We start from the raw sequence: 57,586 nt of genomic DNA, 5'->3' as shown, positions 1-57,586 counted from the left end.
AAACCGAAGTTTCATTTTTGATATTCATCAACGAGTGCCCACACAGATTGATAGGTTTAAATTGTTAAAGAGCTTTTCCTTTTTTGAGCTTCGCTCAAATCGGACGGCCATTTTAGCGATTTAAGTTTTAGTGTCAACCACTTTTTTCAAAACTTTTTTCAAGCGCTTAGCTTGGCTAATTTGACTTACTGATTCGTTCTGGTTTCTTGCGAAGCCATCCCGTGTCAGCGAGGTGGCATTATAGAGATTGCGATCACATTGGCAAGCCCTTTTTTAAGTTTTTTTGCTTTTTTTAATTGTTCGATTAAAAAGAAAACAAAACGCCTCAAAAGTAAGCTTTTCTCTTATAGATTCTTGAGTTTTTCAGTGAATAAAGAGACTTTTTGCCAGTTTGTGTACTCAACTTCTTTGCTGGTATCCGTTTCACCACCAGTCATCGTCATAATAAAGCGAATCATGGTTCTGTCGAAGAAGTTATATCTAGGGTAATAGAGAGCACCTGCGAAAACACCTATTAAAGAGGGTTGCCATGGTGACTTCTTAAGAAATGTCTTTATATATGCACTGCCTTCTGGTGTATCTTTACCTTGGTCTTCTTTGCGAGCGGTTAGGTTCACGCAGAAGAACGCCACTTTATTCGATTGAAGTTGAGTAAGATTGCGCTCAATAAACTGATACAGCTTTTTATTAAGATGACCATAACGAATAGAGGCACCAATCAGTACTTTGTCATACTGGGCGAAATCTACGTCGCCAACGGTGTGTAGATCGCGAATGTCACAATCAAACTCCGCCATTTCCTCTTTTATATAGTTAAGAATCTTCTTGGTCTGCCCTTCTCGGCTTGAGTAAAGAAATAGTGCTTTTGCCACAATGGTTCCTTAGCTACGCCAGAACGTAGGCGTTAATAGAATTAATAGAGTGAAGATCTCTAAGCGCCCAAACAGCATAGAGACAATCAATACCCACTTTGCTTTATCGTTAACATCACCAAAGTGGACTGCTACTTCTCCTAGGCCTGGGCCCAGATTGTTCAATGTTGCCGCCACGGCAGAGAACGCACTCAGTTCATCCATACCCGTTGCAATCAGAGCCAACATACAAACCACGAACACCAGAGCATAAGCAGAAAAGAATCCCCATACCGCATCAACAACACGTTGAGGAAGTGCCGTACCACCAACCTTGATGGTGTAAACCGCACGTGGGTGAACCAAACGCTTCATTTCACGAGCGCCTTGCAGGGTCAGTAATAGAATACGGATAACTTTCATACCGCCACCAGTCGAACCTGCACACCCGCCTATAAAAGAAGAGAATAAAAGCAGTACTGGCAAGAACAGTGGCCATTCTGAAAAACCGGTTGTAGTAAAACCAGCCGTGGTTGAAATAGAGACCGTCTGGAATAGCGCTTGATCAAACGCATCATAATAAGAGTCGTAAGAGTGGTGATTCAGTAGTAATAAGAAGCAAACCAGAAACAACACCGCTTGAATAAAGATAAACGCACGAAACTCCGGATCTTTCCAATAGTACTTAGGGTGCACACCGCCCGATGCAAATGCTGCAAAGTGAAGAGAGTAGTTACACGCAGAGATAAGCAGGAACACAACCGTGATCATGTTAATCGCAGGGCTATTGAAATAACCCATACTAGCATCATGCGTCGAGAAGCCACCGATAGCTATAGTAGAGAAACTGTGGCTAATGGCATCAAAGAAGCTCATTCCCGCCAGCCAAAACGCTACCGCACAAGCAATAGTTAAACTTAAATAGATATACCAGAGTGCTTTTGCTGTTTCTGCAATCCTCGGGGTCATCTTACTGTCTTTAACAGGACCTGGGATTTCCGCTCTATATAGCTGCATACCACCGATACCTAATACCGGTAAGATCGCTACCGCGAGTACGATAATACCCATACCACCAAACCACTGCAGGAACTGACGATAAAAAAGAATCGCTTTAGGTAGGTCATCCAGTCCAACAATAACAGTAGCACCGGTTGTGGTGAGAGCTGAGAAAGACTCGAAGAAGGCATCAGTAACCGAAACATTTGGGTTATCTGCTATTAAAAAAGGAAGTGCACCAGCACTGCCGATTACAGTCCAGAACAGAACAACAATAAGAAAGCCGTCTCTCGCCTTTAATTCATGCTTGTGGCGACGGTTTGGAAACCAGCAGGTAGCGCCACAGAAAAGTAAAACAAAGAAGGTCGTAACAAAAGGAACACCAGCACCATCTCGATAGATCAATGCCACCAGCGCGGGTGCAAGCATTGAGACACTAAAGAGTGCTAATAATAATCCGACGATTCGAATAATTGAGCGAAATTGCATGAGCTAATGAACGAAGCGAAAGGCTTCACACTTCCTAGTTATCTTTTACTTGAGTGACCAGTGCCTTGGCACCGCTTTTATTGATCATGGTTTGAGTGAAGGCTTCGACCTGAAGCAGCTCAATCTCTATGACCATTATGACCTGAACGCCATAATCCGCTTCAACCTCTACCGCCTGATATTGCGACATGATTGATTGGGCGATCGGCATAAACCCATAGTCTAACTCTAGGCGCAATTTTGTGGTTATTTTTTTCTCGATAGTTTGAAGCAGCTTAAGCGCTTGTTGCACACCACCGCCGTACGCCTTTACTAAACCACCGGTGCCGAGCTTAATTCCACCCGAATAACGAGTCACCACGGCCGTCAGTTCTCCCACTCCAGAACCAGACAGTTGAGCCAATATTGGTTTACCGGCCGTTCCTGATGGTTCACCGTCATCACTGAAGCCCCACTTCATCGAGTCTTCTGGTCGCCCAGCAACAAATCCCCAGCAATTGTGTCTTGCTGCGCTATGCTCTTGTTTTATCTGATCAACAAACTGCTTAGCCGCCTCAATACTCGGTGTATGAGCAAGGTGGGTAATGAAGACACTTTTCTTAATTTCTTCTTCAAAAACAGCCGAAGCAGCCGGGATTAAATATGGTTGGTCATTCATATCATTTACTTTAGCGATCAGGGCGGCAAAGTGTATCACGAGTGAATAATAAGGGTTAGCGGATCTGTGCCAACGCACAATGTTAAACAATTGTTTAAAAAATGTATTGAAATTAGCCAGTGGTGAGTACAGACTAAAGAAACTGGTCTTACCAGGTATTCTATACTTAAAGAAAGATAACAAAATTCTCTCAAACAATCGTCGATTGTATGTCATGGAGATAGACAATGATTTACCAAGCTAACACCCTACAGGTAAAGGAATTACAAGATGGTATAGCCGAACTTAGCTTTTGTGCTCCAGCCTCTGTAAATAAGCTCGACCTTGCTACATTAGAATCACTCGACAAAGCACTTGATGCTTTAAATGACCACGCTGGACTGCGCGGCTTGATCTTAACTTCAAACAAAGATGCCTTCATCGTAGGTGCAGACATCACGGAGTTTTTGGGCCTATTCGCGAAACCAGAAGCGGAACTAGAAGAGTGGCTGATTTTTGCGAACTCTATTTTTAGCAAGCTAGAAGACCTACCTGTTCCTACCCTTTCAATGATGCGCGGCCATGCACTTGGCGGCGGTTGTGAGTGTGTACTAGCCACTGACTTCCGTATTGGTGACAAGACCACCAGCATCGGCTTACCAGAAACCAAATTAGGCATCATGCCTGGCTTTGGTGGTTGTGTACGTCTGCCACGTGTTATTGGTGCTGACAGCGCAATGGAAATCATCACGCAAGGCAAAGCATGCCGAGCAGATGAAGCACTGAAAGTTGGGTTGTTAGATGCGATTGTTGAAACTGACCAACTACTTGAATCAGCTATTAATACAGTATCTCTGGCCGCGAGCGAGAAGCTGGACTGGGTTGCTCGCCGCAAACAGAAAACCTCTGCGTTATCACTCAGCAAGCTAGAAGCAATGATGAGCTTTACTATGGCGAAAGGTCTAGTGGCTCAGAAAGCGGGTCCTCACTACCCAGCGCCGATCACATCTGTTATCGCAATTGAAGAAGCTGCTCGTTGCGATCGTGATGCAGCACTGGATATCGAGCGTAAACACTTCATTAAACTGGCGAAGTCTGAAGAAGCGAAAGCACTGGTTGGCCTATTCCTTAACGACCAATACATCAAAGGCATCGCGAAGAAAGCTGGCAAGTCAGCGAATAAAGCTACTGAGCGCGCTGCAGTATTAGGTGCAGGCATCATGGGTGGTGGTATTGCCTACCAATCTGCGCTGAAAGGCGTGCCTGTGATGATGAAAGATATTGCTCAAGCATCACTAGATCTAGGCATGAACGAAGCATCTAAGCTTCTTAATAAACGTCTATCTCGTGGCCGCATCGATGGCTTCAAGATGGCAGGTATTCTCTCTTCTATTACTCCTAGCCTTCACTACGCAGGTATCGAGCAATCAGATGTGATTGTTGAAGCGGTAGTGGAGAACCCGAAAATTAAAGCAGCTGTGTTGAGTGAAGTAGAACAGCAGGTTAGTCCTGATACCGTGATTACTTCTAACACGTCGACGATTCCAATCAATCTACTGGCAAAATCGCTGCAACGCCCAGAAAACTTCTGTGGTATGCACTTCTTTAACCCAGTGCACCGCATGCCGCTAGTAGAGATCATCCGTGGTGAGCACACTTCAGATGAAACCATCAATCGCGTTGTTGCTTACGCGGCGAAAATGGGTAAATCACCAATTGTCGTTAACGACTGCCCAGGCTTCTTCGTTAACCGTGTTCTTTTCCCATACTTTGGCGGCTTTAGCATGTTGTTACGCGACGGTGCTGACTTCACCAAGATCGACAAAATCATGGAACGTAAGTTTGGTTGGCCTATGGGTCCTGCTTACCTACTGGATGTGGTTGGCCTTGATACTGCGCATCACGCACAAGATGTAATGGCACAAGGCTTCCCAGAGCGAATGGGTAAAGAAGGCCGTGACGCGATCGACGCGCTATTTGAAGCGAACAAGTTTGGTCAGAAAAATGGCAGCGGCTTCTACAGCTACAGCGTCGACAAACGTGGTCGTCCAAAGAAAGCTTTCTCTGAAGACATCCTTCCTATCTTGGCTGACGTATGCCAAGCACCACAGGAATTTGATGAAGAGACTATTATCCAGCGTGTGATGATTCCAATGATCAACGAAGTGGTACTGTGTCTTGAAGAAGGCATCATTGCTTCACCACAAGAAGCTGATATGGCTCTGGTTTACGGACTTGGCTTCCCTCCATTCAGAGGCGGCGTTTTCCGTTACCTAGACAGTGTGGGCATCGCGAATTTTGTTGAGACAGCGAAAGGCTACCAAGACCTTGGCGCAATGTACCAAGTACCTCAACTATTGCTTGATATGGCAGAGAAAGGCGAAAGCTTTTACGACGCTCAACAAGCTAGCTCTCTATAACCCACATTTGGAAAAGGAATTACAAAATGAAGAACGTAGTTGTTGTTGATTGCCTTCGCACCCCAATGGGCCGTTCCAAAGGTGGCGCTTTCCGTCATACACGTGCAGAAGACCTTTCTGCACACCTGATGAAAGGCATTCTTGAGCGTAACCCACAAGTTAACCCGAGTGAGATTGAAGATATCTACTGGGGCTGTGTCCAACAGACACTTGAGCAGGGCTTTAACGTGGCACGTAATGCTGCGCTACTTGCTGGCCTACCGATTGAAATTGGTGCTGTAACCGTTAACCGATTATGTGGTTCATCTATGCAGGCTCTGCATGATGCAACACGCTCAATTATGGTTGGCGATGCCGATATCTGTCTGATTGGTGGTGTTGAGCATATGGGTCATGTTCCTATGACGCATGGTGTGGACTTCCACCCAGGCATGTCAAAGAACGTAGCGAAAGCTGCGGGCATGATGGGTCTGACGGCAGAAATGCTTGGTAAGCTGCACGGCATCAGTCGTGAAGACCAAGATGCTTTCGCTGCCCGCTCTCACGCTCGAGCACATGCTGCAACGGTTGAAGGTCGTTTTAAAAACGAGATCTTACCAACTGAAGGTCACGCGGCCGACGGTTCACTGTTCACACTAGATCATGATGAAGTAATTCGCCCAGAGACCACAGTTGAAGGCCTATCTCAGCTTCGCCCAGTATTCGATCCAGCTAACGGTACTGTAACCGCTGGTACATCATCAGCGCTGTCTGATGGTGCATCTGCGATGCTGATCATGAGCGAAGAGAAAGCTAACGAGCTTGGTTTGACGATTCGTGCTCGTGTTAAGTCAATGGCAATTGCAGGCTGTGACCCATCAATCATGGGCTACGGACCTGTTCCAGCGACTAAGAAGGCACTGAAACGTGCAGGCCTATCGATTGAAGATATGGGCGTCATTGAGCTTAACGAAGCCTTTGCAGCGCAATCTCTGCCATGTGCTAAAGATCTCGGTCTTCTGGATGTGGTCGACGAGAAAGTAAATCTCAATGGTGGTGCAATCGCACTTGGTCACCCACTGGGTTGTTCAGGTTCGCGTATCTCAACCACCTTGATTAACCTAATGGAAGCGAAGGACGTGAAGTACGGCCTAGCAACCATGTGTATTGGTTTGGGCCAAGGTATCGCAACGGTATTTGAACGCCCTTAATCTAGAGTAACTCTAAGTTAAGAGACCAATTAATTGTCGTTAGTAGGGTAACGATAAAAATGCAGCCTTAGTCTCTAGGGCTGCATTTTTTTTATCTGCCGACTTACCGATATCACAAAACTGGAACTATGCATTTGATGCATAGATTCAATGTTGACGTTTCATTATTTTTTCTTCAATTATTCAACTACAGTTATCTCAGTTTCCTAATATTCCTCCAGTGGAGAGCACCATGTTTAAAGCACTTGTACTAAACCAAGAAGACAAAAAAACGATTGCTAGCGTTTCTCAAATTGACGAGTCACAACTTCCAGAAGGCAACGTTAAGATTGATGTGAACTACTCATCTTTAAACTACAAAGATGGTCTAGCGATCACTGGTAAAGGGCGCATTGTTCGTAACTTCCCTATGGTACCGGGTATCGACCTTTCAGGTGTGGTTTCTCAATCAGACGACCCTCGTTACAAAGCGGGCGACGAAGTGGTACTGACTGGTTGGGGTGTTGGTGAAGGTCACTGGGGTGGCATGGCTGAAAAGGCGAGCCTAAACGGTGACTGGTTGGTACCAATGCCAAAAGGCCTAGACGCTAAAAAAGTAATGGCGATTGGTACTGCAGGCTTCACAGCAATGTTATGTGTTCAAGCTATCGTTGATGCAGGTGTTAAGCCAGAAGACGGCGAGATTCTAGTAACGGGTTCAAGCGGTGGTGTAGGCAGTGTGTCTATCACTCTACTTAACCAACTGGGCTACAAAGTAGCAGCAGTAACAGGCCGTGCGTCTGAGAACGGTGAGCTACTTAAATCTCTAGGCGCATCGCGCATTGTTGAGCGTGCAGAGCTAGAAGAGCCAGCAAAACCACTAGAGAAACAGCTGTGGGCTGGTGCTATCGATACGGTAGGCAGCAAAGTTCTAGCAAAAGTACTGGCACAGATCGATTACAACGGCGTTGTAGCGGCATGTGGCCTAGCGGGTGGCTTCGATCTACCAACAACGGTAATGCCATTCATCCTACGTAACGTGCGTCTACAGGGTGTAGATTCAGTAATGTGTCCACGTGAGAAACGTATCAAGGCATGGGAACAGTTAGCTGAACTACTTCCAGAGTCGTTCTATCAACAAGCAACTAAAGAAGTGGCACTGGATGATGCGATCCAAGCTGCTGAAGACATTACTAACGGTCAAATCACTGGTCGTGTTGTCATCAAGCTATAGCTTTAAACACTCGAAGCTATAGAGCTTCAAGAAAAAATACAAAGGGCTGAGTTTACTCAGCCCTTTTTCATTCCGTTAACCCAGCCCGACATCGGCAATCCGCTTTTGAATTAACTCACCACACTCCTCTTTCACCACTCGTCTCAACCATTGCTGAGAAGCTGACGAATCACAACGCGAATGCCAAATCAGTGAATAATCAAACGGCATAAACTCGAATGGTAGTGGCTTAACAACGAGGTCGTAGCGCTCTGCCACTAAATACGCGAGGTCGGCAGGCACTGTGATCACAAGAGGCATTCTATCGACGATCGCTAAAGCCGCCTCCAAATGATAGGCCCGCAGCACCATCCTTCTTGGAGGTTGATTAGCTAATGCATTATCAAGCAAGGCTTTTACGCCATCACTGATAGCAATCATCGCATGAGGCAGTGATACATAATCATTGAGGCTTAACGCGCTATCAGCCAGAGGGTGATTTTTAGAAAGCAGGCACGATACCCCAACAGGTCCTAATACTTGCTGATGCAAGGGGGCGACAGGACCTGTTGGTCGGCATATCGCCATATCAACCCGCTCAGTACTCAACTGTTTAAATAGATTCTCATGCTGAAGCGGTGCAAACTCTAACGAGATGTTTGGTGCTTGCTCATAAATCTTAGGCAGCGCATACGGAAGGATGGTTTGCATCGCGTAATCTGTAGTCGCGATCAGGAAGCGTTCCGTGCAGTAGTATGGGTCAAAGTCACTTGGGCTTAACAGCTGGCGAAATGACTCTAACGGCTGATCAATACGCTGGCTAATTTCGAGTGCTCTCTTAGTCGGCAGTAGACGCTGCCCCTGGCGAGTAAAGAGGGGATCGTTAAGGAGTTCGCGAAGTCGCCCCAATACACGGCTGGTCGCAGACTGGCTGAGATTCAAACGCAAAGCGGCTTGGCTCACGCTACCCTCTTCGATCAAGACTTTAAGAGCAACCAACAGATTTAAATCTCGACGATAGATGTCTTCTAGTTCCACACGCTTACCTAATGAGCTTGTTAACAATCAATTTTGATAATTAATGTTTATAGCATGCTTTAGATAAAAAAAATCCCGCAATTACGCGGGGAAGCCCAAGAAAATTTGGGGATAGTGTCGGAATGTGTCGTATCGGAAAAACGTTTTGTACTTAGGTTAAATATCTTACGATTTAATGTTCCTGCTCTTCTGGCAAGCCACGCCAGCGTCGCATTTCAACCCAAATACCAATAATTGTTGCTGCTATGCCAAAGATTGGCATTAACGAGGCCTCTGCTGGTGTGCGTAACACTAACGCGCAAAAAGAGATAAAGCAGAGAACCGAATATATGGTTAATCTATCAAGTGCTGTCAACATCGCCACTCCTTAGCTAGTTGTCATTTGTTTAAGTTGTTACCAACTTGTTAAATAATTTATAGTAAATAATTCTGTTTGCCAAGCACTTATTGCATATTTTTTCTGCAGACGTATTATTCCCCTCGTTATACAGAAAGAGACACCTATCATGACATTCAATCCTGAACTGGCCACACACACTTTAGAAGCACAAGGGCTACGCTGCCCAGAACCGGTAATGATGGTCAGGAAGACAATTCGAAACATGCAGGATGGCGATGTATTACTGGTAACGGCAGACGATCCATCAACCACACGCGACATCCCAAGTTTCTGTCGATTTATGGATCATCAACTTGTAGGACAGAATACGGATTCTGTGCCATACCAGTACTTAATCAAGAAAGGCCTAGAAGCCTAAGAAAGATTTGTTTCAGACGTAAAAAAGCCGCTCAGTGAGCGGCTTTTTGTTATTCGCTATCTCGACTGCGTTGCTGCAGATTATCGAGTTGGTGTTGAATTGAGCGTAGTTCTTTACGCATAGGGATAATATGGGCGACTCGAATCCAAGCCTCAACGGCGAGTCCGGTCATGATCATCGCACCTGCCACCATCGGCAACCACATGTCAGTTAATACCATCCCCAATAGAGTTAATGCCAAGCCAAAAGTAAACAGGTAGCTTTGGCTTTGTGGAGTGATTCCCATATAACGCGTCAACATAATCATGCCCTCGTGTTCTCAACTCACAACATTAAAATATCATGACAATTGTGACAGTGATATGTCAGTCGGCGGTACTCACACCACCTCTCTGTTAGAGTTTGAACTGCAACACAGAATGCAGATCGCAGCGCAAAAATTGGCACGCTTATAATTATAGATTGATAGATATGGCGATAGATTTCCCAGAAAAACGAGGAACCTATCGCCAAAAAATCATCAATAGATTGCGGCTGCGATAGCTAAGCCAACAAACAGCAGAGCGGTGATCTTGCGAATCAACGCCAGTGGCATCTTATCGGCTGACAATTTACCGATCACTACTACAGGCACGTTGGCTAATAGCATACCAATCGTGGTGCCCAAGATAACCCACAGCAGCGCATCGGCATACTGAGCCCCTAGGATAGAAGTGGCTATCTGAGTCTTATCACCAATTTCAGCAATGAAGAACGCAATAAAGCTTGCGACAAACGGACCACGGCTGGAGATCTCCTCATCGTCATCAAGTTTATCTGGGATCAGAATCCAACCCGCCATCGCCAAAAAGCTCACCACCACAACCCATTTAAGGACTTCTGGCGACAAGTAATCGGATACAACAACACCTAACCAAGCCGCTAGGGCATGATTGGCAATAGTGGCAAAGAAGATTGCAGCAATAATCGGTATCGGCTTGCGATAACGGCTGGCTAACAGAAGAGAGAGTAACTGTGTCTTATCACCGATCTCGGCCAAGGCAACAGTTGTAATAGAGATTGCTAAAACGCTCACGACATGCTCATTTGGGGCGGGATTATTATTTTAACCGTAGACAAACCTCGCGCCCCACCCCGGTTCACGATGTTTGTCTAAGGTCTTGCTAAACGATGTCGACTTATGTGTTGTTGTGGTCGATTGTCGTCTCGAACGCCATGATGATTTTGCATCAATTATGTTGACGAACGAACCTATTATCCCAGTGTTGATAAATAGGTAAGCTACTCCCCAAAGACGGCGTGATTTTAGCGAGCCCCCTCCTCTAAAACAAGCTGAAAAGTGACTAAAAATTCCCGTTAAGTCGAAAAAAGAAGATTAAAGGGTAAAAAATCCATTAAAAGGGATTTAAGGCTATTAATTAAACAAGATTAACGCTACTCGCTGGGCAAATATCTGGGTATACTTGATTGTTATTTTTCAAATCATTTATAAGAATCGCGCGAACCTGACTATGCAAAAATTCGATATCAAAACCTTCCAGGGAATGATCCTCGCGCTGCAGGATTACTGGGCACAAAACGGTTGTACTATTGTTCAACCTCTAGATATGGAAGTAGGTGCTGGCACCTCTCACCCAATGACATGTCTACGTGCACTTGGCCCAGAGCCAATGTCTACGGCATACGTTCAACCTTCACGTCGTCCGACCGATGGTCGCTACGGTGAAAACCCGAACCGTCTGCAGCACTACTATCAGTTCCAAGTAGCTCTAAAACCATCTCCAGACAACATTCAGGAGTTGTACCTAGGCTCACTTGAAGTTCTTGGTATCGACCCGCTAGTACACGACATTCGTTTCGTAGAAGACAACTGGGAAAACCCAACGCTAGGCGCATGGGGTCTTGGTTGGGAAGTATGGCTAAACGGTATGGAAGTCACTCAGTTTACTTACTTCCAGCAAGTTGGTGGCCTTGAGTGTAAGCCTGTTACTGGTGAGATCACTTACGGTATCGAACGCCTAGCTATGTACATCCAAGAAGTAGACTCTGTTTACGACCTAGTGTGGAACATCGCACCAGACGGCAGCAAAGTAACTTACGGTGACATCTTCCACCAAAACGAGGTTGAGCAATCAACTTACAACTTCGAACACGCTGACGTAGATTTCCTATTTACGTTCTTTGATCAGTGTGAGAAAGAGTGTAAAGAACTACTTGAGCTTGAGAAGCCACTTCCGCTTCCAGCTTACGAGCGCATTCTAAAAGCTGGCCACGCATTCAACATCCTTGATGCGCGTAAAGCTATCTCTGTAACAGAGCGCCAACGTTACATCCTTCGTATCCGCAACCTGACTAAATCAGTTGCAGAAGCATACTACGCATCGCGTGAAGCGCTTGGCTTCCCAATGTGCAAGAAGGACGAGGAGAAGTAATCATGGCTAAAGAATTTCTAATTGAACTGGGTACTGAAGAGCTACCACCAACACAGCTTCGTACTCTAGCAGAAGCGTTTGCAGCAAACTTCGAAGCAGAGCTAAAGGGCGCGAACCTGGCTCACGAAGGCGTGAAATGGTACGCAGCACCTCGTCGTCTTGCTCTTAAAGTAGCAGCACTGGCTGAAGGCCAAGAAGACAAAATCGTTGAAAAGCGTGGCCCTGCGGTTTCTGTAGCATTCGATGCTGACGGCAACGCGACTAAAGCAGCTCAAGGTTGGGCTCGTGGTAACGGCATCACGGTTGAGCAAGCTGACCGTCTAGTGACAGACAAAGGTGAATGGCTTCTTTTCAAACAAGAGGTAAAAGGCCAAGCAACGTCTGAAATCGTTGTTGAGCTAGCAGCAAAAGCACTGGGTAACCTACCAATCGCGAAGCCAATGCGTTGGGGCAACAAGACGACTCAGTTCATTCGTCCAGTTAAAACACTAACGATGCTGATGGGTTCTGACCTTATCGAAGGCGAGATCCTAGGCGTAGCATCTGACCGCACTATCCGTGGTCACCGCTTCATGGGTGAGCAAGAGTTTACTATCGATTCTGCAGAGCAATACCCAGCGATCCTAGAAGAGCGCGGTAAAGTAATGGCAGATTACGAAGCGCGTAAAGCGATCATCCTTGCTGATTCGCAAAAAGCAGCAGCAGCGGTTGGTGGTACAGCTGATCTAGAAGATGACCTAGTAGAAGAAGTAACGTCTCTGGTTGAGTGGCCAGTCGTTCTTACTGCGAAGTTTGAAGAAGAGTTCCTAAAAGTACCTTCTGAAGCATTGGTTTACACCATGAAGGGTGACCAAAAATACTTCCCTGTTTACGATGACAACAAGAAGCTACTACCTAACTTCATCTTCGTTTCAAACATCGAATCGAAAGAGCCTCGCTACGTAATCGAAGGTAACGAGAAGGTTGTACGTCCACGTCTAGCGGATGCAGAATTCTTCTTCAACACAGACCGTAAGCGTCCTCTGATCGACCGTCTACCTGAACTAGACCAAGCTATCTTCCAGAAGCAACTTGGTACTATCAAAGACAAAACAGACCGCATCACAGAACTTGCTGGCTACATCGCTGAGCAGATCGATGCTGACGTTGAGAAATCTAAGCGCGCAGGTCTACTAGCTAAATGTGACCTAATGACATCTATGGTATTCGAGTTCACGGATACTCAGGGTGTTATGGGCATGCACTACGCGACTCACGATGGTGAAGACGAGCAAGTTGCACTAGCACTTTACGAGCAGTACATGCCTCGTTTCGCAGGTGATGACCTACCAAGCACAGGTATCTCTTCTGCAGTAGCAATGGCAGACAAGCTAGACACTATCGTAGGTATCTTCGGTATTGGTCAAGCACCGAAAGGTTCTGACCCATTCGCTCTACGTCGTGCATCTCTAGGTGTGCTGCGTATTATCGTTGAAAACGGCTACAACCTAGACCTAACTGATCTGATCGCAAAAGCGAAAGAACTACTAGGTGACAAGCTAACCAACGACAACGTAGAAGCTGACGTTATCGACTTCATGCTAGGTCGTTTCCGTGCATGGTACCAAGATGCTGGCTTCAGCGTTGATATCATCCAAGCGGTACTTGCGAATCGTCCAACCAAGCCAACTGACTTTGACCAACGTGTTAAAGCGGTTTCTCACTTCCGTGAACTAGAAGCGGCAGAAGCTCTAGCAGCAGCGAACAAACGTGTAGGTAACATCCTTGCGAAATTCGATGGTGAACTAGCAACAGATATCGATCTGGCACTTCTACAAGAAGACGCAGAGAAAACACTGGCTGAAAACGTTGCAGTAATGACGGAAGCACTAGAGCCAGCATTCGCGACAGGTAACTACCAAGAAGCCCTAAGCAAGCTAGCAGCGCTACGTGAGCCTGTTGATGCATTCTTCGACAACGTAATGGTTATGGCTGATGACGAAGCGCTTAAGAAGAACCGTCTAACGCTATTGAACAACCTACGTAACCTGTTCCTACAGATTGCTGACATCTCTCTACTGCAAAAATAAGTACGAGTGAGATAGCTGTTCAAAGCGATGCTCTGAGCAACAAAAGGTAAATACCCAAAGGGAAGCACGTGCTTCCCTTTTTGTTTTTGTGAACTCGGTATTTATTTGTAGAGGTAATAACCACAACTCGATTGTATTAGTCCTCAGAATGTAGATCCCAACCTTTGATATAACGAGAGTCTTATTCGGGGAAGGATACAATGAAGAAGACCACTCTCGCGCTCTCAATTCTTGCACTCAGCGCATGCAGCCAAACCAGCGACAATCCACTACTGTTGACCATTGATGATCAGGCGCTGCCCTTTCAATCAACAGGACAAGGTACATTGATTGCCGAGCACGAGCTCAGCAAAGGCACACACACCTTTTCTATTAGCGATGCCGCGCAAACCTGTGGCACAAGCTACGCCTTGGCAGAAGAGAGCCGAGTGAAATTTAATAAACCTCTGCGTGTCGACGACTGCGCGGAAGAGTCTCAAATAGATATCAAGGTATTCAGGGCCAATACCTACCAATTTACCCTCAACCCACAGTCCAATGAACTGACAGTTAAGGTCAAGCCGAAAGAGAAGAAGGTTCAGAGCTTCACATGTCCGGTGCCAAGCGAATCACCGACCACCGTCGATGTCACTAAGACCTTTGCAGATGGCACCTTGTTACGTGACGCACTCTCTGGCCAGCAAGCGACAGTGACCAACGGCACGATCAGCATGAAACCGGCCAACTCAAGCCAAGGGCTTCTTTTACTTGAAGAGGTTGAGTCAGCAGAACAATCGACATTTAGTTGGGATAACGCCACGGTTTACTTCGTCATGACTGACCGCTTTTATAATGGCAACCCAGACAATGACAACAGCTATGGGCGCAGCAAAGATGGCCAAAATGAAGTTGGCACCTTCCACGGCGGAGACCTAGCAGGCTTAACCAAGAAGCTCGACTACATTGAATCGCTAGGTGCTAATGCTATCTGGATCACCTCGCCACTGGAGCAAATCCACGGCTGGGTTGGCGGTGGCGACCGTGGTGACTTTAAGCACTACGCTTACCATGGCTACTACCACCAAGATTGGACCAAGCTCGATGACAACATGGGGAGCGAAGACGAGCTTAGAACCTTCATCGACACCGCTCACAGTAAAGGTATCCGCGTGATTTGGGATGTGGTGATGAACCACACCGGATACGCAACCCTCGCCGACATGCAGGAGTTTGATTTCGGTAAACTCAACCTCAGTGACCAAGAAGCACAGCAGACGCTTGGTAAAAATTGGACTGACTGGCAGCCAAAAGAGGGACAAAACTGGCACTACTTCAATAACTACATCTCCTACAGTGACCAAGAAGCGTGGGAGAAATGGTGGGGTAAGGCATGGCTACGCAGCGATATTGGCGCCTATGATTCACCTGGCTACAACAACATCACTATGTCACTTGCGCACCTGCCAGATCTAAAAACCGAATCCACAGAGCTGACAGGACATCCTAATTTCTACGCTAACAAAGAGACCAACGCTGAAGATGTACAGCGTACACCTCGCCAACACCTAATCACTTGGCTTTCAGACTGGGTGAGAGAGTATGGCGTTGATGGTTTCCGCGTCGATACCGCCAAACACGTCGAACTTGATGCCTGGGCAGAGCTAAAAGAGAGCACGACTCAAGCACTCGCAGAATGGAAACAGAACAACCCAGACAAAGCATTGGATGATTTACCATTTTGGATGACAGGTGAAGTATGGGCGCATAGCGTTGTGAAATCGGATTACTTCGCTAACGGATTTGATTCGATCATTAACTTCGAATTCCAGAGTGATATCGCACCAAAGGCGCTTAAGTGTTTGTCTGACCTCGACGCTGATTACCTTCGCTACGCAGAAAAGATCAACGGCGACAGTGAGTTCAATGTTCTGAGTTACCTATCATCACACGATACCTCTCTGTTCTGGACACAACATGGTAGCGATTTTGCGAAACAGACTCGAGCAGCGAACGCGCTGATGCTGGCTCCAGGCGCAGTACAGATCTATTACGGCGATGAAGTTGCGCGTGACTTCGGACCAACGGGATCCGATCCAATGCAGGGCACTCGTTCAGATATGCCTTGGGAGCAAATCAAGGGTGAACGAGCCGAGCTACTGAAGCACTGGCAAGCGCTAGGTCAGTTCCGTCAGCGCCACCCATCGGTTGCACAGGGCAAACACATCATTCGTAACCAAGAGGGCTACTACGCCTTCGAACGCCAATACAAGGACGACAAAGTGCTTGTGGTTTATACAGGGGCTAAATAAGCACCAAGCAGTATAATCATGACCATTGTTATTAAAGCCAGCATATTTCGCTGGCTTTTTTTCGTTTGATACCACATTCGTGCTTTGCTCATCCGACACATTGCGGTATGTTCAAGAATTACCCTCGACCACCAGCAACATCTGGTGCACAAACTATTAAAACGAACATAATGAATTAGGTAACACAAGCGATGCAATTCTCTCAATTTGGTGAAAAGTTTAATCAGTACTCAGGTATTACGCAGTTAATGGATGATTTGAATGATGGCCTACGTACTCCAGGTGCCATCATGCTCGGTGGTGGTAACCCAGCAGCCATTCCTGCCATGCTCGACTACTTTCACCAAGCCAGTGAGGAACTCCTCGCCAGTGGAGCCCTGATCAACGCCCTCGCCAACTATGATGGACCGCAGGGCAAAGATGTTTTTGTAAAAGCGTTAGCAGCTCTACTTAAAGAGACCTACGGCTGGAATATCAGCGAAAAGAACATCAGCCTAACCAATGGTAGCCAGAGTGGCTTCTTCTACCTGTTCAACCTGCTTGCAGGTAAGCAGCCAGATGGCTCACATAAGAAAATCCTATTGCCGCTAGCGCCTGAATACATTGGCTATGGTGATGCGGGTGTTGATGAAGACATTTTTGTCTCTTACCACCCAGAAATTGAGATGCTTGATGATCGCATGTTCAAGTACCACGTCGACTTTGAAGAGCTCAAAGTGGATGAGTCGGTAGCGGCTATCTGTGCTTCACGCCCAACCAACCCAACGGGCAACGTACTAACAGATGAAGAGATCCGTAAACTTGATAAGCTAGCACGCGAAAACAACATTCCGCTGATCATCGATAATGCTTACGGCTTGCCGTTTCCAAACATCATCTTTGAGGATGTAGAGCCTTTCTGGAACGAGAACACCATCCTATGCATGAGCCTGTCTAAGCTTGGTTTGCCAGGTGTGCGTTGCGGTATTGTGATTGCGAGTGAAGAAGTCACACAAGCGATGACCAATATGAATGGCATCATCAGTTTGGCGCCGGGCAGCATCGGCCCTGCACTTGCGCATCATATGATTGAGAAAGGCGACCTGCTTGAGCTGAGTGAGAACACCATCAAGCCATTCTACCGTCAGAAATCTCTGCGAGCTGTCGAGCTGCTGCAACAAGCAATCACCGACGAGCGCTTCCGCATTCACAAACCAGAGGGCGCGATGTTCTTGTGGCTATGGTTTGATGAACTGCCAATCACAACTATGGAGCTTTACAAACGTCTAAAAGCTCGCGGGGTATTGATTGTTCCAGGTGAGTACTTCTTTATTGGTCAAGAGGATGAGTGGGACCATGCCCATCAATGTCTGCGTATGAACTATGTGCAAGACGATGAGATGATGCAGAAAGGCATTGCAATCATTGCTGAAGAAGTGGAGAAAGCTTACAGCGAGCAGTAATCAGAGCTTTTAGCTTACCGTAGCCCAAATACAAAAAGAGCACCTCATTGGGTGCTCTTTCACTCTTATTTCCCGATAGTTTTAGCTCTCAAGAGCTAATCGTAATTAGCCTTCGATTAGACCATTACCATTGATAGCAATCTTACGTGGTTGCATCGCTTCTGGGATTTCGCGTTCTAGATCAATGTGCAATAGACCGTTTTCCATGCTCGCACCTACCACTTTTACGTAGTCAGCCAGTTGGAATTTACGCTCAAAATCACGCTCTGCGATACCTTGGTACACATAGGTTTTTTCTGCTTCTGGTTTACGCTCACCTTTAACAATCAGCATGTTCTCTTTTTGAGTGAGGTCTAGCTGTTCTTCAGCAAAGCCTGCAACTGCCATAGTAATACGGTAGTTGTTCTCATCTTTCTGCTCGATGTTGTATGGAGGGTAACCGCCTGAAGAGTTCTTCGATGTGTTCGCTTCCATCATGTTGAATAGACGATCGAAGCCAATTGCGTTGCGGTATAGTGGAGTGAAATCTACAGTTCTCATAATGCTATCCTTTTAGTAAGCAATAGTCTTAGTCGTGAGTTTGCACGGATCGATAGTGTGTTCGATCGCTGCCGACTAAGGTATTTATCCGCTACTCCTCGGGTTCTCATAACGCTGGGACGTAGTAATAAATCAGTTCAATTGTGTGCCTTCAAGGTTATCCTCTCCTGAGCGATACCTGTTCAGCGTTCCGGAGGATCTGTTTCTTCTCTCTTGAGCAAGACAGTCATCCTCTTCACAACTAGATATATGGATTGAGCAAAATAGTTTCAAGGGATCGAGCTAAAAAATTTTTCTACGCGCTTCTAGAGATCCCCAACTCGGTCGTTCCTCCCTCTTGAGGATGACGAACCAACCTATTGAAAGATAATTAAAATATCGGCAATAAAAAAGACTGCCATTTCTGGCAGTCTTTTAAAATTTTCAGATTGTTTTTTAGGACAATCTACACATCCAGGTTAGCAACCTTCAATGCGTTTTCCTCGATGAAGTTACGACGCGGCTCAACTTGGTCACCCATTAGTGTAGTGAACAGCTGGTCTGCACCGACTGCATCTTCGATCGTTACTTGCATCATGCGACGTGTCTCTGGATCCATAGTGGTTTCCCAAAGCTGATCTGGGTTCATCTCACCTAGACCTTTGTATCGCTGTAGGCTTAGACCACGACGAGACTCTTTCACTAACCAGTTCAGAGCATCAACAAAGTTGTTCACCTCTTGAGTACGCTCACCACGTTTGATGTAAGCGCCCTCTTCGATTAGACCATCTAGGGCTTCAGCTAGGCTTGCTAGCTTGTCGTACTCTTTCGAGTTAAACAACTCGACACTCAATGCGTGCTCGTGTGTCACACCGTGTGTACGAACAACAACTTTAGGTAAGCTTAGACCTAGCTCTTCGTGTTTCTCAACTTCTAGCGAGTACTGGCTTGCACCAACTTCTTTCGCGTTCAGTTGCTCAACAAGCTGTTTGCCCCACGCTTCAACTGCAGCTTCGTCATGACACTGCTCTGCCGTTAGGCGTGGCATGTAGATCATTTCGTGCATCAGTGCGTGTGGGTAACGACGGCTCATACGCTCCACCAGCTTAATGCCAGAGTTGTATTGTTGAACCAGCTTCTCTAGCGCTTCACCTGCCAATGCTGGCGCATCAGCATTTACGTGAAGTGCTGCGTTATCAAGAGCCAATGCCACTTGGTATTGGTTCATTGCGTCTTCGTCTTTGATGTACTGCTCTTGCTTACCTTTCTTCACTTTGTAAAGCGGTGGCTGAGCGATGTACACGTAGCCGCGCTCGATAAGCTCAGGCATTTGACGGTAGAAGAAGGTCAATAGTAGCGTACGAATGTGCGAACCATCGACGTCGGCATCGGTCATGATGATGATGTTGTGGTAACGCAGTTTATCTGGGTTGTACTCATCGCGACCGATACCACAGCCAAGTGCTGTGATCAGCGTTGCTACTTCCTGTGAAGACAGCATCTTATCGAAGCGCGCTTTTTCAACGTTCAGGATCTTACCTTTCAGCGGTAGGATAGCCTGGTTCTTACGGTTACGGCCTTGTTTTGCGGAGCCGCCTGCCGAGTCACCCTCCACTATGTATAGTTCAGAGAGTGCTGGATCTTTTTCCTGACAGTCAGCCAGTTTACCTGGTAGGCCTGCGAGGTCTAACGCGCCTTTACGACGAGTCATTTCACGAGCTTTACGCGCTGCATCACGTGCACGTGCTGCATCGATGATCTTAGTACAAACCGTTTTCGCTTCCGCTGGGTTCTCAATTAGGAACTCAGACAGCTTCTCACCCATCGCCTGCTCAACCGCAGATTTCACTTCAGAAGAAACCAGCTTGTCTTTGGTTTGGCTTGAGAACTTAGGATCTGGCACTTTCACCGAGATAACCGCCGTCAGACCTTCACGTGCATCATCACCTGAAGTCGCTGTCTTCGCTTTCTTAGAGAAGCCTTCTTTATCCATGAAGCTGTTCAGTGTACGCGTTAGCGCTGCACGGAAGCCCGCAAGGTGAGTACCACCATCGCGTTGAGGGATGTTGTTGGTGAAACAGTAGATGTTCTCTTGGTAACCATCATTCCATTGCATCGCTACTTCGACAGTGATGCCATCATCACGCTCGTTATCGAAGTGGAAGATTTTCTGGATGATTGGTGTTTTGTTGGTGTTTAAGTGTTCAACAAACGCTTGGATACCACCTTCAAACATGAAGTGGTCGCCTTTGTCTTCTTCACGCTCATCACGCAGCTTGATCGATACGCCTGAGTTTAGGAAAGAAAGCTCACGCAGACGCTTCGCTAGAATGTCGTAGTGGAATTCAGTGTTAGAGAACGTCTCTTCACTTGGCCAGAAGCGAATCTCTGTACCCGTTTTGTCCGTCTCACCAATCACAGCTAGTGGTGCTTGAGGCTCACCGTGGTGATAGGTTTGAGTATGGATTTGACCACCGCGGTGGATAGTAAGAGTAACCTGCTTCGACAGTGCGTTTACTACAGAAACACCTACACCGTGCAGACCACCCGATACCTTGTATGAGTTGTCATCGAATTTACCACCCGCGTGAAGAACCGTCATGATTACTTCCGCTGCAGATACCTGCTCTTCTGGGTGCATTTCGGTAGGGATACCACGGCCATCATCGCGAACAGAAACCGAGTTATCGTCATGAATAGTAACAATGATGTCATTACAGTGACCAGCAAGTGCTTCATCAATAGAGTTATCTACCACCTCGAAGACCATGTGGTGCAGACCGGTACCATCATCCGTGTCGCCAATGTACATTCCAGGACGCTTACGTACCGCATCCAGACCCTTCAGTACCTTAATACTCGATGAATCGTAATTATCTGACATAGTTACTCTCTGACTAATTATCCTTGCTCTATTTTGCCATGTTCCACATGAAACATCCTGCTATTTTCATCATGCATGTCGGCAATCTGATCAGCGGTAATAGAGCTTACAAAAACTTGTGCCTGGGTCGCCTTTAAACACTCCGCAAGGCGTGCTCGGCGTTGGCTATCTAATTCGGAAGCGAAGTCATCTATTAAGTAGACGCACTGCTTACCTGTCATCTGGGTGAGGTGTTGGCCTTGAGCCACGCGCAGCGCGCACACCATCAACTTCAGTTGACCTCGTGACAAGACATCCTCCACTGGAGTGCCGTTCACTTTTATCTTTAGATCCGCTTTGTTTGGTCCACTAAACGTGTAACCAAGCTGCTGATCCCTTTCAAAATTCTTCTCTAGTATCTCGGCATAAGGCGTATCTTTGTCCCAGCCGCGATAGTAGTTAATCTTTATCTCGAACTCTGGCAAGAAGGTGGCGCAAATCTCTTCTGCGACCTGTTTAAGCTGTTCAACATAGGTTGCTCGCCACTGGCTGATGTTTTCTGCTAATCGCGCCAGTTCCTGATCCCAGTAGCTGAGCTCGCGATAGTGGGTTGCCGTTTTGAGCAGCGCGTTACGTTGCTTATTAAGGCGCTTCACTCGCCCCCATGCATCGTAAAAACCAGATTCGCTGTGAAACACGCCCCAGTCAATAAAGGCACGACGATGTTTCGGCCCATCCGTCAGTAAATCAAACCCTTCTGGGTGAATCAACTGCAAAGGCAAGACTTGTGCTAATTGCGCCAGCTTTTGTCCAGATTGACCGCCTATTTTAACCTCTGTTGTGCCATCGCGCTGCTTATTAATGCCAATAGGCAGCTCAAATTGATCCGAGGTCAAAAAACGGCCGTGAACAAACAGCTCACTACACTCATTTTGGATGATGCGACCAGTTAAGGAGCTCTTGAAAGAACGGCCATGCCCGAGCAGGTAAATCGCTTCGAGGACACTGGTTTTACCGCTGCCGTTCGCCCCTATAAGAAAGTTAAAGCCTGATGACGGTTGAATGTCACAGGCTTCAATATTTCTAAACTGCTTAACGATCAGACGAGAGAGTGGCATAACGTCATCATATTAATCATTAACGACGGCACCATCTCTATAGACGGATTGGCATAACAACGTACATTGCGCTGTCATCTTGTGCGTTCTCAATCAGTGCACTGGCGTTGGCATCTGACATAGAAACACGAACCTGTTCACAGCGTAGCGTGTTCAATACATCCAGAACATAGCTTACGTTGAAGCCGATCTCTAGCGCGTCACCTTCGTAGTTCACGTCTAGCATCTCTTCCGCTTCTTCTTGCTCTGGGTTGTTCGCCGTAATGCGCATTTCGCTATCCACAAGATTCACACGCACGCCACGGAATTTTTCATTCGATAGAATTGCAGCACGAGAGAAAGCAGAGCGCAGTTCATCACAGCTAGTTTCTAGCGTTTTGGTAGTATTTTGCGGCATTACGCGGCGATAGTCAGGGAAACGACCATCAACAAGCTTAGAAGTGAAGACATAGTTGTTCACCTCAGCACGCACATTTGAGCTACCAATTTGCAACGTTACCGGCTGTTCAGGCGCATCTAATAACTTAACGAGCTCTTGAACACCCTTACGAGGCACGATGATCTGCTTTTGTGCGAAATCAGCACCAAGCTGAGCTTGAGATACCGCCATACGGTGACCATCGGTCGCGACACTGCGTAGCGTTGAGCCTTCAATCTCAAACAACATACCGTTGAGGTAGTAACGAACGTCTTGGTTCGCCATTGAGAATTGTGTCTTCTCAATCAGACCACGCAGTTCTGCTTGTGTCACAGACACTTCAACTTCGCTGCTCCAGTCTTCAATATTTGGGAAATCAGCCGCAGGTAGCGTTGCTAAAGAGAAACGACTGCGGCCAGAGCGTACTTGAACGCGGTCGCCGTCGAGAACCACTGTGATCACAGAGCTATCTGGTAAACCGCGACAGATATCAAGGAACTTACGAGAAGGTACCGTGATGCTGCCCGCTTCAAACTCACCTTCTAGTGTCACGCGACTCACCAACTCCACTTCGAGATCGGTGGCGGTCATTGATAATACGTTATCTTCAACCTTGATCAGTAGGTTACCTAGGATTGGCAGGGTTGGTCGACCACCCAGTGCGCCAGAGACTTGTTGTAACGGCTTAATCAGGTGACTGCGTTCAATGGTAAATTTCATAGCTTGCTCTTAAGGTATCAAGGGCGGCCCGTTATCCAACGAGCGGCCGATATTCTGTTATCTCTGGTTAAGAATACTGTGTATTAAGAAGAAAGGGTACGGATCAGGTTAGAATAGTCTTCTTTAATGTCGTGGCTCTCTTCACGAAGTTGAGCAATTTTACGACACGCGTGCAGAACCGTGGTGTGGTCACGACCACCAAATGCATCACCAATCTCAGGTAAGCTGTGGTTGGTTAACTCTTTTGCCAGTGCCATCGCCAATTGACGTGGGCGCGCAACTGAGCGAGAACGACGCTTAGACAGTAAGTCCGCTACTTTAATCTTGTAGTACTCCGCCACTGTCTTCTGAATATTATCGATAGTAACCAGCTTCTCTTGCAGTGCCAGTAGGTCACGCAGTGCTTCGCGTACGAAATCGATAGTGATTGGACGACCAGTGAAGTTTGCGTTAGCAATGACACGGTTCAATGCACCTTCAAGCTCACGAACGTTTGAGCGTAGTCGCTTAGCGATAAAGAATGCCACTTCATCAGCTAAGTGAATCTGGTGGTCTTCTGCTTTCTTCATCAAGATCGCAACACGCGTCTCTAGTTCAGGCGGCTCGATCGCAACCGTTAGGCCCCAACCGAAACGAGATTTAAGACGATCCTCTACCCCGTTGATCTCTTTTGGATAACGGTCAGAAGTTAGAATGATCTGTTGATTGCCTTCCAGTAGCGCATTAAAAGTATGGAAGAACTCTTCTTGAGAACGCTCTTTATTAGCAAAGAATTGGATGTCATCGATAAGCAGTGCATCAACACTACGGTAGTAGCGTTTGAACTCTTCAATCGCGTTGTTCTGTAGGGCTTTAACCATATCCTGAACAAAACGCTCAGAGTGCATGTACACCACTTTAGCGTTCGGCTTACCATCAACAATCGCATTACCTACCGCGTGCAATAGGTGAGTTTTACCTAGGCCGGTACCGCCATATAGAAATAGTGGGTTGTACGCTGCACCTGGGTTATCCGCAACTTGGCGTGCTGCTGCTAAGCCAAGTTGGTTCGACTTACCCTCAACGAAGTTGTTGAACTTGTGTTTAGGGTTCACGTTTGAACGGTGGTTAAGGTCGACCTCTGCTGCAGGCTCTTCATCATCCCATGTCTTGTGAACAGGTTTACGAGCTTGAAGTTGTGCCGGAGCCGAAGATTCAGCGGCAACATCAGCGGCTGTGCGCGCTGGCTTAGGGGCTGCAGGCTTAGGCGCCGATACCGGTTTACTTCCCACTTCAAAATGAAGATGTGGGATATCGTTACCGCAATACTCTTGCAGTAGACGGTTAATGCTATTTAGGTACTTATCACGCACCCAATCCAACACGAAGCGGTTCGGTGCAAATAGAGTAAGAGTATTGTCATTGAGCTCCGCTTGTAACGGACGAACCCACATACTGAATTCTGTAGCTGGTAGCTCTTCTTGAAGCTGTTGCAAACATTGCAACCAAAGCGAAGATGACACGGTGCCCCCACTCTATTTAAGTTATTTGAAATGACGGGCAATTTTACCTGTTGATAAATCAGATCGCCAGCAATTGATCGCGGATCCAGTGAATAAGATCCAAGTTATTCACAATAATTTTAGCCAAAATGTCTGGATCCACACAAATTGCCCCAAATTTACTCACATAATGATCCACTTATGCCCGGATCTTGTCTAGTTATCCCCAAAATTAGAATTCAATCTGGTTATGGTTAATAACATCTGGTTATTTATTCTATTGACTGTTTTCCCAGTAACATCTCACCCCATAATGATAAGGAGTTACCAAATGAAAAACTGGGTTAAAGCTGCAATTGCGGCTATCGCACTATCTGCTGCTACTGTTCAAGCTGCCACTGAAGTAAAAGTAGGCATGTCTGGCCGTTATTTCCCGTTCACGTTTGTGAAGCAAGATAAGCTACAAGGCTTTGAAGTGGATCTGTGGGATGAAATTGGTAAACGTAATGACTACAAAGTGGAGTACGTAACAGCGAACTTCTCTGGTCTATTCGGTCTTCTTGAAACAGGTCGTATCGATACGATCTCAAACCAAATCACAATGACAGACGCACGTAAGGCAAAATACCTATTTGCTGACCCGTACGTGGTTGATGGCGCACAGATCACTGTACGTAAAGGTAACGACAGCATTAAAGGCATTGAAGACCTAGATGGTAAAACCGTTGCGGTTAACCTAGGCTCAAACTTTGAACAGCTGCTACGTAACTACGACAAAGACGGCAAAATCAACGTAAAAACTTACGACACAGGTATTGAGCACGATGTAGCACTAGGTCGCGCCGATGCTTTTGTTATGGACCGCCTATCAGCACTTGAGCTAATCAAGAAAACAGGTCTACCGTTGCAACTAGCAGGTCAACCTTTCGAAACTATCGAAAACGCATGGCCATTTGTTAATAACGAAAACGGTAAGAAGCTTCAAGCAGAAGTAAACGAAGCACTTGCAGCTATGCGTGCTGACGGTACGCTAGAGAAAATCTCTGAGAAGTGGTTTGGTGCGGACATTACTAAGAAGTAATTACTCACTCTAAACAGCCATAACCCACTGCTTTTCTCTGCAGTGGGTTTTTCTTTTTCTGGTCACTAATAACCACAACACATTACCCAACGCCTGACATAACCAAACGAGATAGATTATGGGATTTGACTTTAATTACATGCTGGAGTTGCTACCGATACTGTTTAAGTATCTAGGCACAACCATGGAGATGGCAATATGGGGCCTATTCTTTGCCCTGATCCTGTCTGTGATACTAGCAAACATTCGTGTATTCAAAATCCCAGTACTGGATCAACTCAGCCAACTCTATATTAGCTTCTTCCGTGGTACCCCACTGCTGGTACAGCTATTCCTGCTTTACTACGGCTTACCGCAAGTGTTCCCATGGATGGTTGGCTTAGATGCCTTCAGTGCCGCGGTTATTGGTTTAACATTGCACTTCGCCGCCTACATGGCAGAGAGTATTCGTGCCGCGATTATTGGTATCGACCGCAGCCAAATGGAGGCGAGTCTTTCGGTAGGTATGACGACCAGTCAGGCGATGCGCCGTGTGATCCTGCCACAGGCAACACGTGTCGCTCTACCGTCACTGATGAACTACTTCATTGATATGATTAAGTCGACCTCGCTTGCCTTCACCCTTGGTGTGGCTGAGATTATGGCAAAAGCGCAAATGGAGGCCTCTTCAAGCTTCCGTTTCTTCGAAGCGTTCTTAGCCGTAGCACTTATCTACTGGGGTGTGGTGGTGATTTTAACTCGCATTCAACTATGGGCAGAAGCGAAACTGAATAAGGCGTATGCACGATGATCAAATTAGAAAATATCCACAAGCAGTTTGGAGAGACGGAAGTCCTTAAAGGTATCGACCTTGAAATCCAACAAGGTGAGATTATCGTTATCATCGGTTCGAGTGGTACTGGTAAGTCAACCCTATTGCGTTGCGTGAACTTTCTAGAGCACGCCGATCAAGGCTCGATTGCGATTGATGACATCAAGGTCGACGTTGAAAATCATACCAAAGCAGAGGTATTAGCCCTGCGTCGTAAGACCGGCTTTGTCTTCCAAAACTACGCACTGTTTGCGCATCAAACTGCCAAGCAAAACATCGCTGAAGGTTTGATCACGGTACGTGGTTGGAAGAAGCAGCAAGCCTATGAAAAAGCACAACAAATACTTGATGATATTGGTCTAGGCGACAAGGCTGATAGCTACCCTGCAGCGCTCTCCGGCGGCCAACAGCAGCGTGTTGGTATTGGCCGTGCCATGGCCCTTCAACCAGAGCTACTTCTGTTCGATGAGCCGACTTCTGCACTCGATCCTGAATGGGTCGGTGAAGTACTTAACCTAATGAAAAAACTGGCAAACCAGCATCAAACCATGCTGGTGGTTACCCATGAAATGCAGTTCGCGAGAGAAGTCGCGGATCGCGTGATCTTCATGGCTGACGGCCACATTGTCGAGCAAGGATCTCCACAGGATATTTTTGGTAATCCACAAGATCCTAAATTAAAAAAATTCCTAAATAAGGTTGGGATCGAGTAAGGATCCTTGAGATTTTAGAGATTCTACGTATAATCCCCCGACCGGAATTTTAGTTAACCCAATCATTGACACTTTTTGTGACAGTGATTACAATTCCGCCTCTTTGTTGAGAGGCGTCGGTTCTCCTTTCTTTATATAAAGAGGGAAATAATGCCCACGCCGGGTTTAACAAAAACCTAAAACTACTGATCAGTAAGGTAATTACAATGAAACGCACTTTTCAACCTACAGTTCTAAAGCGTAAGCGTACTCACGGTTTCCGTGCTCGCATGGCTACTAAGAACGGTCGCGCAACAATCAATGCACGTCGTGCAAAAGGCCGTAAGCGTCTTTCTAAGTAATCTTTGATTATTTTGAAAAAGCTAGCCTTCGGTCGGGAGTTACGCTTGTTAACTCCCGAACATTATCAAAATGTCTTCAAGCAAGCTCATCGAGCTGGCTCCCCTCATTTCACCATCATTGCTCGTAAAAACTCTCTTTCAAATCCTCGTCTTGGATTAGCCGTTCCGAAAAAGCAGATTAAAACCGCCGTTGGTCGCAATAAATTTAAGCGCCTATGCCGTGAAAGCTTTCGTAACAATCAACACAAACTTCCTAACAAAGATTTTGTTGTTATTGCTAAAAAGAGCGCGCAAGATTTGAGCAATGAAGAAATGTTCAAATTATTAGACAAATTATGGCTTCGCCTGTCTCGCCCTTCGCGTGGTTAGCGCTAATACCTATCTATTTCTATAGATGGTTCATTAGTCCACTCATTGGCCCTCGCTGCCGATTTACTCCAACCTGCTCTTTATATGCGATAGAAGCGTTGAAAGCTCACGGTTTTGTAAAAGGGTGTTGGTTATCAGGCAAACGTCTATTAAAATGCCATCCTTTGAACGAAGGGGGCTATGACCCCGTTCCACCAGTCCAAAAACAAGACAGAGATAAATAACGATGGATTCTCAACGTAATATCCTGTTAATCGCACTGGCTCTGGTATCTTTCTTACTTTTCCAACAGTGGAACGTAGCGAAGAACCCAGCACCACAAGCGGTTGAGCAGGCACAATCTGGCAGCACTCTACCAGCGCCATCTTATGCAGACGACCTAGATCCAGCTCCGGGTCAAGTTGCTTCAGCAAAAGCGATCACAGTAACCACTGATGTACTGACTCTGTCAATTGATACGGTTGGTGGCGACGTGGTATCGGCAAGCCTTAACGACTACTCTGCTGAATACGATTCAGAAGACAGCTTTGTTTTACTTAAGAACGAACCTGGTCACCAATTCATCGCTCAAAGTGGTCTTGTTGGCCCACAAGGTATCGACCTAAGCAGCACGAACCGCCCAAGCTACACAGTTTCAGCTGACAGCTTCACACTGGCGGATGGTCAAGATGAACTACGCATCCCAATGACCTACCAAGCGAACGGCCTTGATTACACGAAAACATTCATCCTTAAGCGCGGCAGCTACGCGATTGATGTTGAATACGATGTCGTGAACAACTCTGGCAACAACGCTACATTTGGTATGTACGCTCACCTACGTCAAAACGTAATGGATGACGGCGGTAGCCTAACAATGCCAACTTACCGTGGTGGTGCTTACTCTACGGAAGATACGCGTTACAAAAAATACAGCTTCGACGACATGCAAGATCGCAACCTGTCTCTTAACCTAGCAAACGGTCAAGGTTGGGCAGCGATGATCCAACACTACTTTGCGAGTGCATGGATCCCACGCGACGAAGCAGGCAGCAACCTTTACACTCGTGTAATTGGCAACCTTGGCGACATCGGTGTTCGCATGCCAAACAAGACGATTGCAAATGGCGACCAGGCAAACTTCACAGCCACACTATGGGTTGGTCCAAAACTTCAAGACCAAATGGCTGAAGTTGCACCAAACCTAGACCTAGTAGTGGACTACGGCTGGCTATGGTTTATTGCGAAACCACTGCATACTCTGCTTTCGTTCATCCAAGGCTTTGTATCGAACTGGGGTGTAGCAATCATCATCCTAACATTCATCGTTCGTGGTGCTATGTACCCACTAACGAAAGCTCAGTACACGTCTATGGCGAAAATGCGTATGCTTCAGCCTAAGCTGACTGCAATGCGTGAGCGTATTGGCGATGACCGTCAGCGCATGAGCCAAGAAATGATGGAACTGTACAAGAAAGAGAAAGTAAACCCGCTAGGCGGCTGTCTACCTATCCTTCTACAGATGCCTATCTTCATTTCTCTATACTGGGCACTAATGGAGTCTGTTGAACTGCGTCACTCACCGTTCTTCGGTTGGATTACTGACCTTTCAGCACAAGACCCTTACTACATCTTGCCACTTCTAATGGGTGCTTCAATGTTCCTAATTCAGAAGATGAGCCCGACAACAGTAACGGATCCAATGCAGCAGAAGATCATGACCTTCATGCCGGTTATGTTCACATTCTTCTTCCTGTTCTTCCCATCTGGTCTGGTTCTTTACTGGCTAGTATCGAACATCGTAACTCTGATTCAGCAAACGCTTATCTACAAGCAGCTGGAGAAGAAAGGCTTACACTCTAAGTAAGCGTTACGCAGTCGGTAAGACTAAGAGTTAAAAGAAAGGCGGCCAAAAGGTCGCCTTTTTGTTTTGGGCTGATTACAATTCAGCTAATTGATTAATCGTGAGCGCCCTGTCGGCGTTCACTTGCTAGCAGGCACAACTATGACTACAGATACGATTGTTGCTCAAGCGACCGCGCCCGGGCGTGGTGGTGTCGGTATTATCCGCGTTTCAGGTCCACAGGCAGCTCAAGTTGCTCTAGAGGTTACAGGTAAGGTTTTAAAACCTCGCTACGCTGAGTACCTGCCATTCAAATCTCATGATGGTATTGAGCTAGACCAAGGTATTGCCCTTTACTTCCCTAACCCGCACTCTTTCACTGGTGAAGATGTTCTTGAGCTTCAAGGTCACGGTGGCCCTGTGGTTATGGACATGTTGATTAAGCGTATCCTAACCATCTCAGGCGTACGTGCTGCACGTCCAGGCGAGTTCTCAGAGCGCGCATTCCTCAATGATAAAATGGACTTAACCCAAGCAGAAGCGATTGCTGACCTGATTGATGCAAGCTCTGAAGAAGCGGCAAAATCGGCGCTCCAGTCACTGCAGGGTGAGTTCTCAAAGCGCATCAACACGCTGGTGGAGTCACTGATCCACTTACGTATCTATGTTGAGGCGGCAATCGACTTCCCAGAAGAAGAGATCGACTTCCTGGCCGATGGTAAAGTAAGTGCTGACTTACAGGCTATCATCGACAATTTGGAAGCGGTTCGCCAAGAGGCTAACCAAGGTGCCATCATGCGCGAAGGCATGAAGGTGGTGATCGCAGGTCGTCCTAATGCGGGTAAGTCGAGCCTACTCAACGCACTATCTGGTAAAGAATCCGCTATCGTGACTGATATTGCTGGTACCACACGTGACGTACTGCGTGAACATATCCACATTGATGGCATGCCACTGCATATCATCGATACTGCAGGCCTGCGTGACGCATCTGACGAAGTCGAGAAAATCGGTATTGAGCGTGCTTGGGAAGAGATTGAACAAGCGGACCGAGTGCTATTTATGGTGGATGGCACAACCACAGACGCGACTGACCCGAAAGATATCTGGCCTGATTTTGTTGATCGCCTACCGGCTAAAATCGGTATGACGGTGATCCGTAATAAAGCCGATCAAACAGGTGAAGAGCTAGGGATCTGTCATGTGAATGACCCTACACTCATTCGTCTATCGGCGAAAACAGGCCAAGGTATTGATTCTCTTCGTAATCATCTAAAAGAATGCATGGGCTTTGCTGGTGGCCATGAGGGCGGCTTCATGGCACGCCGACGCCACCTTGATGCACTGGAACGCGCATCAGAGCACCTGGATATTGGCCAGCAACAGCTTGAAGGCTATATGGCAGGTGAAATCTTGGCAGAAGAACTGCGTATTGCTCAACAGCACCTTAACGAGATTACCGGTGAGTTCAGCTCAGACGACCTACTCGGTCGCATCTTCTCTTCTTTCTGTATTGGTAAATAAAAAATAGGGTGAGCATGGCTCGCCCTTTTTATAAGGAAATATCCATGATCCACATTATTACGGGCAGCACACTCGGTGGGGCTGAGTACGTTGGTGATCACTTAAATGATCTCCTCGAAGAACAAGGTCTGGCAATCACGCTCCACAATCAACCTGAGTATGCATCGATCCCACAGCAAGATACTTGGTTGATCGTGACATCAACCCATGGTGCAGGTGAATTCCCAGACAATATCAAGCCATTCATTGCCGATCTGACCGAGCAAGCACCTCAACTCGATAAGGTTCGTTTTGCTGTGATTGCGATTGGTGACTCAAGCTACGATACCTTCTGCGCCGCAGGCCAAGCCGCCCATGAGTTATTAACAAATCTTGGCGCACAGGCGATTTCTGACTGTTTTACCATCGATGTATTGGAGACTCCGGTACCCGAAGACGCTGCAGAAGAGTGGTTTAACGATCATAGTGAGCAGTTTTAGAGCTCTATAGTCGATAAAAAAGCGGCGAAAGCCGCTTTTTTTGTACCCAAAACCACCAGCTGTGAATAACTTTTACCCATTAAATGGCACTTTTTTCTCATTTATTGCCATTTTCCTTGTGGATAAGATCATAGAAATACAGTGATTAACCTATAGTTATCCAAATAACAACTTAAGATCACTTTTTGGAGTGTGTATAAGTGGCCTTTTTGATCCCAGCTAATCCTCATCCTGATCAAAATTAGATCACACCATTTGATCCAAAAAAGATCCATGATCTTGTTGATCATTTTTGAGTTATCCACAGAACCTCTCGATCCTAATAATAGATCCAATAAAAGATCTCTTTAAAGATCTTATCTATATTAATTAAAAATAGCGTTCCTGAAAAATTCCAAAAACGTTTTCTCACGCTATGAAAACAGGTAGAATATCGCTCCTTTTTATCTGTCTAGAAATCGTTTGAATACCTGAGGTCGGTTCATGCTTTATCACGAAAAATTTGACGTCATCGTAGTCGGTGGCGGCCATGCAGGAACGGAAGCCGCACTCGCATCTGCGCGTACTGGTCAAAGTACGTTACTCCTTACTCACAATATCGATACCCTGGGACAAATGTCTTGTAACCCAGCGATTGGTGGTATTGGTAAGGGACACTTAGTAAAAGAAGTCGATGCAATGGGTGGATTGATGGCTCAAGCCATTGATCATGCAGGTATTCAATTCCGTACTCTTAATGCCTCTAAGGGACCAGCGGTTCGTGCTACACGCGCTCAAGCTGACCGTGCCCTGTACAAAGCGTATGTTCGCAGCACCCTAGAAAACACACCAAACCTGACTCTGTTCCAACAGTCAGTGGATGATTTGATCGTAGAACAGGATCAAGTCGTCGGTGTTGTGACGCAAATGGGACTAAAATTCCATGCTAAGGCTGTGGTATTAACGGTTGGTACATTCCTAGGCGGTAAGATCCACATCGGTATGGAAAGTTCATCAGGTGGTCGCGCGGGTGATCCACCATCGATCGCATTGGCTCAACGTCTGCGTGATCTTCCTTTCCGTGTTGATCGCCTAAAAACGGGTACTCCACCGCGTATTGATGCTCGTAGTGTCGATTTCTCTGAACTTGAGGTTCAGCACGGTGATAATCCAACACCTGTTTTCTCATTCATGGGTAACCGTGCGCAGCAGCCACGTCAAATCCCGTGTTATATCACGCACACGAACGAATCTACTCATGAAGTGATTCGCAATAACCTAGACCGTAGCCCAATGTATGCGGGCGTGATTGAAGGTATCGGCCCACGTTACTGTCCTTCAATCGAAGATAAGGTGATGCGTTTTGCAGATAAGAACAGCCACCAGATTTTCATCGAGCCGGAAGGCCTAACCACGCACGAGCTATACCCAAATGGTATCTCGACCAGCTTGCCATTCGATGTTCAGGTGCAGATTGTTCGCTCAATGAAAGGCTTCGAAAATGCACACATCGTGCGTCCAGGCTACGCAATTGAGTACGATTTCTTTGATCCACGTGATTTAAAACAGACTTACGAGACTAAGTTTATCAAGGGTCTATTCTTTGCGGGTCAAATCAACGGTACCACGGGTTACGAAGAAGCAGCAGCGCAAGGCTTGATGGCAGGTTTGAACGCAAGTCTGTTTACTCAAGGCAAAGAAGGTTGGAGCCCACGTCGTGATCAGGCTTACATGGGCGTATTGATTGACGACCTATCAACCATGGGTACTAAAGAACCGTACCGCATGTTTACTTCACGTGCTGAATACCGTCTGTTACTGCGTGAAGACAACGCCGATATCCGTTTGACGGAGAAATCTCGTGAACTTGGTTTGATTGACGATGCGCGCTGGGCGCGTTTCAACGAGAAAATCGAGAACATGGAAAAAGAGCGTCAGCGCCTGAAAGAGACTTGGATTAACCCGAAATCTGAAGACATCGATGCACTTAACCAGATCCTAAAAACGCCAATGTCGCGTGAAGCGAGCGGTGAGGATCTTCTGCGTCGTCCAGAAATGACTTATTCACAACTGACGGCTCTGGATCGTTTTGCTCCAGCTCTAGATGATCAACAAGCTGCAGAACAGGTTGAAATCCAAGTGAAATACGAGGGTTACATTCAGCGTCAGCAAGATGAGATCGAAAAGTCGCTGCGTCACGAAAACACCAAACTACCTGTTGATCTTGATTACAGCCAAGTAAAAGGTCTATCTAACGAAGTCGTACTGAAATTGTCGACGGCTAAGCCAGAGTCGATTGGTATTGCCTCTCGAATTTCAGGGATTACGCCGGCTGCAATCTCTATCCTACTGGTTTACTTGAAGAAACATGGCCTACTGAAGAAAGGTGAGGAAGCATAATGAGCGCACTACGCGAAAAATTGGATCACCTGATCAGCCAGACCGACCTAGAAGTATCAGATAAACAACGTGGCCAACTGGTTGGTTACGTTGAACTGCTCAATAAATGGAATAAGGCGTATAACTTAACTTCGGTTCGCGACCCGATGGACATGATGGTGAAACATATCTTAGATAGCATCATTGTCAGCACTCACTTACAGGGCAAGCGTTTTATTGATGTAGGTACGGGTCCAGGCCTTCCTGGTATCCCGCTCTCAATTATGAATCCTGATTGTGAGTTTTTCTTGTTGGATAGCCTTGGAAAGCGTATTCGTTTTATCAAGCAAGTCGTACATGAGTTGGGTATCGACAACGTGACACCTGTTCAAAGTCGCGTTGAAGAGTTCCAGCCAGAAGAAAAGTTTGACGCTGTGCTCAGTCGTGCGTTTGCATCAATGACAGACATGGTTGAGTGGTGTCATCATTTACCTAAAGAGCAATCCGGTGTATTTTTGGCTCTTAAAGGACAACATCCTAGAGACGAAATGGACCAGTTACCGGACTGGTGTTCAGTAACTGACATCAAAGCTTTGCAAGTTCCAGAGCTTGATGGAGAGCGTCATCTAGTAACGTTATCGCGTCAGGGATAATCAGCGAGGCCATAGTGGGTAGAATTGTAGCAATTGCCAACCAGAAAGGTGGTGTAGGAAAAACAACAACTTGCATTAATTTGGCAGCCTCTATGGCCGCCACAAAGCGCAAAGTTTTGGTTGTCGATCTCGATCCACAGGGTAATGCCACTATGGCAAGCGGTGTTGATAAGTATCAGGTTGAAGCAACTGCTTACGATTTACTGGTTGAAGACACACCTTTTGATGAGGTAGTTTGCCGCAGTACGTCGGGAAACTACGATCTCATCGCAGCCAACGGTGATGTTACCGCGGCTGAAATCAAGCTGATGGAAGTGTTTGCGCGTGAAGTGAGGCTTAAGAATGCCCTCGCGTCAGTTCGCGATAACTATGATTTCATCTTTATTGATTGCCCCCCTTCTCTAAACCTTCTTACAATTAATGCGATGGCTGCGGCGGACTCTGTTTTGGTCCCGATGCAGTGTGAATACTTTGCGTTAGAGGGTTTAACTGCCTTGATGGATACCATCAGTAAACTGGCAGCTGTTGTGAATGAGAATCTGAAGATCGAAGGCTTACTTCGTACTATGTATGATCCTCGCAACCGCTTGTCGAATGAAGTATCTGATCAACTCAAGAAGCATTTTGGTAGCAAGGTCTACCGAACTGTGATCCCTAGAAATGTACGTCTTGCTGAGGCTCCAAGCCATGGCAAACCAGCGATGTACTACGACAAATACTCCGCAGGAGCAAAGGCCTACTTGGCACTTGCTGGCGAGATGTTACGTCGTGAAGAAGTCCCAGTTTAAATCAAACCAAAGGAATTCGCTCAATGTCTAAACGTGGTTTAGGAAAAGGGCTAGATGCATTGCTTGCAACTAGCTCAATGGCTCGTGAAAAACAGCAAGTCGCTTCTCATAGTCAGGCTCTCTCTGCCGATGGTGAGTTAACCGAACTTGCGATTGGCAGCTTGAAGCCAGGTGTCTATCAGCCACGTAAAGACATGGCGCCAGACGCGCTTGAAGAGTTAGCGGCATCGATTCAATCTCAAGGCATCATCCAGCCGATCGTTGTGCGTCCACTGTCGCAAGATCACTACGAGATCATTGCCGGTGAGCGTCGTTGGCGTGCGGCTCGCCAAGCAGGCCTAAAGAAGGTGCCATGTTTGGTGAAAAAGGTTGAAGATCGCGCGGCAATCGCGATGGCTCTGATTGAGAACATTCAGCGTGAAGACTTGAATGTCATCGAAGAGGCGCAAGCGCTAGAACGTCTACAGAACGAGTTTGAGCTGACACACCAGAAGGTCGCTGAAGTGATTGGTAAATCACGCACGACAGTGAGTAACCTTCTACGTCTCAATCAGCTAGCAGCACCAGTGAAAGAGTTGGTGGTAACTAAGCAGCTTGAAATGGGTCATGCTCGCGCATTGTTGGCGCTCGAAGGTGAGCAACAAGTCGAGGCAGCAAACACCGCTGCACGCAAACAATTGACGGTTCGCCAGACCGAACAACTTGTCAAAAAGTGCCTAAAACCAGAGGTTGAAGCGGAAACTCAGCCGCAAGACCAAGAAGCCATCGAACTTTCACGAAGACTGACGGAAAAATTGCAAGCAAACGTTACAATTGTCCGAACTGGTACAGGAAAGTCAAAAGTGACGATTACACTTGATGAGCCTCACAAATTAGAGCAACTTATTGCCAAGCTAGAGGACTAAATGAGATAATTGACGTAGGTCAATAATGTAATAAACAATAATTTTCGTACGAAAGTTGTCGGTTTGTATACAAAAATGTAAATGATTGCTGCGTTTTTATTGCAATCAGTTTGGCTGAACGTATAATTTTCGCCAATTTCTCAGCACGCTTTTAAGCGGTGGTAAGTGGGCTTAAAAGAGGAACGAATACATGGTAGCGGCGTTAGCAAGACCAGGACGAGTGCTTGCAAAGCAAATGTTATTGATCGAGCTTAGCGCGGTTATATTAGTGGCGGTGGGGTTAGGTTTAGCTGTTAATCCTGATTGGGGTTTTGCTTCACTGGTGGGTGGCGGTATTTTTGTCATTGCCAATGTGGTGTTTTGTGTGTGTGCTTTTCTCTTTTGTGGGGCGCGTGCGACAAAACTGGTTGCAGCGTCGTTCTATGCAGGCGAAGCATTAAAAATCTTAATCACAGTTTTACTATTCTCTATTGTCTACATGTATATGCAGGTGGAATTAATTCCCCTCAAACTGACCTATTTACTGGCTCTCGGTATTAATATCTTTGCGCCAGTGCTTTTCATTAACAATAAGAAATAGGACGAGTTATGGCTGCGGCAACAGCATCCGGATACATTGAACACCACTTACAGAACCTGTCTTTAGCCAAGCTAGGTTTTGTAGAGGAGACAAGTTTCTGGAACGTACATATAGACAGTCTGTTCTTCTCTGTACTAACTGGTGCGTTATTCCTTTGGGTATTTCGCTCAGTAGCAAAGCAAGCAACAGCAGGTGTACCTGGTAAGCTTCAGTGTTTTGTCGAAATGGTAGTGGAATTCGTTGGTGACAACGTTAAAGAAACTTTCCATGGTCGCAACCCGCTGATCGCTCCACTAGCACTGACTATATTCTGCTGGATTATCTTAATGAACTTGATGGACCTAGTGCCTATTGATTTCTTACCATATCCTGCAGAGCATTGGCTAGGTATCCCTTACCTGAAAGTGGTTCCTACAGCTGATGTTAACATCACCATGGCAATGGCTTTGGGCGTTTTCGCTCTGATGATCTACTACAGCATCAAAGTGAAAGGGCTTGGCGGGTTTGCTAAAGAATTGGCATTACACCCATTCAATCACCCAATTATGATTCCATTCAACTTGGTACTTGAGGTAATTTCGTTACTAGCGAAGCCACTATCTCTAGGTATGCGTTTGTTTGGTAACATGTTTGCGGGTGAGGTTGTATTCATTCTTATCGCAGCGATGCTACCGTGGTACTTACAATGGGTAGGTGCTCTACCTTGGGCTATCTTCCACATCTTGGTTATTTTGATTCAAGCATTTGTTTTCATGATGTTGACAATTGTTTACCTATCAATGGCCCACGAAGATAGTGATCACTAAAAAAAATTTTTAAGCTTTATTCTAACTATTAATGTTAATCGGAGAACGTAAATGGAAACTGTACTAAGTTTTTCAGCAATTGCTGTTGCTATTATTGTTGGTCTTTGTGCCGTAGGTACTGCAATTGGTTTTGCAATTCTTGGTGGTAAATTCCTAGAAGGTGCTGCACGTCAACCTGAAATGGCTCCTATGCTTCAAGTTAAGATGTTCATCATCGCAGGTCTACTGGATGCGGTTCCAATGATCGGTATCGTAATCGCACTTCTATTCACTTTCGCAAACCCATTCGTTGGTCAACTAGGTTAATCACTTTTAACTTCAGACAAACTCCGGTTTGTCATTGATTAACACTAAGTCCGAATAGAGGGGTAGCTGTTGTGAATATGAACGCAACTCTGCTAGGTCAAGCGATTGCTTTTTCTATGTTTGTTTGGTTCTGCATGAAATATGTATGGCCACCAATCATGCAAGCAATTGAAGAGCGTCAGAAGAAAATTGCTGACGGTCTACAAGCAGCTGAACGTGCTGCTAAAGATTTGAACCTGGCACAAGCCAACGCTTCTGAACAACTGAAAGAAGCGAAGCGCACTGCAACTGAGGTTATTGATCAGGCAAATAAGCGTAAAGCACAAATTCTAGATGAAGCTCGTGAAGAAGCTCAGGCAGAACGCCAGAAGATTCTTGCTCAAGCAGAAGCTGAACTTGAAGCTGAACGTAAACGTGCACGTGATGACCTGCGCAAACAAGTCGCAACTCTGGCAATTGCTGGTGCTGAGAAAATCCTTGAACGTACTATCGACCAAGAAGTACACAAAGATGTTCTTGACAACATTACTGCAAAACTTTAATGCAAGGGGCTGAATATGTCTGATTTGACTACAATCGCACGCCCCTATGCTAAAGCAGCCTTTGACTTTGCGGTTGAGAAGGGCGAGCTAGACCAATGGGGTCAAATGCTTACTTTCGCAGCCGAGGTCGCACAAAACGATGATATTGTTAGCCTACTGAACAGTTCAACAACTGCCAGCAAGCTAGCTGAAATTTTCATTGTAATCTGCGGCGAACAATTTGATGCACATGGCCAAAACTTTATCAAAGTGATGGCAGAGAATGGCCGACTTAAGGCTCTTCCAGATGTATGTCACGAGTTCTTCGCTCTGAAAAAAGAGCACGAGAAAGAGATCGACGTTGAAGTAACTTCAGCAGTAGAACTTTCTAAAGAACAACTGGCAGATATCAGCAGCAAATTGGAACAGCGCCTAGAGCGCAAAGTTCAGCTGAATTGCAGTATAGATGAGACTCTACTTAGTGGAGTTATTATTCGAGCCGGAGACCTAGTCATCGATAACTCAGCTCGTGGTCGTCTAGACCGCCTGAGCGATGCATTGCAGTCTTAATGGGGATTGGAGCATGCAACTTAATTCCACGGAAATTAGCGATCTAATTAAACAACGTATCGAATCTTTCGACGTTGTTAGTGAAGCTCGCAACGAGGGTACTATCGTATCGGTAAGCGATGGTATTCTTAGCATTCACGGCCTAACGGACGTGATGCAAGGTGAAATGATTGAACTACCGGGTGGCCGCTACGCACTAGCACTTAACTTGAACCGTGATTCGGTTGGTGCTGTTGTAATGGGCCCATATGCTGACCTTCAGGAAGGCATGAAAGTTACAGGTACTGGCCGCATTCTTGAAGTGCCAGTAGGTCCAGAACTACTTGGTCGTGTTGTAAACACACTAGGTGAGCCAATTGATGGTAAAGGTCCTATCGAAGCGAAACTGACTTCGCCTGTAGAAGTAATTGCACCAGGTGTAATCGACCGTAAATCGGTAGACCAACCTGTACAAACTGGTTACAAGTCTGTTGACTCAATGATCCCAATCGGTCGTGGTCAGCGTGAGCTAGTAATCGGTGACCGTCAGACTGGTAAAACAGCGATGGCGATCGATGCGATTATCAACCAAAAAGATTCTGGTATTTTCTCTATCTACGTAGCAATCGGTCAGAAAGCATCGACTATCGCTAACGTAGTTCGCAAACTAGAAGAGCACGGCGCGCTAGAAAACACTATCGTTGTTGTTGCATCTGCTTCTGAATCTGCAGCGCTACAATACCTAGCGCCATACGCAGGTTGTGCGATGGGTGAATACTTCCGTGATCGCGGTGAAGACGCACTGATTGTTTATGATGATCTATCTAAGCAAGCGGTAGCTTACCGTCAGATCTCGCTACTACTTAAGCGTCCACCAGGCCGTGAAGCATTCCCGGGTGATGTATTCTACCTTCACTCTCGTCTACTAGAGCGTGCAGCTCGTGTAAGCGAAGAGTACGTAGAAAAATTCACTAACGGTGAAGTGAAAGGTAAGACAGGTTCTCTAACTGCTCTTCCTATCATCGAAACACAAGCTGGTGACGTATCTGCATTCGTACCGACGAACGTAATCTCGATTACCGATGGTCAGATCTTCCTACAAACTGAGCTATTCAACGCAGGCGTACGTCCAGCTGTTGACCCAGGTATCTCAGTATCTCGTGTAGGTGGTTCAGCGCAGACTAAAATCATCAAGAAGCTATCTGGCGGTATCCGTACAGCTCTAGCACAGTACCGTGAACTTGCGGCATTCGCACAGTTCTCGTCTGACCTTGATGAAGCGACTAAGAAGCAGCTAGACCACGGTCAAAAAGTTACAGAACTAATGAAGCAGAAGCAGTACGCTCCAATGTCTGTATTTGACCAAGCACTAGTAATCTTCGCTGCAGAGCGTGGTTACCTTCAAGATGTAGCGCTTGATAAGCTGCTAGACTTTGAAGCTGCTTTACTATCGTATGCTCGCAGTCACTATGCCGATCTTGCAACGCAGATCGACAAAACGGGTGTTTACAACAATGATATCGAAGCTGAGCTGAAGAAGCTTGCTGACGATTTCAAAGCAACCCAGACCTGGTAATTGGTGGGTGGCCTTAGGGTCACCTCATACCATTAACGGAGAGTAACGATGGCCGGCGCAAAAGAGATACGTAATAAAATCGGTAGTGTTAAAAGCACACAGAAGATTACGAAAGCAATGGAAATGGTAGCAGCTTCAAAAATGCGTCGTTCTCAAGACGCAATGGAAGCTACTCGTCCATATGCAGAAACAATGCGTAAAGTGATCGGTCATTTGGCTAACGGTAGCCTTGAGTATAAGCATCCTTATCTTGAGGAACGTGAAGCCAAACGTGTTGGTTACATCATCGTTTCTACAGACCGCGGTCTATGTGGCGGCTTGAACATCAACTTGTTCAAGAAAGCTATGTTAGACATGAAAGACTGGTCTGAGAAAGGTGCTGACGTTGAACTGGCAATTATCGGTTCAAAAGCAACAGCATTTTTCAACAACAGCGGCGCGAAAGTAGCGGCTCAAGTTTCTGGCCTAGGCGATAGCCCAAGCCTTGAAGACTTGATCGGTTCTGTAAGCGTAATGCTGAAGAAATATGATGAAGGTGAATTGGATCGCCTGTTCGTAGTGTTCAACAAGTTTGAAAACACTATGGTACAAGAACCAACGATCGATCAATTACTTCCTTTGCCTAAATCGGATAGCGAAGACATGCAGCGCAATCATGCTTGGGACTACATTTATGAGCCTGAGCCAAAACCACTACTAGATGCACTATTGGTTCGTTACGTCGAATCTCAAGTGTACCAAGGTGTGGTAGAGAACCTTGCTTGTGAGCAAGCGGCTCGAATGATTGCTATGAAAGCTGCAACAGACAACGCTAGCGACCTAATTGATGACTTAGAACTTGTGTACAACAAAGCCCGTCAAGCGGCAATCACACAAGAACTTTCTGAGATCGTTTCGGGCGCATCAGCGGTTTAATCGCTTTTTCGGTTAAAGCTTAGGTAAAACTAAATAGTTAGAGGATTAACGATGGCTACAGGTAAGATCGTACAGATCATCGGTGCAGTAGTCGACGTAGAGTTCCCACAGGGTGAAGTACCACGTGTATACGACGCTCTGAACGTTACTGAAGCTAAAGAACGTCTAGTTCTTGAAGTTCAGCAACAACTTGGCGGTGGCGTAGTTCGCGCAATCGTAATGGGTAGCTCTGATGGTTTACGTCGTGGTTTGACAGTAGAAAATACTGGCGCGCCAATCTCAGTACCAGTAGGTACTAAGACCCTAGGTCGTATCATGAACGTTCTAGGTGACGCGATTGATGAGTGTGGTGAAATCGGTGCAGAAGAGCACTACGCAATTCACCGCGAAGCGCCTAGCTACGAAGAGCAGTCTAACGAGACAGCACTTCTAGAAACAGGTGTTAAAGTAATCGACTTGGTTTGTCCATTCGCTAAGGGTGGTAAAATCGGTCTATTCGGTGGTGCAGGTGTAGGTAAGACCGTTAACATGATGGAACTTATCAACAACATCGCACTTCAGCACTCTGGCCTATCTGTATTTGCAGGTGTAGGTGAGCGTACTCGTGAAGGTAACGATTTCTACTTTGAGATGCAGGAAGCAGGCGTTGTAAACGTTGAAAAACCTGAAGAATCTAAAGTAGCGATGGTTTACGGTCAGATGAACGAGCCACCAGGTAACCGTCTACGTGTTGCACTGACTGGTCTAACAATGGCAGAGCGTTTCCGTGACGAAGGTCGTGACGTTCTACTATTCGTAGATAACATCTACCGTTACACGCTTGCAGGTACTGAGGTATCAGCACTTCTAGGCCGTATGCCTTCTGCGGTAGGTTACCAACCTACACTAGCGGAAGAAATGGGTGTTCTACAAGAGCGTATCACGTCAACTAAGCAAGGCTCTATCACGTCTGTACAGGCGGTATACGTACCTGCGGATGACTTGACTGACCCATCTCCAGCAACAACGTTCGCGCACTTGGATGCAACGGTTGTACTTAACCGTAACATCGCAGCTATGGGTCTATACCCAGCGATCGACCCGCTAGATTCAACTTCACGTCAACTAGATCCACTAGTAGTTGGTCAAGAGCACTACGATATCGCTCAAGGTGTACAACGTACGCTTCAGCGCTACAAAGAGCTTAAAGACATCATTGCTATTCTAGGTATGGACGAGCTATCTGAAGAAGATAAGCAAGTTGTATCTCGTGCTCGTAAGATTGAGAAGTTCCTAACTCAGCCTTACCACGTAGCGGAAGTATTTACAGGTGACCCAGGCGTTTACGTACCTCTTAAAGAGACTCTACGTGGCTTCAAAGGTCTACTAGACGGTGAATACGATGACATTCCAGAGCAAGCGTTCATGTACTGCGGTACTATCGACGAAGCTATTGAGAATGCTAAGAAGCTATAAGGCTAACTAGGAGGCGATATGGCAGCAATAACCTTTCACCTAGACGTAGTAAGTGCAGAGAAAAAGCTTTTCTCTGGTCTTGTTGAGACGTTTCAGGTGACCGGTAGCGAAGGTGAACTTGGTATTTTCCATGGTCACACACCGCTGCTGACCGCTATCAAGCCTGGTATGGTGCGTATTGTTAAGCAGCACGGCCACGAAGAAATCATTTATGTTTCTGGTGGTATGGTAGAAGTTCAGCCTGGTACAGCGACTGTACTGGCTGATACAGCTATCCGTGGTGAAGAGCTAGACGCAGCAAAGGCGGAAGAAGCTAAGCGCAAGGCTGTGGAGAATATCCAAAATCAGCATGGCGACATGGACTTCGCACAAGCGGCCGGTGAACTGGCTAAAGCCATTGCTCAGTTACGAGTTATCGAACTGACAAAACAGCGTCGTTAATTTTATAGAAATTATCGATACTGAGATAAAGGCGACCTAAGGGTCGCCTTTTTGCATTTTTGGATAAGCCATATGCGGTACACCAATCGTAGCAAGTAACTGGTCATCCTAGCTTGTTAAAACGCTCGATAACTTCGTTAGAAATTTTGACTGTAGAATAGCTACTTATCGAAAATTTCTGCCTCGTTCTCAAGCTTTTTTCCTACGCTATTTATGATCACTTACTTACTGTGATTGGTCTTAAATCATCAGATTATTTAATTTGTTAGCTAAAAACGGTTACAATATCGTCTTAACTAAAATAACGTCAGATAGGTTGTTCCAATGAATTTCAGCGCGGTTATCCTCGCGGCGGGTAAAGGCACTCGCATGTACTCAAACACACCAAAGGTGCTACATACCCTTGCGGGTAAGCCGATGGTTAAACACGTTATCGATACTTGTAACGGTTTGGGTGCACAAAACATCCACCTTGTTTACGGTCACGGTGGCGATCAGATGAAAGCGACTCTTGCTGAAGAGCAAGTGAACTGGGCGCTACAAGCAGAGCAGCTAGGTACTGGTCACGCTGTTGATCAGGCATCAGCACACTTTGCTGATGATGAGAAAGTGCTGGTTCTGTACGGTGATGTTCCACTGATCTCAGCTGAAACCATTGAAAACCTATTAGACGCACAACCAACTGGCGGTATTGCGCTGCTGACTGTTGTATTAGATAACCCAACAGGTTACGGCCGTATTATTCGTCGTAACGGCCCTGTGGTTGCTATCGTTGAGCAGAAAGATGCGACCGACGAGCAGAAGCTTATCAAAGAGATCAACACGGGCGTTATGGTAGCGACGGGGGGCGATCTTAAACGCTGGTTGTCTGGTCTAAGCAATGACAACGCACAAGGCGAGTACTACCTAACAGACGTTATCGCAGCAGCTCACGATGAAGGTCGTGCGGTAGAAGCGGTACATCCAAACAGCCCAATTGAAGTTGAAGGCGTTAATGATCGCTCTCAACTTGCTCGTCTAGAGCGTGCTTACCAAGCGGAACAAGCAGACAAGCTGCTGAAACAGGGCGTTATGCTGCGTGACCCAAGCCGTTTCGATTTACGTGGTGAACTGCAGTGCGGCATGGATGTTGAAATTGATGTTAACGTGATCATCGAAGGTAGCGTAAGCATCGGCGATAACGTGACTATCGGTGCTGGTTGTGTACTGAAAGATTGTGAGATCGACGACAACACTGTGATTCGCCCATACAGCGTAATTGAAGGCGCGACTGTTGGTGAAGATTGTACGGTTGGTCCATTTACTCGCCTGCGTCCTGGTGCAGACATGCGCAATGACTCACACGTGGGTAACTTCGTCGAAGTGAAGAATACGCGCCTAGGTGAAGGCTCTAAGGCGAACCACCTGACTTACCTTGGCGATGCAGAGATTGGTCAACGCGTTAACGTTGGTGCAGGTGCTATTACTTGTAACTATGACGGCGCGAACAAGTTCAAGACCATCATTGGTGATGACGTGTTTGTTGGCTCTGATAGCCAGTTGATTGCTCCTGTGACTATTGCCAATGGTGCAACAGTTGGTGCAGGCTCAACAGTTACTCGTGATGTTGCTGAGAGCGAGCTCGTGATCAGCCGCGCTAAAGAGCGCAAGATTGCAAACTGGCAGCGTCCAGTGAAGAAAAAATAATCGCATCGATTATTGAACAATAGATATATGAAAGAGCCAGTTACGCGAGTAACTGGCTCTTTTTATTGTGCACTGCTAATAAATTCATCAATGCTCTAATTGTATTTTGTTGTTGTATTGTTATTATTCGGGTTGGGGTTCTGTAAAGTTAAGGTGAAATAGAGATAATGAGATTGGTTGAGAAGAAATGGCAGACCATGCCGATCATCATCTTATCTTTTTCAATGCTGATTGGGCTGTACGGCTTTTACGTGACGTTGGAAAAGCTGGTGGTTGAGAACGAGCGCGAGCATTTGGTCTCGTTAATGTCGGATGTGATCTATGAGATTCGTGAGGACAGCGGCTCGTTTACGGCTGATACCGATATTGATGACTACATTGGCGACCTTACCCAAGCCAATACGCGATTAAGAATTCAAGTCATCGACCCACAAGGGGTTGTGATTGGCGATACCGATCTCTCTGACCATGCGCTTGCTCGGGTTGAAAATCATAGTGATCGTCCCGAATTTCAGCAGGCGCTGAAGCATGGCAATGGTAGCGATGTACGCTTTAGCACGGTTACCTCTATTGACCGTATTTACTACTCGCAAAAGGAGAGTGTGCAGGGCAAAGACTTTGTGGTGGTGATCTCCTCGCCAATGCATCAGCTTAAGCAGATGAACTTCCAGCTGATGGGCATTCTGATTGGTATGGTGCTACTGAGTTTGAGCTTCTTGATCGGTACCTCTTACGTTAGCAACCGCCAGATCACTCACCGCGTTGAAGAAGAGCAGAAGAAGCAAGATGAGCGCATCCGTCAGCGTACTCATGAGATTGAGTTGATGCACCGCTTGGCTAACATGCTGGCGGCGTGTAACAACATGGTTGAAGCGCAACAAATCGTCTCTGATATCTTGCCGAGAATCCTTGGCAACATTAACGGCAGTGTTTCACTGATGCGTGCCTCACGTAACCAATTAATTACCCAGCTAGACTGGGGCGAAACTTGGCCGGGTAGCTCAAGCTTTGCGCCTGAAGAGTGCTGGTCTCTGCGCAAGGGACGCCCACATCAATCCAATGATGACTTCCACTCGTTGACCTGCGGACACATGCACGAGATGGAAAACAACCAAACCCTGTGCATTCCATTGACCGCGCATGGCAACACCATTGGCATTATGCATCTCTATTTTGGCCAGGGTCACATAAAGATTGACCCTATTACCGAGCAGCTCGCATTCAGTGTTTCTGAGCATCTAGGCTTGGCACTGGCTAATCTGAGCCTACAAGAGAAACTGCGCTCTCAGGCCCTCAGCGATCCACTCACTGGTCTATTCAACCGTCGCTTCTTCGAGCAAAAACTGGAAGAACACTCGATGAATTCAGCCACCAGCGAGCAGCCACTATCGCTATTAATGCTCGATTTGGATCACTTCAAACGCTTCAATGACAACTTTGGTCATGACGCGGGCGACTTTGTACTAAAAGAGATCAGTGCACTACTCAAGCAGAGTGTTAGTGAAGATGAGATTGCTTGTCGCCTTGGTGGGGAAGAGTTGGCGGTGTTGCTGCCGCACTATTCTATGCAACAAGCGACAGAGTTTGCTCAAGGCCTATGTGATGCCGTGCGCTCGATGCACCTGGAACACAAGGGCTTATCTCTAGGGCAGCTGGGCGTTTCTATTGGTGTCGCGACTTACCCTAAGCCAGCTTCTGATACAGAATCTTTGGTTAAGATGGCAGACAGTGCGTTGTACATGGCTAAGGATATGGGGCGTAGCCGTGTAATTAATTACGATGAGTACAGTCGCCATAAGGCGCCAGCGCTGGAAGTGGTGGAGAATGAGAGCTGATTGAGTTCTATGTGAGAAGAAAAGAGCGAGTATTAAACTCGCTCTTTTTAGTTTTGAATGAATGAGCAGGCTAGTCTTGGTTGTCTTCAGCGACTACACGCGAGTTATCCGGCGCAGAGAAGTGCTGAGATAACTCTTTATTTGAGAAGATGTAACCAAACCATAAGCCACCTAGACAGATAACGATAGCGACACCGGTAACGCTCAGTGCTTGGCTTGCCATTGCTGCAACCAGTGCACTTGCTAGGCTGCTAATACAGATCTGTAAGCTGTTCTGTAGACCTGCAGCCGTCGCTGGGCTCTGTTTGGCACTTGATAGCGCGCGGTTTACTACAATCGGATACATAGCACCATTTGCCACAGCAATCAGACAGAATGGTGCAAGTAAAGGCCAGATTGACGTCAGTTCCCACTGAGAGGCGATGAAGATAAGCATTGCTGCCACACTGAACAGACCCACTAGGTTGCGCAGCACCACACCATCGCCGTATCTCTTCACCGCTTGCTTACCAAAGTAGCCACCCGCCATAAACGCGATTGTTTGTGGGATAAAGCTCAGGCCAATATCTTTCGCTTCATAACCTAGCTGAGCCATGATCTCTGGCATACCCGTTAGGTAGGCAAAGAAAGCGGCCGATGCTGAAGCGAACATCAGTACATTGCCCAAGTAAGGCTTAGATTTAACTAGCGCCTTAATATCAGATTTAACGGAGGTTTGTTTTACCTCTGGTTGCTCTTTTGGTTGAGCCATAGTGGTTGCAACCAATAGCGCGCCCATTAGCGTTAGAGTAATGAAGATGCTGTGCCAACCAAAGTTATCCGCTAGAAGTACACCCAGTTGAGGCGCCAGTGCAGGAGATAGCGCTACCAAAGGCATGATGGTTGCAAAAATTTGTTGGCTGCTGCTTTGTGAATAGCGCTTGATTACCATCGCTTGCCAGATCACAGCAGGAGCACACACACCGATCGCTTGGATAAAGCGCAGTGTCAGCAGTTGCCAAACCTCAGTGCTGAAAGCCAAACCAAATGATGCTGCCGTAAACAGAACTAGACCGACAGCCAGTGTGTTGCGGTGGCCATATTTATCGCTGGCAAGACCCCAAAGAAGCTGACCCATTGCCATGCCGCCAAGGAATACCGTTAGAGATAGGGCAATCTGCTCTGGGCCGGTTGCAAAGTCGATCTCCATTGCCTTAAATGCAGGTAGATACATATCGGTCGCGATGAAACCTAGCATGGACAGAACTGCAAGGTAGGTCAGCTGAAACTTAGAAATATTCATAAAATGCCATTAAGCTGTTGTAGTGATGTATTTATCATCAAAATTATTGTTTGTTGTTGGGTGACGTCATGCCCGTTTTATGTACGCTGACATTCTATTTTTCTGCTTTGTTAAAATAAAACGCTAAAATATGTGGTTATCAATCAAAAAATTTGAAGGCTTATGTTCTCTAAATCATCGTTAGAAATGCTCGACACTGTGGCGAGGTTGGGAAGTTTCACGGCTGCGGCTGAACAACTGCACAAGGTGCCATCAGCGATCAGCTACGGGGTTCGTCAGATAGAGCAAGAGCTTGGTGTGCTGTTGTTTAAGCGCCTGCCGAGAAAGGTTGAACTGACACCTGCCGGAGAGGTGTTTATCGAAGAGGCACGCTCTCTGTTGCGCCAGATGGAGGAGGTGAGTGCCCAGACCAAGCGAGCAGCCCGAGGTTGGAAAAAGACTCTGCGCTTAACCCTAGATAACGTGGTTAAGCTCGACAAGATGAAGCCGATGATTGAAGAGTTTTATGAGACCTTTGATTTTGCTGAACTGCAGATCAATATGGAGGTGTTCAATGGCTCTTGGGAGGCGATCGCTCAAGGACGTGCCGATATTGTGATTGGTGCCACTTCTGCGATTCCGGTGGGCGGTGACTTTGAGGTTAAAGAGATGGGGCCGCTCGATTGGGCATTTGTTATGTCGCCAAGTCATCCGTGTGTGCGAGAGCAGAACCTTGATGAGACCTTTGTCAGTCAGTTCCCAGCTATCTGTTTAGATGACACATCGAGCGTATTGCCCAAGCGTCATACGGGTCACTACGCCAATCAAAGGCGCTTGCTGCTACCTAACTGGTACAGTGCTATTGAATGCCTTAAGAATGGAGTAGGGGTTGGCTATATGCCACGCCACATTGCTGCCCCTATCATTGAACAAGGCTTGCTGGTGGAGAAAATACTGCCGGAGCCGAGCCCTCTTAGTCAGTGCTGCCTTGTGTGGCGCAAAGACGATAATCATAAGTTGATCGAGTGGATGGTGAATTACTTAGGATCCAGTGATCAATTGCATCGAGATTGGTTGGATCATCGCAAGGCGATCTAGTTGAACGATCTTTATAGTTACGATCAAAAAGAGCGAGTCAATGCTCGCTCTTTTTATTAGATAACAACCTGTTAGGACAAGAAGAACTTGTACGAAGGGTTATCGGTTTCATCTTTGCATTGGTAGCCAAGCTCACGTAGGTGAGTTGAGAATTGTGCAAGGTCATCGTCACTCAATTCAAATCCACACAAAACACGACCATAATCGGCACCGTGGTTGCGGTAGTTGAACAGGCTGATGTTCCAGTGTGTGCCTAGCGTATCGAGGAACTTGATCAGAGCACCTGGGTATTCTGGGAACTCAAAGCTGTATAGACGTTCTTTCAATGGCTTAGATGGCTTACCACCAATCATATAGCGGATATGCAGCTTCGCCATCTCATCATCTGAGAGGTCGACTACCGGATAGCCGCCTTCACGGAGGTCAGAGATGATGCTATCGAGCTCTTCCTGCCCACCATTGAGACGCACACCGACGAAGATGTTCGCCAGGCTATCGTCGTTATGGCGGTAGTTAAACTCAGTCACAGCACGTCCGCCGATGATATTGCAGAACTCGAGGAAAGCGCCTTGGCGTTCAGGAATTGTCACCGCAAGCAAACCCTCGCGCTTCTCACCCAGCTCACAACGTTCGGATACATAACGCAGGCCATGGAAGTTGGTGTTGGCACCAGAGAGTACCGTTGCCAGTTGCTTGCCTTGCAGTTGGTTCTGCTCGGCAAACTTCTTCAAACCAGCCAGAGCAAGCGCACCGGAAGGCTCGGCAATCGCACGAGTATCCTCAAAGATGTCTTTTACTGCAGAACAGATCTCATCGCTAGATACAGCAATGTGACCATCGATGTACTGCTGACACAGGCGGAAGGTCTCTTCACCAATGCGCTTAACCGCAACGCCATCGGCAAACATGCTGACTTGATCCAGTACGACTGGTTCACCGGCATCGAGTGCTGCCTTGAGGCAAGAGGAGTCCTCTGGCTCTACTGCAATCACTTTAATCTCTGGCATGAGCTGCTTAACCAGTACAGCAACACCAGCAGCGAGACCACCACCGCCAACGGGCACAAAGATATAATCAAGATGACCATTCTGCTGCAGCATCTCCATACCCATAGTGCCTTGCCCTGCGATCACCAATGGGTGATCGAACGGAGGTACAAAGGTGTAGCCGTGCTCAGCTGAAAGGCGTTCTGCTTCAGCCTTCGCTTCATCAAAGTTGCTGCCGTGCAGAACCACGTTGCCACCGAAGCCACGTACCGCATCTACTTTGATGTCTGGGGTGGTTTTTGGCATCACAATCGTGGTCTGAATACCTAGCTTAGAGCCAGACAGAGCCATGCCTTGAGCATGGTTACCTGCCGATGCTGCAATTACACCTGCAGCTTTCTGTTGTTCAGAAAGACTGGATACCATGTTATAGGCACCACGCAGCTTGAACGAGTGAACCGGCTGACGGTCTTCACGTTTAAGCTGAACCTGGTTACCGATACGTGCGCTCAGGCGTGGCATCTCTTGCAGTGGCGTAACGATAGCCGCTTCATAAACTGGAGCTCTTAATATCTGGCGCAGGTAATCTGCACCAGATTGTAGGCGGGGCGTTGAGGTGTCATCACTCATAGATTAGCCCTCAAGCTTCGACTTATCGCGCACTGCGCCTTTGTCCGCGCTAGTTGCCATGCTTGCGTAAGCTTTAAGTGCGAATGATACTTCGCGTTGGCGATCAGCAGGTTTCCAGCCAAGCTCATCCTGTTTCGCACGACGAGCAGCAAGCTCTTCTTCTGGAACGTCTAGCGAGATAGAACGGCTAGGGATATCGATAGTGATGATATCGCCATCTTGAACAAGGCCAATAGTACCGCCACTTGCTGCTTCAGGAGAGGCGTGACCGATAGATAGACCAGACGTACCACCAGAGAAACGGCCATCCGTTAGCAGTGCACAAGACTTGCCTAGGCCCATAGACTTCAGGTAAGTCGTTGGGTACAGCATCTCTTGCATACCAGGGCCACCTTTAGGGCCTTCGTAACGGATAACAACCACTTCACCCGCTTTCACTTTGCCACCTAGGATACCTTCTACTGCTGTATCTTGGCTTTCGAATACGATAGCTGGACCTTGGAACTTAAGGTTCTCTTCATCTACACCTGCCGTCTTAACGATACAGCCGTCAACCGCGATATTACCAGATAGAACGGCTAGGCCACCCTCTTGGCTAAATGCGTTCTCTTTTGAGCGGATACAACCGTCGGTGCGGTCGTCATCTAGGCGATCCCAGCGGCAATCTTGAGAGAAGGCTTGAGTGGTACGGATACCTGCAGGGCCTGCACGGAAGAACTTAAGAACGTCTTCATTCTCAGTCTGCATGATGTCGTATTCAGCAAGCTGTTGCTGCATTGTCATGCCAAGAACAGTACTTGTTGAGCCATTGAGTAGGCCCGCGCGGTCTAGCTCACCCAGAATCGCCATTACACCACCGGCGCGGTGTACGTCTTCCATGTGGTACTTTTGAGTAGATGGTGCCACTTTACATAGATGAGGAACGCGACGTGACATCTCATCGATGTCGTTCATATCAAAGTCGATCTCACCTTCTTGTGCTGCTGCTAGCAGGTGAAGAACCGTGTTACTAGAACCACCCATCGCGATATCTAGCGCCATCGCGTTCTCAAAGGCTGCGCGGTTGGCGATGTTGCGCGGTAGTGCTGATTCATCGCCTTGGTCGTAGTAGCGCTTAGTCAGTTCAACAACGCGCTTACCAGCATTGATGAATAGCTGCTCACGGTCAGCGTGGGTCGCTAGCATAGAGCCGTTACCTGGCTGAGATAGGCCTAGAGCTTCCGTTAGACAGTTCATTGAGTTTGCTGTGAACATGCCTGAACAAGAACCACAAGTTGGACAAGCTGAACGCTCAATCTGCTCGCTCTGTTCATCTGAAACTGTTGGATCGGCACCTTGGATCATCGCATCAACAAGGTCTAGCTTGATGATCTGATCAGAAAGCTTGGTTTTACCTGCTTCCATTGGGCCACCAGAAACAAAGATCACTGGGATGTTGAGGCGCATCGCTGCCATCATCATTCCCGGAGTGATTTTGTCACAGTTAGAGATACACACCATCGCGTCGGCACAGTGTGCATTGACCATGTACTCTACAGAGTCAGCGATCAATTCACGTGAAGGCAGTGAGTAAAGCATGCCGCCGTGACCCATCGCGATGCCATCATCAACTGCAATGGTATTGAATTCTTTAGCGATACCGCCCGCTTTTTCGATTTCACCTGCGACCAGCTGACCCATATCTTTAAGGTGAACGTGGCCTGGAACAAATTGAGTGAATGAGTTTACAACAGCGATGATTGGCTTACCGAAGTCATCATCTTTTACACCCGTTGCACGCCAGAGAGCACGAGCACCCGCCATGTTGCGGCCGTGAGTTGTAGTTGCGCTGCGATATTTGATTTTTGGAGCCGAAGACATTTGCTACTTCCTTATAAATTATTGAGCTGAAGGTGCTTGTTCTGGGTAAACGTAATCCAACCAGCCCCACTTATCTTCTGTGGTGCCGTTGAATAGGCCAAAGTAAAGGTCTTGCATTACTTTAGTGATTGGGCCGCGTTTACCACAACCGACTTCAATCTTATCAACTGTACGTACTGGCACGATTTCAGCGGCTGTACCTGTCATGAATATTTCATCCGCTAGGTAAAGTGCTTCACGTGCAATATTGGCTTCACGTACTTCATAGTCGCGATCGCGTGCTAGAGTCATGATGCTGTCGCGTGTAATACCAGGCAGGATCGCGCTGGTCGCTGGTGGCGTTGTGATCACGCCGTCTTTCACGACAAAGATGTTCTCACCGGCACCTTCTGAAAGGTAACCATCGACACTCAGTGCGATACCTTCATCGTAACCGTGACGACGAGCTTCACCACCAACCAGTAGTGATGATAGGTAGTTACCACCTGCTTTTGCTGCGGTTGGGATAGTATTAGGTGCTGCGCGATTCCAGCTTGAAATCATCGCATCTACGCCGTTTTCTAGAGCTTCTTCGCCTAGGTACGAACCCCATGGGAAGGCGGCGATGATTAGGTCCATCTCAGTATTTTCTGGAGGACATACACCTAGGCCAACATTACCGACAAAGCCTAGAGGACGGATGTAGGCAGACTCCAGCTTGTTTTGACGCAGTGTTTCGCGTGTGGCTTCCATGATCTCCTCTTCCGTGTAAGGAATAGGGAAGCGGTAGATCTTGGCTGAGTCTTTTAGGCGCTTCGCGTGCTCTGGGTGACGGAAAATGATTGGGCCATTTGGAGTGTTGTAGCAACGAACCCCTTCAAATACTGAAGTACCGTAGTGCATAGCGTGAGTTAAGACATGAACGTTCGCCTCAGCCCAAGGAACCATCTCACCATTAAACCAAATGTAGTCTGCTGTTTTTGCTGTCATGTTTGCGCTTCCTTATGCACCAATCTTTTGTTGTAAGTTATTGTTTGGTAGTTCGTTACGGCTAATGGAGATCACATCGACAGTGCGTACATCCCATAGCTTTTCAATCTGATTAACCAAGAAAGAGATAGGGCGGTCGCTATCAACGATGATCTCAACGCTCGCGATTTTGCTCTCATGGTTCTGAGTACCGGCAACCTGCTTAACGATGAAGCCACGGTGACGAATAACACGAAGAACACGCTCTAATAGTACCGGCTTATCGTCAGCTTTGATGTCTAGTAAATATCTTTCCATGTTACGTGTTCTCCAACATATCACTGTTTGATGCACCAGGTGGTACAAGTGGCCATACGTTCTCTTCTTCGTCGATCAATACATGCAGAAGGTAAGCCGTTTTGCTCTCGAGCATCTCTTTGATGGCTGGCTCAACTTCTTCCTTCTTGGTGATGGTTTTGCCCGGAATATCGAAGGCTTTCGCGAGCATTACGAAATCAGGGTTGTCATCTAGGATCGTTTCACTGTGGCGACCATCGAAGAACAGCGATTGCCATTGACGAACCATACCAAGGCGCGAGTTGTTAAGTAGCACCATCTTCACTGGGATCTGGCGACGCTTAAGTGTCCCAAGCTCTTGAACATTCATCATGAATGAACCATCACCTGAGATAAGGATTGATTGATCATCTGGGCGAGCAACGGCTGCTCCCATCGCTGCAGGCAAACCAAAGCCCATGGTGCCTAAGCCAGCTGAGGTGATGAAGTTCTGCGGCTGACGAGGTTGAATGTGCTGTGCAGCCCACATCTGGTGTTGACCAACGTCGGTCGAGACAATTGAGCTATCCGGCATCATGTCAGAAAGTTGCTTAAGCAGCAGTGGTGCGAAGATTGGGTCACCAGGGTGGTCATAGCGCCACTTGAACGTGCTGCGTAAGCTCTCAGAGTGGTGAACCCAAGGGCTGATGTCTTGAGTCAGCTCTAACTGAGGAAGAATGGTGTTGATGTCACCACGCAATGGAGCGTGTGCATGACGAAGCTTGTGGATCTCTGCCGCATCAATATCGATGTGAATGACTTTTGCGTGTGGCGCAAAGGTATCTAGCTTGCCCGTTACTCGGTCATCAAAGCGCGCGCCGACTACGATCAGTAGGTCGGATTCTTGAACGACTAAGTTAGCCGCTTTAGTGCCGTGCATACCTAACATACCTAGGTAGTGTGGGTCATCACGCTCGATGGTACCCAAGCCTTTTAATGTGCTAACCGCTGGCATTGGATTAAGACGCAGGAACTCACGAACAGAGTCGGTTGCCTTTGCCAGTTGAACACCACCACCAACGTAAAGAACAGGGCGGGTAGCTTGAGAAAGGACTTGTTGTGCTGTCTCGATCGCTTCTTGTGGTGCCACAGGTATTGCTGGTGGCGTGAAAGAAGGAAGAACTTCTACAGGAGCTTCTGCAAGTTGCACATCTTTGGCGATATCAACGATAACGGGACCAGGACGACCGGTTTTAGCCACTTCAAAGGCCTCTGCTAAGGTTGGTGCAAGGTCTTCAATGTCTGTAACAAGGTAGCTGTGCTTGGTACAAGAGAGAGACATACCGATCACATCCATTTCTTGGAAGGCATCAGTACCAATGTGGGAGCTAGCGACTTGGCCAGTAATGGCGACGAGGGGGATTGAGTCCATAAATGCATCGGCAAGGCCGGTGACTAGGTTAGTGGCGCCAGGACCAGAGGTCGCCATACATACTGCAACATCCTGAGTGGCTCTCGCCATCCCTATGGCGGCCATTGCAGCACCTTGCTCGTGACGACATAGGATGTGTTCCACACCACCGTCGTACAATGCATCGTAGATTGGCATTATGGCACCACCTGGATAACCAAATACGGTGTCTATACCCTGCTGCTTCAAAGCGGATACGACTAATTCTGCACCTTTCATCGTAAATCCCCCTGGTTACCGGTATTTTGGTAACTATTTTTTTTGTTGCTGCACATCGTGTGCTCCCATTCTTCCTGTCTATCGGCGTAGCCGAAAATGCTTCAAAGTATAAAAATCGAATCTATAAATTAGAAAAAACCCCCGGACTTGTCAGTGCGGGGGTTTTAAAAATTTGTGGCTATTTTTTATCCACACGCCCCCGCGTCGTCATAATAATGACCACGATAATCAGGTTAATCAGTGCGTATAGGCGTGTGTTTAGTGTCATAAAATCCGAGCTTTCTCGTCGATTGTCGTATGTAAAACCATCTATCTCTAGTGTTATCACAGAAAACTGTTTCCTGACAAGCAAAATGTCATTCTTTTTTCACATTAAAAACTAATTCCACCAAGCTATATAACAATCTTATGGCTTTGGTGAGGAAAGAATACCCAGGCTGAATACTTTTAAATCAATAACAAAGGAAAGCTATGGGACTCGCAATCATTCATAGTCGCGCCAGCGTCGGTGTCGAAGCACCTGCGGTCACTGTCGAGGTGCATATCAGCAACGGGATGCCAGGGTTCTCTTTGGTCGGATTACCAGAGACAACGGTCAAAGAGTCTAAAGATCGCGTGCGCAGTGCAATCATCAATTCAAGATTTGAATTTCCAGCTAAGCGTATCACGGTCAACCTAGCTCCTGCCGATCTTCCGAAAGAGGGAGGGCGCTTCGATCTGCCGATTGCCCTTGGCATTTTGGTCGCCTCTGAGCAATTGCCAGAAAGCAAAGTTTTGAGTCACGAGTTCATTGGTGAGCTCGCTCTGTCTGGTGAATTGCGTACAGTCAAAGGCGTATTACCCGCAACCTTGGCGTGTGATAAGGCGAATCGCGCTCTGGTGGTCCCGCATGATAACGGTGAGCAAGCTGCTTTGGTTGGACAAGGGGAGCATAAGTCCGCCCAAACACTGCTCGAGGTGTGCGGCTACCTTTGTGGTCAAAGTACATTGAACTTAAACGATGTCTCTGAGCCTCTCTCTCAAGAGCACATGACTCGAGACCTGCAAGATATTATTGGTCAGCAGCAAGGCAAACGAGCGTTAGAGATCGCGGCGGCTGGCAATCATAACTTACTGTTTTTAGGTCCACCCGGTACGGGCAAGACCATGCTTGCCTCACGCCTTTGTGATTTACTGCCTGAGATGAGTGATGACGAAGCGATGGAGACGGCTTCCGTCGCGTCACTCACCCAGCAAGAGATCAATCAATACAACTGGAAGCAGCGTCCATTTCGTTCCCCGCATCATTCAAGCTCGATGGCGGCATTGGTGGGGGGAGGCTCTGTGCCAAGGCCAGGAGAAATATCATTGGCGCACAATGGACTGTTGTTTCTTGATGAAACCTATTAAATCCCAATAT

At 46.9% G+C, this 57,586-nt stretch carries 51 protein-coding genes, 1 pseudogene and 1 riboswitch; of the genes and pseudogenes, 34 read left to right on the top strand and 18 right to left on the bottom strand.

Annotated elements, in window-relative coordinates; all coding sequences use genetic code 11:
• Positions 1-344: 344 nt before the first annotated feature.
• From hemG to KI743_RS23160, 3 genes are read right to left on the bottom strand one after another with little or no spacing between them, the layout of a single operon-like run.
• Positions 345-872, bottom strand: a complete 528-nt coding sequence (gene hemG / locus KI743_RS23170) for a menaquinone-dependent protoporphyrinogen IX dehydrogenase (protein WP_032548604.1) — start codon at positions 870-872, stop codon at positions 345-347.
• 9 nt (positions 873-881) lie between these two features.
• On the bottom strand, positions 882-2,339 hold the full coding sequence (locus tag KI743_RS23165) for a TrkH family potassium uptake protein (protein WP_032548605.1): 1,458 nt from the start codon (positions 2,337-2,339) through the stop codon (positions 882-884).
• A 34-nt stretch (positions 2,340-2,373) separates the two neighbouring features.
• Positions 2,374-2,997, bottom strand: coding sequence for a YigZ family protein (locus tag KI743_RS23160; protein WP_285468419.1), 624 nt, complete (start codon positions 2,995-2,997; stop codon positions 2,374-2,376).
• Between the two features lie 227 nt (positions 2,998-3,224).
• Between KI743_RS23160 and fadB the strand changes: the two genes are divergently transcribed.
• The 3 genes from fadB to KI743_RS23145 all read left to right on the top strand — a co-directional run bounded on the left by fadB (position 3,225) and on the right by KI743_RS23145 (position 7,799).
• A complete protein-coding gene (gene fadB, locus KI743_RS23155; RefSeq protein ID WP_150896038.1) occupies positions 3,225-5,396 on the top strand; it encodes a fatty acid oxidation complex subunit alpha FadB in 2,172 nt (723 codons plus the stop codon).
• Between the two features lie 26 nt (positions 5,397-5,422).
• A complete protein-coding gene (fadA, locus tag KI743_RS23150; RefSeq protein ID WP_032548608.1) occupies positions 5,423-6,586 on the top strand; it encodes an acetyl-CoA C-acyltransferase FadA in 1,164 nt (387 codons plus the stop codon).
• 232 nt (positions 6,587-6,818) lie between these two features.
• Positions 6,819-7,799: an MDR family oxidoreductase gene (locus KI743_RS23145; protein ID WP_032548609.1), complete on the top strand. Its 981-nt coding sequence runs from the start codon at positions 6,819-6,821 to the stop codon at positions 7,797-7,799.
• Between the two features lie 75 nt (positions 7,800-7,874).
• Here KI743_RS23145 and KI743_RS23140 read toward each other — a convergent pair whose 3' ends face one another.
• Positions 7,875-8,816, bottom strand: a complete 942-nt coding sequence (locus KI743_RS23140; RefSeq protein WP_150870603.1) for a LysR family transcriptional regulator — start codon at positions 8,814-8,816, stop codon at positions 7,875-7,877.
• A 172-nt stretch (positions 8,817-8,988) separates the two neighbouring features.
• Entirely contained in the window at positions 8,989-9,174 is a 186-nt protein-coding gene (locus KI743_RS23135) for a hypothetical protein (RefSeq protein ID WP_032548611.1), read from the bottom strand.
• A 148-nt stretch (positions 9,175-9,322) separates the two neighbouring features.
• On the opposite strand from KI743_RS23135, the gene tusA reads away from it, so the two are divergent.
• On the top strand, positions 9,323-9,574 hold the full coding sequence (tusA, locus tag KI743_RS23130; RefSeq protein ID WP_032548612.1) for a sulfurtransferase TusA: 252 nt from the start codon (positions 9,323-9,325) through the stop codon (positions 9,572-9,574).
• Between the two features lie 49 nt (positions 9,575-9,623).
• On the opposite strand, the gene KI743_RS23125 is transcribed toward tusA, so the two are convergent.
• Both KI743_RS23125 and KI743_RS23120 read right to left on the bottom strand, forming a co-directional pair.
• Complete coding sequence (locus tag KI743_RS23125; RefSeq protein ID WP_084181750.1) at positions 9,624-9,881, bottom strand: hypothetical protein; 258 nt, start codon at positions 9,879-9,881, stop codon at positions 9,624-9,626.
• A 213-nt stretch (positions 9,882-10,094) separates the two neighbouring features.
• On the bottom strand, positions 10,095-10,649 hold the full coding sequence (locus tag KI743_RS23120) for a TMEM165/GDT1 family protein (RefSeq protein WP_032548613.1): 555 nt from the start codon (positions 10,647-10,649) through the stop codon (positions 10,095-10,097).
• A gap of 39 nt (positions 10,650-10,688) precedes the next feature.
• Positions 10,689-10,876, bottom strand: a riboswitch (yybP-ykoY riboswitch).
• A 209-nt stretch (positions 10,877-11,085) separates the two neighbouring features.
• Between KI743_RS23120 and glyQ the strand changes: the two genes are divergently transcribed.
• From glyQ to KI743_RS23100, 4 genes are all read left to right on the top strand, one after another.
• Positions 11,086-12,006 carry a glycine--tRNA ligase subunit alpha gene (gene glyQ / locus KI743_RS23115; RefSeq protein WP_032548614.1) on the top strand — a complete coding sequence of 307 codons (921 nt, stop codon included), beginning with the start codon at positions 11,086-11,088 and terminating at the stop codon, positions 12,004-12,006.
• A 2-nt stretch (positions 12,007-12,008) separates the two neighbouring features.
• Positions 12,009-14,075, top strand: a complete 2,067-nt coding sequence (glyS, locus tag KI743_RS23110) for a glycine--tRNA ligase subunit beta (RefSeq protein WP_285468413.1) — start codon at positions 12,009-12,011, stop codon at positions 14,073-14,075.
• A 200-nt stretch (positions 14,076-14,275) separates the two neighbouring features.
• Positions 14,276-16,363: an alpha-amylase gene (locus KI743_RS23105; RefSeq protein WP_285468411.1), complete on the top strand. Its 2,088-nt coding sequence runs from the start codon at positions 14,276-14,278 to the stop codon at positions 16,361-16,363.
• Between the two features lie 191 nt (positions 16,364-16,554).
• Complete coding sequence (locus KI743_RS23100; RefSeq protein WP_285468409.1) at positions 16,555-17,805, top strand: valine--pyruvate transaminase; 1,251 nt, start codon at positions 16,555-16,557, stop codon at positions 17,803-17,805.
• Positions 17,806-17,910: 105 nt separating this feature from the next.
• On the opposite strand, the gene KI743_RS23095 is transcribed toward KI743_RS23100, so the two are convergent.
• From KI743_RS23095 to dnaA, 5 genes are all read right to left on the bottom strand, one after another.
• Entirely contained in the window at positions 17,911-18,345 is a 435-nt protein-coding gene (locus KI743_RS23095; protein WP_032548618.1) for an Hsp20 family protein, read from the bottom strand.
• Positions 18,346-18,790: 445 nt separating this feature from the next.
• Positions 18,791-21,208: a DNA topoisomerase (ATP-hydrolyzing) subunit B gene (gene gyrB, locus KI743_RS23090; protein WP_285468407.1), complete on the bottom strand. Its 2,418-nt coding sequence runs from the start codon at positions 21,206-21,208 to the stop codon at positions 18,791-18,793.
• Between the two features lie 17 nt (positions 21,209-21,225).
• Entirely contained in the window at positions 21,226-22,305 is a 1,080-nt protein-coding gene (gene recF, locus KI743_RS23085; protein WP_032548620.1) for a DNA replication/repair protein RecF, read from the bottom strand.
• A 37-nt stretch (positions 22,306-22,342) separates the two neighbouring features.
• The gene (gene dnaN, locus KI743_RS23080) at positions 22,343-23,443 is read right to left on the bottom strand and encodes a DNA polymerase III subunit beta (protein WP_285468406.1); all 1,101 of its coding nucleotides are present in this window, start codon (positions 23,441-23,443) and stop codon (positions 22,343-22,345) included.
• Between the two features lie 83 nt (positions 23,444-23,526).
• The gene (dnaA, locus tag KI743_RS23075; protein ID WP_032548623.1) at positions 23,527-24,945 is read right to left on the bottom strand and encodes a chromosomal replication initiator protein DnaA; all 1,419 of its coding nucleotides are present in this window, start codon (positions 24,943-24,945) and stop codon (positions 23,527-23,529) included.
• 310 nt (positions 24,946-25,255) lie between these two features.
• Here dnaA and KI743_RS23070 point away from each other — a divergent pair, with 310 nt between their 5' ends.
• From KI743_RS23070 to KI743_RS22950, 24 genes are all read left to right on the top strand, one after another.
• Entirely contained in the window at positions 25,256-26,005 is a 750-nt protein-coding gene (locus KI743_RS23070; protein ID WP_285468405.1) for an amino acid ABC transporter substrate-binding protein, read from the top strand.
• A gap of 118 nt (positions 26,006-26,123) precedes the next feature.
• Positions 26,124-26,795 (top strand): amino acid ABC transporter permease, encoded by a 672-nt coding sequence (locus KI743_RS23065; protein WP_032548625.1) that lies wholly within the window; start codon positions 26,124-26,126, stop codon positions 26,793-26,795.
• Positions 26,792-27,529, top strand: a complete 738-nt coding sequence (locus tag KI743_RS23060) for an amino acid ABC transporter ATP-binding protein (RefSeq protein WP_032548626.1) — start codon at positions 26,792-26,794, stop codon at positions 27,527-27,529. Before KI743_RS23065 ends, KI743_RS23060 begins: the two co-directional genes overlap by 4 nt.
• Before the next feature lie 206 nt (positions 27,530-27,735).
• On the top strand, positions 27,736-27,870 hold the full coding sequence (gene rpmH / locus KI743_RS23055; protein ID WP_004735800.1) for a 50S ribosomal protein L34: 135 nt from the start codon (positions 27,736-27,738) through the stop codon (positions 27,868-27,870).
• Positions 27,871-27,915: 45 nt separating this feature from the next.
• Entirely contained in the window at positions 27,916-28,239 is a 324-nt protein-coding gene (rnpA, locus tag KI743_RS23050; protein ID WP_032548627.1) for a ribonuclease P protein component, read from the top strand.
• Positions 28,206-28,463, top strand: a complete 258-nt coding sequence (yidD, locus tag KI743_RS23045; RefSeq protein ID WP_084181753.1) for a membrane protein insertion efficiency factor YidD — start codon at positions 28,206-28,208, stop codon at positions 28,461-28,463. The genes rnpA and yidD overlap by 34 nt, the downstream gene beginning before the upstream one ends.
• Before the next feature lie 2 nt (positions 28,464-28,465).
• Positions 28,466-30,085 carry a membrane protein insertase YidC gene (gene yidC / locus KI743_RS23040; RefSeq protein ID WP_032548628.1) on the top strand — a complete coding sequence of 540 codons (1,620 nt, stop codon included), beginning with the start codon at positions 28,466-28,468 and terminating at the stop codon, positions 30,083-30,085.
• Positions 30,086-30,223: 138 nt separating this feature from the next.
• Positions 30,224-31,585 carry a tRNA uridine-5-carboxymethylaminomethyl(34) synthesis GTPase MnmE gene (gene mnmE, locus KI743_RS23035; protein ID WP_152469501.1) on the top strand — a complete coding sequence of 454 codons (1,362 nt, stop codon included), beginning with the start codon at positions 30,224-30,226 and terminating at the stop codon, positions 31,583-31,585.
• Between the two features lie 44 nt (positions 31,586-31,629).
• Positions 31,630-32,064: an FMN-binding protein MioC gene (gene mioC, locus KI743_RS23030; protein ID WP_285407600.1), complete on the top strand. Its 435-nt coding sequence runs from the start codon at positions 31,630-31,632 to the stop codon at positions 32,062-32,064.
• A 483-nt stretch (positions 32,065-32,547) separates the two neighbouring features.
• Positions 32,548-34,443 carry a tRNA uridine-5-carboxymethylaminomethyl(34) synthesis enzyme MnmG gene (gene mnmG, locus KI743_RS23025; protein WP_255229556.1) on the top strand — a complete coding sequence of 632 codons (1,896 nt, stop codon included), beginning with the start codon at positions 32,548-32,550 and terminating at the stop codon, positions 34,441-34,443.
• The gene (gene rsmG / locus KI743_RS23020) at positions 34,443-35,075 is read left to right on the top strand and encodes a 16S rRNA (guanine(527)-N(7))-methyltransferase RsmG (protein WP_150870618.1); all 633 of its coding nucleotides are present in this window, start codon (positions 34,443-34,445) and stop codon (positions 35,073-35,075) included. The genes mnmG and rsmG overlap by 1 nt, the downstream gene beginning before the upstream one ends.
• 14 nt (positions 35,076-35,089) lie before the next feature.
• A complete protein-coding gene (locus tag KI743_RS23015; protein ID WP_032548633.1) occupies positions 35,090-35,863 on the top strand; it encodes a ParA family protein in 774 nt (257 codons plus the stop codon).
• A 23-nt stretch (positions 35,864-35,886) separates the two neighbouring features.
• Entirely contained in the window at positions 35,887-36,768 is an 882-nt protein-coding gene (locus tag KI743_RS23010) for a ParB/RepB/Spo0J family partition protein (RefSeq protein ID WP_285468399.1), read from the top strand.
• A 190-nt stretch (positions 36,769-36,958) separates the two neighbouring features.
• Positions 36,959-37,348 (top strand): F0F1 ATP synthase subunit I, encoded by a 390-nt coding sequence (locus tag KI743_RS23005; protein ID WP_032548635.1) that lies wholly within the window; start codon positions 36,959-36,961, stop codon positions 37,346-37,348.
• 8 nt (positions 37,349-37,356) lie between these two features.
• Positions 37,357-38,154: a F0F1 ATP synthase subunit A gene (atpB, locus tag KI743_RS23000; protein WP_032548636.1), complete on the top strand. Its 798-nt coding sequence runs from the start codon at positions 37,357-37,359 to the stop codon at positions 38,152-38,154.
• Between the two features lie 51 nt (positions 38,155-38,205).
• Positions 38,206-38,460: a F0F1 ATP synthase subunit C gene (gene atpE / locus KI743_RS22995; protein ID WP_010319963.1), complete on the top strand. Its 255-nt coding sequence runs from the start codon at positions 38,206-38,208 to the stop codon at positions 38,458-38,460.
• A 71-nt stretch (positions 38,461-38,531) separates the two neighbouring features.
• Positions 38,532-39,002 (top strand): F0F1 ATP synthase subunit B, encoded by a 471-nt coding sequence (gene atpF, locus KI743_RS22990; RefSeq protein WP_032548638.1) that lies wholly within the window; start codon positions 38,532-38,534, stop codon positions 39,000-39,002.
• Positions 39,003-39,017: 15 nt separating this feature from the next.
• Positions 39,018-39,551, top strand: a complete 534-nt coding sequence (atpH, locus tag KI743_RS22985; RefSeq protein WP_032548639.1) for a F0F1 ATP synthase subunit delta — start codon at positions 39,018-39,020, stop codon at positions 39,549-39,551.
• A gap of 13 nt (positions 39,552-39,564) precedes the next feature.
• Positions 39,565-41,106, top strand: coding sequence for a F0F1 ATP synthase subunit alpha (atpA, locus tag KI743_RS22980; RefSeq protein ID WP_150896022.1), 1,542 nt, complete (start codon positions 39,565-39,567; stop codon positions 41,104-41,106).
• A gap of 48 nt (positions 41,107-41,154) precedes the next feature.
• On the top strand, positions 41,155-42,021 hold the full coding sequence (atpG, locus tag KI743_RS22975) for a F0F1 ATP synthase subunit gamma (RefSeq protein ID WP_032548641.1): 867 nt from the start codon (positions 41,155-41,157) through the stop codon (positions 42,019-42,021).
• Positions 42,022-42,072: 51 nt separating this feature from the next.
• The gene (gene atpD, locus KI743_RS22970; protein WP_150870625.1) at positions 42,073-43,476 is read left to right on the top strand and encodes a F0F1 ATP synthase subunit beta; all 1,404 of its coding nucleotides are present in this window, start codon (positions 42,073-42,075) and stop codon (positions 43,474-43,476) included.
• A gap of 18 nt (positions 43,477-43,494) precedes the next feature.
• Complete coding sequence (locus KI743_RS22965) at positions 43,495-43,917, top strand: F0F1 ATP synthase subunit epsilon (protein WP_032548643.1); 423 nt, start codon at positions 43,495-43,497, stop codon at positions 43,915-43,917.
• Positions 43,918-44,241: 324 nt separating this feature from the next.
• Positions 44,242-45,603 (top strand): bifunctional UDP-N-acetylglucosamine diphosphorylase/glucosamine-1-phosphate N-acetyltransferase GlmU, encoded by a 1,362-nt coding sequence (gene glmU, locus KI743_RS22955; RefSeq protein WP_032548644.1) that lies wholly within the window; start codon positions 44,242-44,244, stop codon positions 45,601-45,603.
• A 224-nt stretch (positions 45,604-45,827) separates the two neighbouring features.
• Positions 45,828-47,438 carry a diguanylate cyclase gene (locus KI743_RS22950; RefSeq protein ID WP_285468421.1) on the top strand — a complete coding sequence of 537 codons (1,611 nt, stop codon included), beginning with the start codon at positions 45,828-45,830 and terminating at the stop codon, positions 47,436-47,438.
• A gap of 70 nt (positions 47,439-47,508) precedes the next feature.
• Here the strand turns inward: KI743_RS22950 and punC are convergent, their stop codons facing one another.
• Entirely contained in the window at positions 47,509-48,720 is a 1,212-nt protein-coding gene (gene punC / locus KI743_RS22945) for a purine nucleoside transporter PunC (protein ID WP_285468398.1), read from the bottom strand.
• Positions 48,721-48,882: 162 nt separating this feature from the next.
• Between punC and punR the strand changes: the two genes are divergently transcribed.
• Positions 48,883-49,797: a DNA-binding transcriptional activator PunR gene (gene punR, locus KI743_RS22940; RefSeq protein ID WP_032548647.1), complete on the top strand. Its 915-nt coding sequence runs from the start codon at positions 48,883-48,885 to the stop codon at positions 49,795-49,797.
• 71 nt (positions 49,798-49,868) lie between these two features.
• Here the strand turns inward: punR and ilvA are convergent, their stop codons facing one another.
• Genes ilvA through ilvG form a run of 5 tightly spaced genes read right to left on the bottom strand, consistent with a single transcriptional unit; the run spans position 49,869 to position 56,187 of the window.
• Positions 49,869-51,413: a threonine ammonia-lyase, biosynthetic gene (gene ilvA, locus KI743_RS22935; protein WP_285468397.1), complete on the bottom strand. Its 1,545-nt coding sequence runs from the start codon at positions 51,411-51,413 to the stop codon at positions 49,869-49,871.
• A 3-nt stretch (positions 51,414-51,416) separates the two neighbouring features.
• Complete coding sequence (ilvD, locus tag KI743_RS22930; protein ID WP_285468396.1) at positions 51,417-53,273, bottom strand: dihydroxy-acid dehydratase; 1,857 nt, start codon at positions 53,271-53,273, stop codon at positions 51,417-51,419.
• An 18-nt stretch (positions 53,274-53,291) separates the two neighbouring features.
• Positions 53,292-54,242 carry a branched-chain amino acid transaminase gene (locus KI743_RS22925; protein ID WP_285468395.1) on the bottom strand — a complete coding sequence of 317 codons (951 nt, stop codon included), beginning with the start codon at positions 54,240-54,242 and terminating at the stop codon, positions 53,292-53,294.
• A gap of 12 nt (positions 54,243-54,254) precedes the next feature.
• Positions 54,255-54,539: an acetolactate synthase 2 small subunit gene (gene ilvM / locus KI743_RS22920; protein ID WP_032548651.1), complete on the bottom strand. Its 285-nt coding sequence runs from the start codon at positions 54,537-54,539 to the stop codon at positions 54,255-54,257.
• Position 54,540: 1 nt separating this feature from the next.
• The gene (gene ilvG / locus KI743_RS22915; RefSeq protein WP_032548652.1) at positions 54,541-56,187 is read right to left on the bottom strand and encodes an acetolactate synthase 2 catalytic subunit; all 1,647 of its coding nucleotides are present in this window, start codon (positions 56,185-56,187) and stop codon (positions 54,541-54,543) included.
• A 471-nt stretch (positions 56,188-56,658) separates the two neighbouring features.
• Here ilvG and KI743_RS22910 point away from each other — a divergent pair.
• Positions 56,659-57,567, top strand: a pseudogene (locus KI743_RS22910) (YifB family Mg chelatase-like AAA ATPase); the annotation flags it as partial.
• Positions 57,568-57,586 lie beyond the last annotated feature (19 nt).

Origin of the sequence: Vibrio sp. D420a, from assembly GCF_030248625.1 — a bacterium.
GTDB lineage: Bacteria > Pseudomonadota > Gammaproteobacteria > Enterobacterales > Vibrionaceae > Vibrio > Vibrio fortis_A.
Note: the sequence above shows the minus strand (reverse complement) of the source record. Positions and strands in the feature narration are given on the sequence as shown.

Excerpts from the sequence above, each read along its gene's own strand:
- KI743_RS23165 (WP_032548605.1), bottom strand. The coding sequence starts at position 2,339 with ATGCAATTTCGCTCAATTATTCGAATCGTCGGATTATTATTAGCACTC.
- KI743_RS23160 (WP_285468419.1), bottom strand. The coding sequence starts at position 2,997 with ATGAATGACCAACCATATTTAATCCCGGCTGCTTCGGCTGTTTTTGAA.
- fadB (WP_150896038.1), top strand. The coding sequence starts at position 3,225 with ATGATTTACCAAGCTAACACCCTACAGGTAAAGGAATTACAAGATGGT.
- fadA (WP_032548608.1), top strand. The coding sequence starts at position 5,423 with ATGAAGAACGTAGTTGTTGTTGATTGCCTTCGCACCCCAATGGGCCGT.
- KI743_RS23145 (WP_032548609.1), top strand. The coding sequence starts at position 6,819 with ATGTTTAAAGCACTTGTACTAAACCAAGAAGACAAAAAAACGATTGCT.
- KI743_RS23135 (WP_032548611.1), bottom strand. The coding sequence starts at position 9,174 with ATGTTGACAGCACTTGATAGATTAACCATATATTCGGTTCTCTGCTTT.
- tusA (WP_032548612.1), top strand. The coding sequence starts at position 9,323 with ATGACATTCAATCCTGAACTGGCCACACACACTTTAGAAGCACAAGGG.
- KI743_RS23125 (WP_084181750.1), bottom strand. The coding sequence starts at position 9,881 with ATGATTATGTTGACGCGTTATATGGGAATCACTCCACAAAGCCAAAGC.
- glyQ (WP_032548614.1), top strand. The coding sequence starts at position 11,086 with ATGCAAAAATTCGATATCAAAACCTTCCAGGGAATGATCCTCGCGCTG.
- glyS (WP_285468413.1), top strand. The coding sequence starts at position 12,009 with ATGGCTAAAGAATTTCTAATTGAACTGGGTACTGAAGAGCTACCACCA.
- KI743_RS23105 (WP_285468411.1), top strand. The coding sequence starts at position 14,276 with ATGAAGAAGACCACTCTCGCGCTCTCAATTCTTGCACTCAGCGCATGC.
- KI743_RS23100 (WP_285468409.1), top strand. The coding sequence starts at position 16,555 with ATGCAATTCTCTCAATTTGGTGAAAAGTTTAATCAGTACTCAGGTATT.
- KI743_RS23095 (WP_032548618.1), bottom strand. The coding sequence starts at position 18,345 with ATGAGAACTGTAGATTTCACTCCACTATACCGCAACGCAATTGGCTTC.
- gyrB (WP_285468407.1), bottom strand. The coding sequence starts at position 21,208 with ATGTCAGATAATTACGATTCATCGAGTATTAAGGTACTGAAGGGTCTG.
- recF (WP_032548620.1), bottom strand. The coding sequence starts at position 22,305 with ATGCCACTCTCTCGTCTGATCGTTAAGCAGTTTAGAAATATTGAAGCC.
- dnaN (WP_285468406.1), bottom strand. The coding sequence starts at position 23,443 with ATGAAATTTACCATTGAACGCAGTCACCTGATTAAGCCGTTACAACAA.
- KI743_RS23070 (WP_285468405.1), top strand. The coding sequence starts at position 25,256 with ATGAAAAACTGGGTTAAAGCTGCAATTGCGGCTATCGCACTATCTGCT.
- KI743_RS23065 (WP_032548625.1), top strand. The coding sequence starts at position 26,124 with ATGGGATTTGACTTTAATTACATGCTGGAGTTGCTACCGATACTGTTT.
- KI743_RS23060 (WP_032548626.1), top strand. The coding sequence starts at position 26,792 with ATGATCAAATTAGAAAATATCCACAAGCAGTTTGGAGAGACGGAAGTC.
- rpmH (WP_004735800.1), top strand. The coding sequence starts at position 27,736 with ATGAAACGCACTTTTCAACCTACAGTTCTAAAGCGTAAGCGTACTCAC.
- yidD (WP_084181753.1), top strand. The coding sequence starts at position 28,206 with ATGGCTTCGCCTGTCTCGCCCTTCGCGTGGTTAGCGCTAATACCTATC.
- yidC (WP_032548628.1), top strand. The coding sequence starts at position 28,466 with ATGGATTCTCAACGTAATATCCTGTTAATCGCACTGGCTCTGGTATCT.
- mnmE (WP_152469501.1), top strand. The coding sequence starts at position 30,224 with ATGACTACAGATACGATTGTTGCTCAAGCGACCGCGCCCGGGCGTGGT.
- mioC (WP_285407600.1), top strand. The coding sequence starts at position 31,630 with ATGATCCACATTATTACGGGCAGCACACTCGGTGGGGCTGAGTACGTT.
- mnmG (WP_255229556.1), top strand. The coding sequence starts at position 32,548 with ATGCTTTATCACGAAAAATTTGACGTCATCGTAGTCGGTGGCGGCCAT.
- rsmG (WP_150870618.1), top strand. The coding sequence starts at position 34,443 with ATGAGCGCACTACGCGAAAAATTGGATCACCTGATCAGCCAGACCGAC.
- KI743_RS23010 (WP_285468399.1), top strand. The coding sequence starts at position 35,887 with ATGTCTAAACGTGGTTTAGGAAAAGGGCTAGATGCATTGCTTGCAACT.
- KI743_RS23005 (WP_032548635.1), top strand. The coding sequence starts at position 36,959 with ATGGTAGCGGCGTTAGCAAGACCAGGACGAGTGCTTGCAAAGCAAATG.
- atpB (WP_032548636.1), top strand. The coding sequence starts at position 37,357 with ATGGCTGCGGCAACAGCATCCGGATACATTGAACACCACTTACAGAAC.
- atpE (WP_010319963.1), top strand. The coding sequence starts at position 38,206 with ATGGAAACTGTACTAAGTTTTTCAGCAATTGCTGTTGCTATTATTGTT.
- atpH (WP_032548639.1), top strand. The coding sequence starts at position 39,018 with ATGTCTGATTTGACTACAATCGCACGCCCCTATGCTAAAGCAGCCTTT.
- atpA (WP_150896022.1), top strand. The coding sequence starts at position 39,565 with ATGCAACTTAATTCCACGGAAATTAGCGATCTAATTAAACAACGTATC.
- atpG (WP_032548641.1), top strand. The coding sequence starts at position 41,155 with ATGGCCGGCGCAAAAGAGATACGTAATAAAATCGGTAGTGTTAAAAGC.
- atpD (WP_150870625.1), top strand. The coding sequence starts at position 42,073 with ATGGCTACAGGTAAGATCGTACAGATCATCGGTGCAGTAGTCGACGTA.
- KI743_RS22965 (WP_032548643.1), top strand. The coding sequence starts at position 43,495 with ATGGCAGCAATAACCTTTCACCTAGACGTAGTAAGTGCAGAGAAAAAG.
- glmU (WP_032548644.1), top strand. The coding sequence starts at position 44,242 with ATGAATTTCAGCGCGGTTATCCTCGCGGCGGGTAAAGGCACTCGCATG.
- KI743_RS22950 (WP_285468421.1), top strand. The coding sequence starts at position 45,828 with ATGCTGATTGGGCTGTACGGCTTTTACGTGACGTTGGAAAAGCTGGTG.
- punC (WP_285468398.1), bottom strand. The coding sequence starts at position 48,720 with ATGAATATTTCTAAGTTTCAGCTGACCTACCTTGCAGTTCTGTCCATG.
- punR (WP_032548647.1), top strand. The coding sequence starts at position 48,883 with ATGTTCTCTAAATCATCGTTAGAAATGCTCGACACTGTGGCGAGGTTG.
- ilvA (WP_285468397.1), bottom strand. The coding sequence starts at position 51,413 with ATGAGTGATGACACCTCAACGCCCCGCCTACAATCTGGTGCAGATTAC.
- ilvD (WP_285468396.1), bottom strand. The coding sequence starts at position 53,273 with ATGTCTTCGGCTCCAAAAATCAAATATCGCAGCGCAACTACAACTCAC.
- KI743_RS22925 (WP_285468395.1), bottom strand. The coding sequence starts at position 54,242 with ATGACAGCAAAAACAGCAGACTACATTTGGTTTAATGGTGAGATGGTT.
- ilvM (WP_032548651.1), bottom strand. The coding sequence starts at position 54,539 with ATGGAAAGATATTTACTAGACATCAAAGCTGACGATAAGCCGGTACTA.
- ilvG (WP_032548652.1), bottom strand. The coding sequence starts at position 56,187 with ATGAAAGGTGCAGAATTAGTCGTATCCGCTTTGAAGCAGCAGGGTATA.